This is a genomic window from Frateuria terrea (genome assembly GCF_900115705.1).
GTDB classification, from domain to species: Bacteria; Pseudomonadota; Gammaproteobacteria; order Xanthomonadales; family Rhodanobacteraceae; genus Frateuria_A; species Frateuria_A terrea.
The window spans coordinates 1-55,193 of the sequence record NZ_FOXL01000009.1; the positions used below are offsets into that span (position 1 = coordinate 1).

53 protein-coding genes (1 of these 53 running past the window's edge) are annotated in these 55,193 nt (G+C 69.2%); 25 read left to right on the forward strand and 28 right to left on the reverse strand.

Annotated elements, in window-relative coordinates:
- Positions 1–174 precede the first annotated feature (174 nt).
- From ptsP to BMZ38_RS15145, 12 genes are all read right to left on the reverse strand, one after another.
- The gene (gene ptsP / locus BMZ38_RS15090) at positions 175–1,905 is read right to left on the reverse strand and encodes a phosphoenolpyruvate--protein phosphotransferase (RefSeq protein ID WP_091339603.1); all 1,731 of its coding nucleotides are present in this window, start codon (positions 1,903–1,905) and stop codon (positions 175–177) included.
- Positions 1,906–2,070: 165 nt separating this feature from the next.
- Positions 2,071–2,340, reverse strand: coding sequence for an HPr family phosphocarrier protein (locus BMZ38_RS15095; protein WP_091339606.1), 270 nt, complete (start codon positions 2,338–2,340; stop codon positions 2,071–2,073).
- Positions 2,333–2,725 carry a PTS sugar transporter subunit IIA gene (locus BMZ38_RS15100; RefSeq protein ID WP_091339610.1) on the reverse strand — a complete coding sequence of 131 codons (393 nt, stop codon included), beginning with the start codon at positions 2,723–2,725 and terminating at the stop codon, positions 2,333–2,335. Before BMZ38_RS15100 ends, BMZ38_RS15095 begins: the two co-directional genes overlap by 8 nt.
- Before the next feature lie 34 nt (positions 2,726–2,759).
- A complete protein-coding gene (gene rapZ, locus BMZ38_RS15105; protein WP_091339612.1) occupies positions 2,760–3,677 on the reverse strand; it encodes an RNase adapter RapZ in 918 nt (305 codons plus the stop codon).
- On the reverse strand, positions 3,671–4,573 hold the full coding sequence (hprK, locus tag BMZ38_RS15110; protein ID WP_246807299.1) for an HPr(Ser) kinase/phosphatase: 903 nt from the start codon (positions 4,571–4,573) through the stop codon (positions 3,671–3,673). Before hprK ends, rapZ begins: the two co-directional genes overlap by 7 nt.
- 205 nt (positions 4,574–4,778) lie before the next feature.
- Positions 4,779–5,102 (reverse strand): ribosome hibernation-promoting factor, HPF/YfiA family, encoded by a 324-nt coding sequence (gene hpf, locus BMZ38_RS15115; RefSeq protein ID WP_091339616.1) that lies wholly within the window; start codon positions 5,100–5,102, stop codon positions 4,779–4,781.
- Between the two features lie 120 nt (positions 5,103–5,222).
- Complete coding sequence (locus BMZ38_RS15120; RefSeq protein ID WP_091339619.1) at positions 5,223–6,665, reverse strand: RNA polymerase factor sigma-54; 1,443 nt, start codon at positions 6,663–6,665, stop codon at positions 5,223–5,225.
- Between the two features lie 89 nt (positions 6,666–6,754).
- Positions 6,755–7,474 (reverse strand): LPS export ABC transporter ATP-binding protein, encoded by a 720-nt coding sequence (gene lptB / locus BMZ38_RS15125; protein WP_091339621.1) that lies wholly within the window; start codon positions 7,472–7,474, stop codon positions 6,755–6,757.
- A 3-nt stretch (positions 7,475–7,477) separates the two neighbouring features.
- Positions 7,478–8,101 carry a lipopolysaccharide transport periplasmic protein LptA gene (lptA, locus tag BMZ38_RS15130; protein ID WP_342707663.1) on the reverse strand — a complete coding sequence of 208 codons (624 nt, stop codon included), beginning with the start codon at positions 8,099–8,101 and terminating at the stop codon, positions 7,478–7,480.
- A complete protein-coding gene (lptC, locus tag BMZ38_RS15135) occupies positions 8,091–8,693 on the reverse strand; it encodes an LPS export ABC transporter periplasmic protein LptC (protein WP_091339625.1) in 603 nt (200 codons plus the stop codon). The genes lptA and lptC overlap by 11 nt, the downstream gene beginning before the upstream one ends.
- Positions 8,684–9,226, reverse strand: a complete 543-nt coding sequence (locus BMZ38_RS15140) for a KdsC family phosphatase (RefSeq protein WP_091339627.1) — start codon at positions 9,224–9,226, stop codon at positions 8,684–8,686. The genes lptC and BMZ38_RS15140 overlap by 10 nt, the downstream gene beginning before the upstream one ends.
- Positions 9,227–9,329: 103 nt before the next feature.
- Entirely contained in the window at positions 9,330–10,337 is a 1,008-nt protein-coding gene (locus BMZ38_RS15145) for a KpsF/GutQ family sugar-phosphate isomerase (RefSeq protein WP_091339629.1), read from the reverse strand.
- Positions 10,338–10,490: 153 nt separating this feature from the next.
- On the opposite strand from BMZ38_RS15145, the gene BMZ38_RS15150 reads away from it, so the two are divergent.
- The gene (locus BMZ38_RS15150) at positions 10,491–10,730 is read left to right on the forward strand and encodes a BolA family protein (protein ID WP_091339632.1); all 240 of its coding nucleotides are present in this window, start codon (positions 10,491–10,493) and stop codon (positions 10,728–10,730) included.
- 36 nt (positions 10,731–10,766) lie between these two features.
- Positions 10,767–12,026, forward strand: a complete 1,260-nt coding sequence (murA, locus tag BMZ38_RS15155) for a UDP-N-acetylglucosamine 1-carboxyvinyltransferase (protein ID WP_091339635.1) — start codon at positions 10,767–10,769, stop codon at positions 12,024–12,026.
- A 166-nt stretch (positions 12,027–12,192) separates the two neighbouring features.
- Here murA and BMZ38_RS15160 read toward each other — a convergent pair whose 3' ends face one another.
- The 3 genes from BMZ38_RS15160 to purM form a co-directional block, all read right to left on the reverse strand.
- Positions 12,193–12,894 (reverse strand): DUF3108 domain-containing protein, encoded by a 702-nt coding sequence (locus tag BMZ38_RS15160; protein ID WP_091339638.1) that lies wholly within the window; start codon positions 12,892–12,894, stop codon positions 12,193–12,195.
- A 37-nt stretch (positions 12,895–12,931) separates the two neighbouring features.
- Positions 12,932–13,597 (reverse strand): phosphoribosylglycinamide formyltransferase, encoded by a 666-nt coding sequence (gene purN, locus BMZ38_RS15165; protein WP_091339641.1) that lies wholly within the window; start codon positions 13,595–13,597, stop codon positions 12,932–12,934.
- A gap of 100 nt (positions 13,598–13,697) precedes the next feature.
- Entirely contained in the window at positions 13,698–14,726 is a 1,029-nt protein-coding gene (gene purM / locus BMZ38_RS15170) for a phosphoribosylformylglycinamidine cyclo-ligase (RefSeq protein WP_091339643.1), read from the reverse strand.
- Between the two features lie 212 nt (positions 14,727–14,938).
- On the opposite strand from purM, the gene BMZ38_RS15175 reads away from it, so the two are divergent.
- From BMZ38_RS15175 to hda, 3 genes are all read left to right on the forward strand, one after another.
- A complete protein-coding gene (locus BMZ38_RS15175; protein ID WP_091339646.1) occupies positions 14,939–15,928 on the forward strand; it encodes a DUF2066 domain-containing protein in 990 nt (329 codons plus the stop codon).
- A 112-nt stretch (positions 15,929–16,040) separates the two neighbouring features.
- Positions 16,041–17,219: an AI-2E family transporter gene (locus BMZ38_RS15180; protein WP_091339649.1), complete on the forward strand. Its 1,179-nt coding sequence runs from the start codon at positions 16,041–16,043 to the stop codon at positions 17,217–17,219.
- A complete protein-coding gene (gene hda, locus BMZ38_RS15185) occupies positions 17,216–17,920 on the forward strand; it encodes a DnaA regulatory inactivator Hda (RefSeq protein WP_091339652.1) in 705 nt (234 codons plus the stop codon). Before BMZ38_RS15180 ends, hda begins: the two co-directional genes overlap by 4 nt.
- An 81-nt stretch (positions 17,921–18,001) precedes the next feature.
- On the opposite strand, the gene BMZ38_RS15190 is transcribed toward hda, so the two are convergent.
- The 4 genes from BMZ38_RS15190 to BMZ38_RS15205 all read right to left on the reverse strand — a co-directional run bounded on the left by BMZ38_RS15190 (position 18,002) and on the right by BMZ38_RS15205 (position 19,883).
- Positions 18,002–18,199 (reverse strand): Em GEA1 (EM1), encoded by a 198-nt coding sequence (locus BMZ38_RS15190; RefSeq protein ID WP_091339654.1) that lies wholly within the window; start codon positions 18,197–18,199, stop codon positions 18,002–18,004.
- Positions 18,200–18,245: 46 nt separating this feature from the next.
- Entirely contained in the window at positions 18,246–18,437 is a 192-nt protein-coding gene (locus BMZ38_RS15195; RefSeq protein ID WP_091339657.1) for a hypothetical protein, read from the reverse strand.
- Positions 18,438–18,465: 28 nt separating this feature from the next.
- Positions 18,466–18,660 carry a hypothetical protein gene (locus tag BMZ38_RS15200; protein WP_091339660.1) on the reverse strand — a complete coding sequence of 65 codons (195 nt, stop codon included), beginning with the start codon at positions 18,658–18,660 and terminating at the stop codon, positions 18,466–18,468.
- Positions 18,661–19,079: 419 nt separating this feature from the next.
- On the reverse strand, positions 19,080–19,883 hold the full coding sequence (locus BMZ38_RS15205; RefSeq protein WP_091339663.1) for an inositol monophosphatase family protein: 804 nt from the start codon (positions 19,881–19,883) through the stop codon (positions 19,080–19,082).
- A gap of 135 nt (positions 19,884–20,018) precedes the next feature.
- Here BMZ38_RS15205 and BMZ38_RS15210 point away from each other — a divergent pair, with 135 nt between their 5' ends.
- The gene (locus BMZ38_RS15210; protein WP_091339665.1) at positions 20,019–20,780 is read left to right on the forward strand and encodes an RNA methyltransferase; all 762 of its coding nucleotides are present in this window, start codon (positions 20,019–20,021) and stop codon (positions 20,778–20,780) included.
- Positions 20,781–20,804: 24 nt separating this feature from the next.
- Here the strand turns inward: BMZ38_RS15210 and BMZ38_RS15215 are convergent, their stop codons facing one another.
- Both BMZ38_RS15215 and oxyR read right to left on the reverse strand, forming a co-directional pair.
- On the reverse strand, positions 20,805–21,404 hold the full coding sequence (locus BMZ38_RS15215; RefSeq protein ID WP_091339668.1) for a hypothetical protein: 600 nt from the start codon (positions 21,402–21,404) through the stop codon (positions 20,805–20,807).
- 24 nt (positions 21,405–21,428) lie between these two features.
- Complete coding sequence (gene oxyR, locus BMZ38_RS15220) at positions 21,429–22,367, reverse strand: DNA-binding transcriptional regulator OxyR (protein WP_091339672.1); 939 nt, start codon at positions 22,365–22,367, stop codon at positions 21,429–21,431.
- A gap of 156 nt (positions 22,368–22,523) precedes the next feature.
- Between oxyR and BMZ38_RS15225 the strand changes: the two genes are divergently transcribed.
- From BMZ38_RS15225 to prmC, 5 genes are all read left to right on the forward strand, one after another.
- On the forward strand, positions 22,524–23,063 hold the full coding sequence (locus BMZ38_RS15225) for a peroxiredoxin (protein WP_091339677.1): 540 nt from the start codon (positions 22,524–22,526) through the stop codon (positions 23,061–23,063).
- 115 nt (positions 23,064–23,178) lie between these two features.
- Positions 23,179–23,718 (forward strand): alkylhydroperoxidase, AhpD family, encoded by a 540-nt coding sequence (ahpD, locus tag BMZ38_RS15230; RefSeq protein WP_091339679.1) that lies wholly within the window; start codon positions 23,179–23,181, stop codon positions 23,716–23,718.
- A 248-nt stretch (positions 23,719–23,966) separates the two neighbouring features.
- Positions 23,967–26,651, forward strand: coding sequence for a M1 family metallopeptidase (locus BMZ38_RS15235; protein WP_091339682.1), 2,685 nt, complete (start codon positions 23,967–23,969; stop codon positions 26,649–26,651).
- A 275-nt stretch (positions 26,652–26,926) separates the two neighbouring features.
- Positions 26,927–31,033 (forward strand): hypothetical protein, encoded by a 4,107-nt coding sequence (locus tag BMZ38_RS15240; protein WP_091339685.1) that lies wholly within the window; start codon positions 26,927–26,929, stop codon positions 31,031–31,033.
- Positions 31,026–31,868: a peptide chain release factor N(5)-glutamine methyltransferase gene (prmC, locus tag BMZ38_RS15245; protein ID WP_091339688.1), complete on the forward strand. Its 843-nt coding sequence runs from the start codon at positions 31,026–31,028 to the stop codon at positions 31,866–31,868. The genes BMZ38_RS15240 and prmC overlap by 8 nt, the downstream gene beginning before the upstream one ends.
- 32 nt (positions 31,869–31,900) lie before the next feature.
- On the opposite strand, the gene dxs is transcribed toward prmC, so the two are convergent.
- Complete coding sequence (gene dxs, locus BMZ38_RS15250; protein ID WP_091339690.1) at positions 31,901–33,793, reverse strand: 1-deoxy-D-xylulose-5-phosphate synthase; 1,893 nt, start codon at positions 33,791–33,793, stop codon at positions 31,901–31,903.
- Between the two features lie 127 nt (positions 33,794–33,920).
- Here dxs and BMZ38_RS15255 point away from each other — a divergent pair, with 127 nt between their 5' ends.
- Positions 33,921–34,448: a low affinity iron permease family protein gene (locus BMZ38_RS15255; protein ID WP_091339693.1), complete on the forward strand. Its 528-nt coding sequence runs from the start codon at positions 33,921–33,923 to the stop codon at positions 34,446–34,448.
- Here the strand turns inward: BMZ38_RS15255 and BMZ38_RS15260 are convergent.
- Entirely contained in the window at positions 34,445–35,041 is a 597-nt protein-coding gene (locus BMZ38_RS15260) for an HNH endonuclease (RefSeq protein WP_091339696.1), read from the reverse strand. The two genes, BMZ38_RS15255 and BMZ38_RS15260, sit on opposite strands and share 4 nt — an antisense overlap.
- A 253-nt stretch (positions 35,042–35,294) precedes the next feature.
- On the opposite strand from BMZ38_RS15260, the gene BMZ38_RS15265 reads away from it, so the two are divergent.
- The 5 genes from BMZ38_RS15265 (at position 35,295) to BMZ38_RS15285 (ending at position 41,956) form a co-directional block, all read left to right on the forward strand.
- Positions 35,295–36,038: a SapC family protein gene (locus BMZ38_RS15265; RefSeq protein WP_091339699.1), complete on the forward strand. Its 744-nt coding sequence runs from the start codon at positions 35,295–35,297 to the stop codon at positions 36,036–36,038.
- An 80-nt stretch (positions 36,039–36,118) separates the two neighbouring features.
- A complete protein-coding gene (locus tag BMZ38_RS15270; RefSeq protein WP_091339703.1) occupies positions 36,119–37,525 on the forward strand; it encodes a TolC family protein in 1,407 nt (468 codons plus the stop codon).
- On the forward strand, positions 37,522–38,433 hold the full coding sequence (locus tag BMZ38_RS15275; protein ID WP_091339705.1) for an efflux RND transporter periplasmic adaptor subunit: 912 nt from the start codon (positions 37,522–37,524) through the stop codon (positions 38,431–38,433). Before BMZ38_RS15270 ends, BMZ38_RS15275 begins: the two co-directional genes overlap by 4 nt.
- Positions 38,434–38,435: 2 nt before the next feature.
- Complete coding sequence (locus BMZ38_RS15280) at positions 38,436–41,519, forward strand: efflux RND transporter permease subunit (protein ID WP_091339708.1); 3,084 nt, start codon at positions 38,436–38,438, stop codon at positions 41,517–41,519.
- Between the two features lie 89 nt (positions 41,520–41,608).
- Positions 41,609–41,956 (forward strand): GFA family protein, encoded by a 348-nt coding sequence (locus tag BMZ38_RS15285; RefSeq protein WP_091339711.1) that lies wholly within the window; start codon positions 41,609–41,611, stop codon positions 41,954–41,956.
- An 85-nt stretch (positions 41,957–42,041) separates the two neighbouring features.
- Here the strand turns inward: BMZ38_RS15285 and BMZ38_RS15290 are convergent, their stop codons facing one another.
- Positions 42,042–42,527, reverse strand: a complete 486-nt coding sequence (locus BMZ38_RS15290) for a GNAT family N-acetyltransferase (protein ID WP_091339714.1) — start codon at positions 42,525–42,527, stop codon at positions 42,042–42,044.
- 233 nt (positions 42,528–42,760) lie between these two features.
- Here BMZ38_RS15290 and BMZ38_RS15295 point away from each other — a divergent pair, with 233 nt between their 5' ends.
- From BMZ38_RS15295 to BMZ38_RS15320, 6 genes are read left to right on the forward strand one after another with little or no spacing between them, the layout of a single operon-like run.
- Positions 42,761–44,365 carry a GMC oxidoreductase gene (locus BMZ38_RS15295; RefSeq protein WP_091340010.1) on the forward strand — a complete coding sequence of 535 codons (1,605 nt, stop codon included), beginning with the start codon at positions 42,761–42,763 and terminating at the stop codon, positions 44,363–44,365.
- Positions 44,362–44,859, forward strand: coding sequence for a DoxX family protein (locus BMZ38_RS18025; RefSeq protein ID WP_091339716.1), 498 nt, complete (start codon positions 44,362–44,364; stop codon positions 44,857–44,859). Before BMZ38_RS15295 ends, BMZ38_RS18025 begins: the two co-directional genes overlap by 4 nt.
- Entirely contained in the window at positions 44,852–45,316 is a 465-nt protein-coding gene (locus BMZ38_RS15305) for a cupin domain-containing protein (protein ID WP_091339718.1), read from the forward strand. The genes BMZ38_RS18025 and BMZ38_RS15305 overlap by 8 nt, the downstream gene beginning before the upstream one ends.
- Positions 45,309–46,217 (forward strand): SMP-30/gluconolactonase/LRE family protein, encoded by a 909-nt coding sequence (locus BMZ38_RS15310; protein WP_091339721.1) that lies wholly within the window; start codon positions 45,309–45,311, stop codon positions 46,215–46,217. Before BMZ38_RS15305 ends, BMZ38_RS15310 begins: the two co-directional genes overlap by 8 nt.
- Positions 46,214–47,128 (forward strand): VOC family protein, encoded by a 915-nt coding sequence (locus BMZ38_RS15315; protein ID WP_091339723.1) that lies wholly within the window; start codon positions 46,214–46,216, stop codon positions 47,126–47,128. Before BMZ38_RS15310 ends, BMZ38_RS15315 begins: the two co-directional genes overlap by 4 nt.
- 28 nt (positions 47,129–47,156) lie before the next feature.
- Positions 47,157–47,756 (forward strand): HAD family hydrolase, encoded by a 600-nt coding sequence (locus BMZ38_RS15320; RefSeq protein WP_091339726.1) that lies wholly within the window; start codon positions 47,157–47,159, stop codon positions 47,754–47,756.
- 51 nt (positions 47,757–47,807) lie between these two features.
- Here the strand turns inward: BMZ38_RS15320 and BMZ38_RS15325 are convergent, their stop codons facing one another.
- The 4 genes from BMZ38_RS15325 to BMZ38_RS15340 all read right to left on the reverse strand — a co-directional run bounded on the left by BMZ38_RS15325 (position 47,808) and on the right by BMZ38_RS15340 (position 53,653).
- On the reverse strand, positions 47,808–49,763 hold the full coding sequence (locus BMZ38_RS15325) for a CocE/NonD family hydrolase (protein WP_091339727.1): 1,956 nt from the start codon (positions 49,761–49,763) through the stop codon (positions 47,808–47,810).
- Positions 49,764–49,866: 103 nt separating this feature from the next.
- A complete protein-coding gene (gene otsA / locus BMZ38_RS15330; RefSeq protein WP_091339731.1) occupies positions 49,867–51,252 on the reverse strand; it encodes an alpha,alpha-trehalose-phosphate synthase (UDP-forming) in 1,386 nt (461 codons plus the stop codon).
- Positions 51,253–51,321: 69 nt separating this feature from the next.
- Complete coding sequence (gene otsB, locus BMZ38_RS15335) at positions 51,322–52,176, reverse strand: trehalose-phosphatase (RefSeq protein WP_091339734.1); 855 nt, start codon at positions 52,174–52,176, stop codon at positions 51,322–51,324.
- 154 nt (positions 52,177–52,330) lie between these two features.
- Positions 52,331–53,653, reverse strand: a complete 1,323-nt coding sequence (locus BMZ38_RS15340; protein WP_091339737.1) for a hemolysin family protein — start codon at positions 53,651–53,653, stop codon at positions 52,331–52,333.
- A gap of 140 nt (positions 53,654–53,793) precedes the next feature.
- On the opposite strand from BMZ38_RS15340, the gene BMZ38_RS15345 reads away from it, so the two are divergent.
- Both BMZ38_RS15345 and BMZ38_RS15350 read left to right on the forward strand, forming a co-directional pair.
- Positions 53,794–54,423, forward strand: a complete 630-nt coding sequence (locus BMZ38_RS15345) for a DUF47 domain-containing protein (protein WP_091339740.1) — start codon at positions 53,794–53,796, stop codon at positions 54,421–54,423.
- A 10-nt stretch (positions 54,424–54,433) separates the two neighbouring features.
- Positions 54,434–55,193, forward strand: partial view of an inorganic phosphate transporter gene (locus BMZ38_RS15350; RefSeq protein WP_091339742.1) — the 5' portion only. Its footprint extends 356 nt past the window's final position; 760 of the gene's 1,116 nt are visible here — the first part of the coding sequence; its start codon is at positions 54,434–54,436; its stop codon lies off the right edge, out of view.

Below are 55,193 nucleotides of genomic sequence, written 5' to 3' on the forward strand. Positions count from 1 at the left end.
CTTCCGATCCAGCATGGAACGTCCCTTAGACCTCTCTCGAAAGGTCTAAGTTATCGATGCTAGGGAAAACGCTCCACGGAAACCTGCGAAGAACCCTTTTTTTTGCGCTGCCCGGTTTCGCAGCAGCGGGATGCGGGTGCAGCGGCGCCGGGGCGTGACTACGGCGCGTGCGGCCTAGCCAGCGAGTTGCGCCAGCAGCGTCTCGACATCCTCGAGGGTGTGGGCTCGAATCAGGCGGGAAGCGTGGCGCCGCAACGCGGCGTGGTCGAGGGTGGCGAGGCGGTCGCGCACGTGCAGGATCTGGCTCGGGTGCATGCTGTATTCGCACAGGCCCAGCGCCAGCAGCAGGGCGGTGAAGCCGACATCGCCGCCGATCTCGCCGCACAGGCTCACCGGCTTTCCGGCGCGGCGACCGGCGGCGATGACGTAGGCGATCAGGCGCAGCAGCGCCGGTTGCAGCGGGTTGTAAATGTTCTCCAGGCCGTCGTTGCCGCGGTCGGCAGCGAGCACGTACTGGGCAAGATCGTTGGTACCGATGGCGAGGAAGTCGGCATGTTCCAGCAGTGCGCGCACGTTGAGCGCGGCGGCAGGGACTTCGACCATCGCGCCCAGCGGCAGCTTCTCCGGCAAATCGACGTTTTCGTGCTTCAAGTCCTCGCGCGCCAGCTTGAACAGCGTGCGTACGGCGATCAGTTCGTCCGGCTGGGTGACCATCGGCACCAGCACGCGCACCGGGCCATAGCAGGCGGCGCGCAGGATGGCGCGGATCTGCGTGGTGAACACCGCCGGGTAGCGCAGCGACAGGCGCACGCCGCGCACGCCCAACGCCGGGTTGTCCTCGCCGCGCACGGCCAGCCCGGCGGCGTCGGCCTTATCGGCGCCCAGGTCGAGCGTGCGGATGGTTACCGGCAGGCCGCCCATGCCCAGCACCAGGTCGCGGTAGGCGTTGAACTGTTCGTCTTCCGACGGCAGGCCCTTGTGCTTGAGGAACAGGAATTCGGTGCGGTAGAGGCCCACGCCATCGGCGCCGCGTGCGCGCGCCATGGCGATGTCGCTGGCGGTCTCGGCGTTGGCGAACAGCCTGACCGGCACCCCGTCGCGGGTGCGCGTGGGGGCATTGGCAAGCTTGGCCAGACGCCGGCCTTCGGCCGCGGCCTCGCGCTGCCAGGCGCGGTATCGGGCGAGATCCTGCGCAGTTGGATGAACGATGGTCTCGCCGCGCTCGGCGTCGAGCAGGACCAGGTCTTCGTCGTGGATGGTGGCCAGCGCGTCGCGGGTACCGACCAGCATCGGCAAATCCAGGCTGCGGGCGAGGATCGCACTGTGCGAGTAGGCGCTGCCCGAGCTGGCCACCACGCCCAGCAAGCCGTTGCCCACCAGGTGCGCCATGTCGGCCGGGGCGATGGTGTCGGCGACCAGGATCTCGCCCACGCGCGCGGCGAGCTTGCGCTCCTCGCGGCTGGTCTGGCGCTGCAGCGCGGAGATCACCCGGTTGATCACCTGGTCGACGTCCTCGCGGCGGCTGCGCAGGTACGGGTCGTCCATGGCCTCGAACACCTTGGCGAGGCGGTCGCGCTGTTTCTTCAGCGCCACGCCGGCGCGGTAATGACCGATGCGGACCAGGTCGTCCAGGCCCCGCAGCAATTCCTTGTCGTCAAGCAGCAGGCTGTGCGCGTCGATGAATTCGTTGACCTCGCGCGCCAGCGCGCCGTGCAGGCGGCCGCGCAGGTCGTGCAGTTCCTGCCGCGCGGTATCAAGCGCGCGGTGCAGGTTGTCCAGCTCGCCCTCGACCTCGTCCTCGGCCAGCGGGCGCGTGTCGACCAGGTAGCGGCTCGGCTGCACCAACCGCGCGCGGCCCAGGGCCATGCCCTTGGAAGCGGCAGTGCCCGGCAGCAGCTGTCTCATGGGGCGGTTCCGCTGGAGTCGCCGGGAACGGAGACCAGGGCGCGGGGAAGGGGCCATCCGGGCCGCACGCCCATGCGCCGGCACGTGCCGGACGGAGCGGTGGCCAGCCCGCTTGCGTGAGCCTGCGCGTTGCCCGTCTCGTGTTCACCGTTCCGCGCCTTCACGTCATGCTCCCTCGTCGAACTTGCGCTCGAACAGCGCGACGACGGCAGCGAGCGCCTGCGCTTCGTCCAGCCCCTCGGCGCGCACGGTGATCGGCGTGCCGATGCCCGCAGAAAGCATCATCACGCCCATGATGCTTTGCGCGTTGACCTCGCGGCCCTTGCTGACCAGCCACACGGTGGATTTGAAACCCTGCACCAGCTGCACCAGCTTGGCCGAGGCGCGCGCATGCAGGCCGAGCTTGTTGGAAACGACGAGATCCTGTTCAAGCATGGTCGATGAAGATTCCCCCGCGGCCGCCGTGGGCGGCCACCTGCGCCAGTTCGTCCAAGGGCTTCTCGGCGTAGTTGAGCACGCGCAGCAGCATGGGAAGGTTGAGCCCGGACACACAACGCAACCGTACCCCGAGCGCGGCGAGCGAGAGTCCGATGTTGCAGGGCGTGGCGCCGTACAGGTCGGCCAGCACCAGCACGCCATCGCCCTGGTCGAGCTCGCGCGCGTGGTGGGCGGTGAGCGTGCGCATCACGTCCGGATCGGCGTGCGCCGGCACCTCGACCGCGTCGACCTTCAGCGGCAGCTTGGGCATGACGTGGTGGGCGGCGGAAATCAGCGCCTTGCCGACCGCTTCGTGGGTCATCAGGAGAACGCCGACGCTCATGGCCGCGCTCCGCTGTGGGTATGGAGGATGGCCATCATTCGAGCTCGCGATGGAAGGCCAGCACGCCTTCGCGCCTGGCACGATAGTGCGCGGCCAGGCGCTCGACGAGGTAGACCGAACGGTGCCGGCCGCCGGTGCAGCCCACCGAGATGGTGACGTAGCTGCGGTCGTCCTGCTCGAAGCGCGGCAACCAGGCGTCCAGCCAGCGTGCCGTGTCGTCGAAATATTCGCCGACCAGCGGATCGGCCTCGAGGAAGCCGCGCACCGGCGCGTCCTTGCCCGAGAGCGGACGCAACTCGGGCTGCCAGTGCGGGTTGGGCAGGCAGCGCGCGTCGAAGACGAAATCCGAGTCCAGCGGCAAGCCACGACGGAAGGCGAACGACTGGAACATCAGCGTCAGGCCCTCGGTGGCCGCCGCGTAGCCGGTGGCGATCAGCCGGCGCAGCTGGTGCACGTTGAGCTCGCTTGAATCGATCACCTTCTCGGCGATGCCCACCAGCGGGCGCAGCAGGCGACGTTCCTCGGCGATCGCGTCGGCCAGCGAAACGCCGCGCAGCGCCAGCGGGTGGCGGCGGCGGGTTTCCGAATAGCGCTTGATCAGCACTTCGTCGCGGCAATCCAGGAACACCAGATGCACCTGCACGCCGGCGGCGGCCAACTGGGAGAGCACCAGTGGCATGTGCACGAAATCCTCGCCGCGGTTGCGCACGTCCACGCCCACGGCGATGCGCCGGCGGCGGCCGCCGCCGTTGTGCATCACCGACTGCACCAGTTGCGGCAGCAGTCCGCTGGGCAGGTTGTCGACGCAGTAGAACTCCAGGTCTTCCAGCGCGCGCAGTGCCACGGTCTTGCCGCCGCCGGACATGCCGGTCAGCACCACCAGGTGCACGGCATTGGGATCGCTGTTGCTCGCGGGGAGCGGTTCGTCGTGGTTGTTCACGGAACTCACCATGGCGGAAGCCGGCGCATCTGGTGCGCCTGGCGGTCGATGAAGGTCTGCGCGGCATCGATGCCCTTGCTCTTGAGCATATGGTGGCGCACCGCCGCTTCCACCAGTACCGCCAGGTTGCGGCCGGGCGCCACCGGGATGGTGATCATCGGCACGGACACCTCCAGGATCTCGCGATGGCTGGTATCGCCGGTCAGTCGCGTCATCGCGTCGATGTCCTCGCCGTCGCGCAGGCTTTTCAGGTGCACGACCAGGCGCAGGTACTTGGAATGCTTCACGGCGGTGTGGCCGAACATCTCGCGCACGTTGAGCACGCCCAGGCCGCGCACCTCCAGCAGGTCCTGCAGCAGTTCGGGACAGGTGCCGTCGATCACGTCCGGCGCAATCAGTGTGAACTCGGTCGCGTCATCGGCGACCAGCCGGTGGCCGCGGCTGATCAGCTCCAGCGCCAGCTCGCTCTTGCCCGAGCCGGACTCGCCGGTGATCAGCACGCCGATGGAGAACACCTCCAGGAACACGCCATGCAGGGTGATCCGCGGCGCCAGCAGGCGCGCCAGGTGGTATTGCATCCAGGTCAGCAGCTCGTGGCCGCGCTTGGCGCTGATCCACAGCGGCGTGTGGGTTTCCTCGGCGACCTCGCGCAGGTCGGAGGGGATCGTCTGGTCCTTGGTCACGATCAGCGCCACCGGCTGGTAGGCGGCGATCTTGTGCATGGCCTCCCAGCGCTGGCGGGAATCCAGGCTGTCGAGCCAGTTGAGCTCCTCGGTACCGATGATCTGCACCTTGTTCGGGTAGATCACGTTGAGGTACCCGATCAGCGATGGGCGGCGGGTGGCGGTGGCGCCCGGTTCGATCACGCGTCCCTCGCCACGCATGCCCGATATCCAGCGCAGGCCCATGCGCTCGTGGACGCCGTCGAAGAGTTGTCGTGCGGTGAGACGTTCCAAGGCCTGTGTTTCCTGCCGGCGGGCAACGGGAGCCATTGTGCCAGCTATGCGGGGGCGGGCGGTGCGGAAGGCGGGCGGGTGCTATTCGCGGGCAAAAAAGAACCCGCCACGCGGGCGGGTCCTTTTCTCTTCCGGCATTCTTTCCGGGTGCGGCCGTTCAGCCAAACTGCCGCGCGTCGCGCGCCTCCTGCGGATGCTTGTCGGTCACCTTGTCGCGGTGGCGGCGCAGTTGCGCGGCGAGCTTGTCGAACACCAGGTCGATGGACGCATACATGTCGGCCCCACAGCCTGCCGCGTGCAGTGCCTTGCCGTTGGTGGTGAGCGTGGCATCCGCACAGTGCTGCAGTTTGTCCAGCGACAGCACCATGCTCAGGCCGGTGCATTTCTCGTCGAGGCGGGTCAGGCGATCGAGCCGTGACGTGGCATGCGCACGCAGGGCGGGGGTGACTTCGATCTGCTGGCCGGTGAGTTGGAACTGCATAGGTTCGCCTCCTTCTGGTACAGGCCGCCGTGGGGCGGCGGGGTCGGCATGCCGGTGGTCTCTCGGCACGCCGGTCTTTCATTCCTATGGGCGCGTTCCGGCCGGTTCCAAGTCCCTCGTTCAGCCGGCGCGCTGGCGCTCGCTGGAACTGGGGATGCGCAGGGCCTCGCGGTACTTGGCCACGGTGCGGCGGGCCACCTGGATGCCCTTGCGATTGAGCTCCTCGGCCAGCGCCTGGTCGGACAACGGCTTGCGTGGATCCTCCGCGTCGATGAGTTTCTTGATCATGGCCTGGATGGCGGTGGCCGAGGCGCCGCCGCCGTCCTCGGTGGAGACGCCGCTGGAAAAGAAATATTTCAGCTCGAACGTACCGCGCGGCGTGTGAATGTACTTGCGCGTGGTCACGCGCGAGATGGTCGACTCGTGCATGCCTACTTCTTCGGCCACCTCGCGCAGCACCAGCGGGTGCATGGCCTCGGGACCGTAGTCGAGGAAGGCGCTCTGCCGGCGCACGATGGCGTCGGCCACCTTCAGCAGCGTCTCGGCGCGCGATTCGAGGCTCTTGATCAACCAGCGTGCCTCCTGCAGCTGGCCGCGCATCCAGCTGGCATCCTCGCCGCGCGCCTGTGCGATCAGGCTGCAGTAATGCTGGTTGAGCCCCAGCCGCGGCTGGCAGTCCGGGTTGAGGCTGACCTTCCAGCGGGTGCCTTCCTTGTAGGCGTAGACGTCAGGCGCGACGTACTCGACCGGCGTGGCGTCCAGCGCGGCGCCGGGCCGCGGATCGAGGCTGCGAATCAGCAATGCGGCAGCGGCAACGTCTTCCTCGCTGGTGCGCAGCTTGCGCGCGAGCCGGGCGACGTCGTTGCGGGCGAGCAGTTCCAGTTCGCCGGCGACGATCTGCATGGCCAGCTCGCGCTGCGGCGTGGCGGGGTCGAACTGTTCCAGCTGCACGCGCAGGCAGTCACGCAGGTCCAGGCTGGCAATGCCGGTGGGGTCGAAGCGCTGCAACTGGCGACGGACCGCTTCAACTTCGTCGACGCTGGCGTCCAGGTCGGCCGGCAACGCGGCAAGCACGCCATCGATGCCTTCGGCGAGGTACCCGTCGGCATTCAGGGCGTCGATGATGATGGTGGCGATGAGCCGCTGGCGCGTGCCCAGCGGGGTCAGGTTCAATTGCCACAGCAGGTGTTCCTGCAATGTTTCGGGGGCCGCGTTCTGCGGCTCGAAATCCTCGTCGCCACGGCTGCCTGAACCTGCGCCGGTGCCGCTGAGCGAAAAATCGATCGGCGCCTCGGCCGGCGCGTCGGGTTCGCCCCAGTCGGCGCCGTCGTCGACGTCGTGGTCTACCGTGGGCGCTTCGGCCGGGGCGGCAGCGAAGGTTTCTTCCTCGGTCTCGCCCGGCGCTGCCTCTTCCTCGAATTCCAGCAGCGGGTTGCCCTCGGCGATCTGCCTCAGTTCGGCCTCGAGCTCCAGCTGCGAAAGCTGCAACAGCCGGATCGCCTGCTGCAACTGCGGCGTCAGGGTCAGCTGTTGGTTGAGGCGGAACTGCAGTCCGGGTTTCATGCCAGCCGTTGGGGGAGAAACGTGCTGGTCATCCTACCCCGCTGGCTGTGACGCGACCATAGTCGTGGCATGCGCCGGCGGGCGCCGCGTCACAGCTTGAATTCGCGACCGAGATAGACCTCGCGCACTTTTTCGTCGGCCAGGATGTGCGCGGGGGTGCCGCGCGAGAGCACTTCGCCGTCGTTCAGGATGTAGGCGCGGTCGCAGATGCCCAGCGTTTCGCGGACGTTGTGGTCGGTGATCAGCACGCCGATGCCGCGTTCCTTCAGGTGCCGCACGATGCGCTGGATCTCGCCCACGGAGATCGGGTCGACGCCGGCGAATGGCTCGTCCAGCAGCATGTAGCGTGGCTGCGCGGCAAGCGCGCGGGCAATCTCCACGCGGCGGCGCTCGCCACCGGAGAGACTGATGCCCTTCTGGTCGGCGATGTGCGCGATCTTCAGTTCGTCCAGCAGGCCTTCGAGCTGCTCGTTGCGCTGGCGGGCGCTGAGACCTTCGCGCAGTTCGAGCACGGCCATGATGTTGTCGGCCACGCTCAGGCGGCGGAATACCGAGGGCTCCTGCGGCAGGTAGCCGATGCCCAGCCGCGCGCGGGCGTGCATGGGCAGGCCGGTGATGTCCTGGCGGTCGAGCCGGATCGTGCCGCCGTCGGCCTCGATCAGGCCCACCACCATGTAGAAACAGGTGGTCTTGCCGGCGCCGTTGGGGCCGAGCAGGCCGACGACCTCGCCCTGACGGATGGAAAAACCGAAATCGCGCACGACCTGGCGCGAGCGGTAGCGTTTCTGCAGGCCTTCGGCAGCGAGCATCGGTCAGGGCTGTCCGCTGCTGGTAGCGGGTGCGGGCGACGGCGTGCTGGTGGCCGGTGCCGGAGCGTTGCCGGCCGGTGCCGTGGTGGTGCCGGACGGTGCTGGCACGTTGCCGGCCGGTGCCGCTGGCGCGCCCGACTTCGGCTTGGGCTTGAAGACCATGTGCACGCGGTTGTCGCCGCCGCTGTCGCCGGTCATCTGGCTGGTCTGCGTGTTGTAGGTCAGGCGGTCGCCATGGGCTTCGCCGCGGCCCTGCTGGGTGATCGAGGCGTGACCCTGCAGCACGGCGAAGTCCTTGGTCACCTGGTAGTCGATGGTGGCCGCGTCGCCCTGCATCAGATTGCCGTTGTCATCCAGCTGCTGGATGTGGGCGGGACTGCCGGTGAGCACCACGCGGCTGATCTGGCTGTTGGCATCGAAGTACACCTTGCCGCGGTCGGCGGTCGCCCTGAGCGAACCCTGCGTGATGACCACGTTGCCGGTCAGCGTGCTCACGCTGTTGGGTTTCTGGAAGCCGTCGAAATGCGAGGCGTCCACATTCATCGGCTGGTCGCGGTCGGTGGTCTTGGCATGCGCCGGCGACAGCACGAGCAGGCCTAGCGCGGCCAGCGCGCAGCTAGCGCGCATGCTGGCGAGGCGGGAACGTGGCGTGGACGTCATCGAGCAGCTCCAGGTGTTTGTCGTTGAGGTCGGCACGCATGCCGACGCCGTGGATTCTAGTGCCGCCTTGCACCAGCTGCGCCGGGGCGGCGGTTTCGAGGCGGTTCTGCTTGGGCCAGGCCGTGACTTCTGCGGTATCGATGGTCGTCTGGGGCGTGTCGTCGAAGGCCGCCCGTTCCATGTGTACCGGACCCTGCAGTTTGAGCAGCGTACCGTCGTGGTTGACCCAGCCGTACAACGAGTGCCCGAGCCAGTCCGGCACCGCCGTCTGGTTGGAGGGCAGGCGGAAATCGGGCTTGTTGATGTACAGCGATTCGTCACCTTCGCGCCGCTCCAGCCGGGGCGCATCGATCAGGAAGCTGGGCAGGCCGTCGGCGCCGTACTGCGTCAGCTTGAAGTCGGTCAGCGTGTAGCCCGAGCGCGGCGGACCGACGAACTCGTTCGGCTTGGGCGCCGGGCCGATCCACCACAGCAGCAGCTGGGCTGCGCCGGCCAGCAACGCGACCACGACGATGACCGCCGCCAGGCGGCGGTCGCGCAGCCACTCCCTCACCGCCAGCGCTCCTTCTCGTTGCCGGCCTTGCCCTGCGCATGCAGGATCAGGTCGCAGACCTCGCGCGCACCACCCTGGCCGCCGGCGCGGCCGGTGGTCCAGTGCGCCTGCTCGATGACCCAGGGATGGGCGTTGGCGACCGCCACGGCCAGGCCCGCCACGCGCATGGCCGGCAGGTCGGGAAGATCATCGCCGACGAACGCGACTTGCTCGGGGGCGAGCTTCAATGCGTCGAGCAGTTCGAGCAGGCAGGCGCGCTTGTCGCCCTGGCCCTGGTAGACGTGGGTGATGCCCAGTTCCTCCGTGCGCAGCGCGACCGGGTGGCTGATCCGCGCGCTGATGATCGCCACCTGCACGCCATGCACCTGCAGGCGCTTCAGGCCCAGGCCGTCCTGCACGTAGAACACCTTGGTCTCGCGCCCGTCCTCGCCGTAGTACAGGCGCCCGTCGGTGAGCGTGCCGTCCACGTCGAACACCGCCAGGCGGATCCCGGCGGCGCGGGCGATCAGGTCGGCGGGGAGGTTGGTGAGGTAGGGCATGGTTGTCAGGGCGAGGATCGGTGGACAGGGAAGATGCGGAACGAGGCGAGGTACGGACTGCGGCGGTGCCGACGCTTGCCGCTTCCCCCGCACCCGCTCCCGATCACACTACGCGGGCGCGCAGCAGGTCGTGGATGTTCAGTGCGCCGACCACGCGCTGCTGCTCGTCGACCACCAGCAAGGCGTTGATCTGGTGCTTTTCCATCAACTGGGCAGCTTCGATGGCCAGTTTGTCCGAGGTGATCGTCTTGGGGCCGCGGGTCATCAGCGCTTCGACTGTGGCGCCGCGAAGGTTGACCTCTTCATCGTCAAGCGCGCGGCGCAGGTCGCCGTCGGTGAACACCCCCAACAGCTGGCGCTCGGCATCGATCACCGCTGTCATGCCCAGGTGCTTGCGGGTCATCTCCATCAGCGCCTGGGTGAGACTGGCACCTGGCGCCACCGCCGGGATACCTTCGCCGGTGTGCATGATGTCGCTGATGTGCAGGAGCAGGCGACGGCCAAGGCTGCCGGCCGGGTGCGAACGGGCGAAATCCTCGGCGGTGAAGCCACGCGCCTCCAGCAGCGCGATCGCCAGCGCATCGCCCATCACCAGCGCCGCGGTCGTGCTGGCGGTGGGCGCAAGGCCGAGCGGGCAGGCCTCGCTGGAGATGCTGGCGTCAAGGTGCACATCCGCCTGGTGCGCTAGCGAGGACTTCGGGTTGCCGGTGATGGCGATCAACGGGATCCCCTGGCGCTTGATCACCGGCAGGATGAACAGCAGCTCGTCGGTCTCGCCGGAGTTGGACAGCGCCAGCACCACGTCGTCGGGCTGGATCATCCCCAGGTCACCGTGGCTGGCCTCGCCCGGATGCACGAAGAACGATGGCGTGCCGGTCGAAGCCAGGGTAGCGGCGATCTTGCGTCCGACGTGGCCGGACTTGCCCATGCCGGTCACCACCAGGCGCCCGCGGCAGGCCAGCATCAGCCGGCAGGCCTCGATGAAGCTGGCGTCCACCCGCGGTTCCAGCGCGCGGATCGCGGCCGCCTCGGTGGCGATCACTGTGCGCCCGCTCCGGGCAATGGCGTCCGGGTCGAGGTTGGCGACGGGCGGGGCGATGCGTGCGTTCATGGGATCTCGTAGTGCAGCGGAAGCCGTTGGCATTTCTGCGCCACGGGATTTCCATTACCATGGCATATTCGCATTTTAACGTCATATGGCCGCGCACCGGATTCATCAAGCGTTGGGAATCCCAGCCGCCGCGCGCCTCCGATGGACCCTCCGATGGACCCTGCCCGCATCCAGGCACTGATCGAGACCGGCCTGCCCGGCGCGACCGCGCAGGTCAGCGGCGACGATGGCGTGCATTTCGAAGCCACCGTGGTCGCCGGCCAGTTCGCCGGCAAGCTGCCGCTGGCGCGCCACCGCATGGTGTACGCCACGCTGGGCGAGCTGATGGGCGGGGCGATCCACGCACTGGCGCTGAAGACGTTGACTCCCGAGGAAGCCGCGGCGCGCCGTTGAGGCTGCGCCGGCTTTGCTCATCCAAGAAGGACCCTCATGGCCAAGATCCTCATCAGCGGCGGCGAGCCGCTCCACGGCGAAGTCGCCATTTCCGGCGCCAAGAACGCCGTGCTGCCGATCCTGGCCGCCTGCCTGCTGGCCGACGGCCCGGTGACGATCTCCAACGTGCCGCATCTGCACGACGTGACCACCTTCATCGAGCTGCTCGGCCGCATGGGCGTCAACCTGGTGCTGGACGACCGCATGAAGATGCATGTCGATCCGCGCACGATCGAAAGCCACGTCGCGCCGTACGACCTGGTACGCACGATGCGGGCCTCGATCCTGGTGCTCGGGCCGCTGGTGGCGCGCTTCGGCGAGGCGGAGGTGTCGCTGCCCGGCGGCTGCGCGATCGGCTCGCGCCCGGTCGACCAGCACATCCGCGGCCTGCAGGCGCTGGGCGCCGAGGTCACGGTGGAGAACGGCTACATCCGGGCCAGGGCCAAGCGCCTGAAGGGCGCGCGCATCGCCATGGACATGGTCACCGTCACCGGCACCGAGAACATCCTGATGGCCGCCACGCTGGCCGAGGGCACCACGGTGATCGAGAACGCCGCGCAGGAGCCGGAGGTGGTCGACCTGGCTCATTGCCTGGTCGCGATGGGTGCCCGCATCGAAGGCATCGGCACGGCCACGCTGGTGGTTCATGGCGTCGAGCGCCTCGACGGTGCCGAGTACGAGGTGCTGCCGGATCGCATCGAGACCGGCACCTTCCTGGTCGGCGCGGCGATGACCGGCGGCAAGGTGCGTGCCCGCGGCGCTCGCGCCGACACGCTGGACGCGGTGCTGGCGAAGCTGGAAGAGGCCGGCGCGCACCTGAGCACCGGGCCGGACTGGATCGAGCTGGACATGGGCGGTCGGCGTCCGAAGGCGGTGAACATCGTCACCGCGCCGTACCCGGCCTTCCCGACCGACATGCAGGCGCAGTTCACTGCGCTCAACTGCGTGGCCGAGGGCGTGGGCGTGATCACCGAGACAGTGTTCGAGAACCGCTTCATGCACGCGCAGGAGTTGCATCGGCTGGGCGCGGACATCCGCCTGGAAGGCAACACCGCGATCATCCGCGGCGTCGAGCGCATGAGCGGTGCGCCGATCATGGCCACCGACCTGCGCGCCTCCGCGTGCCTGGTGCTGGCCGGCCTGGTCGCCCAGGGTGACACGGTAGTCGACCGCGTGTACCACATCGATCGCGGCTACGAGAACATCGAGGAGAAGCTCGGCGTGCTGGGGGCGAAGATCCGCCGCCTGCCGAGCTGACGCCCTTGCCGCCTCTCCGCTGAGGGGGAGAGGCTGGGGAGGGGCCGCTCTTGCGACAGACGCGCTACGAAGGGAGTCTTGCTTTTCGCTCCGCCTTTGCCTTCCCGTGAGCCCCCGACCTCTCACCCAACCCCCTCCCCGGAGGGGAGAGGGCTCAAATGCGCGGTTAGCGGAAGCTCACCAGCTCCATCGTCAGGTCGCCGCCATCCTTCTGCGACAGCTTCACGGGCAGCGGATAACGCTCCGGGGCATACCAGGCGCTGAAGCCGCGATCGGCATCGGTGCGGTCCACGCGGACAGTGTCGAAGCTGCCTGCCGGCACGATGATTTTCTCCCTGCCGGTGGCCTGGAAACGCTGCGTCTCCACGTCCTGCTTCACCGCAACTGGCAGCGCGAGCTTCTTCTGTCCGTCGCGCAGCGCCAGGCCGATCGCCAGCGCGGTGGTGTTGCGCTCGACCATGCCGGGCTGCGACGGATAGGTGGTCGCGCCCTTGCCTTCGTCCACGGTGACCCGGTGCTTGCCCCAGTCGACGGTGACGTGGCGCTGTTTCGTCTTGATCGCCGCATCCAGCCGGTAGTCGTAGCTGATCGCTTCGGGTACATCACCCTTCCAGCGGAAGTGCGACACCTCGTCGAGGTTGGCACCCAGCATGGCGGCCAGCCCGGAAGTGCCGCGCACGTGCTTGCTGTATTCCCACTGGCCGTTGTCCAGCGGTTTCAGGCTCACCGTCGCCTCGCCCATCGGCGAGCCGTCGCGCAGCACGCGGTAGGTGGCGGTGAAGGCCTTCGGCGTGGCGGCGAAAACAAGGCCGCTGGCGGCACAAAGCAGCAGCGCGAGGGCAAATCGAAGCAGGAGGCGGATAGTCATGCGATCGAGTGTGCCCGCGATTGTCTGAACCCCGGGTTCAGCTGCGCTGCAGGCCGTGCCGGGCCAATCGCAGTGGCGCGGACAGCGGCGCGCCGTCGAGCCAGGGACCGCCATCGCGCCAGACCAGGCGGCCTGCGGCGACCAGCGCCACGACCGCCGGCAGCAGCCGGTGTTCCAGCGGAAGCAGGCGCTGGGCCAGGCGGTGCTCGTCCTCGTCCGGTTCGATCGGCAGCGTGGCCTGCGCCACCACGGGGCCGCCGTCGAGCTCGGCGGTGACGAAATGCACGCTGGCGCCATGCTCCAGGTCACCGGCCTCCAGCGCGCGGCGATGCGTATGCAGGCCGCGGTACTTGGGCAACAGCGATGGGTGGATGTTGAGCATGCGCCCGGCCCAGGGTGCAATCGCCTCGCCGTCGAGGATGCGCATGAAGCCGGCCAGCACGATCAATTCGGCGTCGCTGGCGGCGAGCTTGCCGAACAGGTCCAGGTCGAAGGCACGGCGATCCGGATAGACCTTCGGATCGAGCACCAGCGTGGGAATGCCCGCTTCGCCGGCCAACTGCAGGGCGCCGGCGCTGGCCTTGTCGCTGGCCACCAGCACGAACTCGGCCGCCAGCTCACCACGCTCGCGCGCGGCCAGCAGCGCGGCGAGGTTGCTTCCGCGACCGGAGGCGAGGACGGCAATGCGAAGGGGGTGGGGCATGGGTCGGTTTGCCAACGGCGGCCCGCCCTGACGCGGATGAGCGGATTCGAAGACGCCTTCGACTTCGCTGCGCAACGCTCAGGGAGAACGGCTTGTGAATTCAGCCGATGCGAACGCGCTCGTCGTCCTGCGCCTTCACCACTTCGCCGATCACGCGGCTGGCGAGCCCATGTTGCGCGAGCAACGCGGCCGCGGCGTCGACGGCCGCGCGCGGCAGGATCACGGTGAAGCCCACGCCGCAGTTGAACGTGCGCCACATCTCCTCGCGTGCCACCTTGCCTTCGCGCATCAGCCAGTCGAACACCGGAGGCAGCACGATGGCCTCAGCGTCGAGCGCCAGGCCCAGGCCGTCGGGCACCACGCGGATGATGTTCTCCCTCAGGCCGCCACCGGTGATGTGCGCCATGCCGTGCACCGGCTGGTGCTTCAGCAATTCCAGCATTGGCCTGACGTAGATGGTGGTCGGCGCCATCAGCGCGTCAGCCAGCTTCACGCCCCCGAGATCCAGCTCCAGCGGGTGGCCGGCGCGCTCGACGATCTTGCGGATCAGCGAATAACCGTTCGAATGCGGCCCGGACGAGGCCACGCCGAGCACCACGTCACCGGCCACGATCGACTCGCCGGACAGCAGCTGCGACTTCTCCACCGCGCCCACCGTGAAACCGGCCAGGTCGTATTCGCCCGGCGGATACATGTCCGGCATCTCGGCGGTCTCGCCGCCGATCAGCGCGCATCCGGCCAGCTCGCAGCCCTTGGCGATGCCGCCGACCACCGCCACGGTGGTGTCCACGTCGAGTTTGCCGGTGGCGAAGTAATCCAGGAAGAACAGTGGCTCGGCGCCCTGCACGAGCACGTCGTTGACGCACATGCCGACCAGGTCGATGCCGATCGTGTCGTGCCGGCCGAGTTGCTGGGCCAGCTTCAACTTGGTGCCGACGCCGTCGGTGCCGGAGACCAGCACCGGCTCCCGGTAGCGGCCGGCGAGGTCGAACAGCCCGCCAAAGCCGCCCAGCCCCCCCATCACTTCGGGACGGAAGGTGCGCTTGACCAGCGGCTTGATGCGTTCGACCACGGCATTGCCCGCGTCGATATCGACGCCAGCGGCGCGGTAGGTGAGGGCGTCGGACATGGCGGGAAGTGGCCTGGGGAAAGCGCACAATTCTACCAGCACGCCGCGACCGACGCCGGCTCGCCAGCCGCCAGTCGCCGGCCCGCGCGATCGAGCGCTGCCATGCTCGGCCCCGCTGGCGCCGGCCGCTTCGCGGCGCGCCGATGGACGCTGCCGGCCGGATTGGGCAGACTCCCCGTGATATCCGAGCCCCCACGGACGAGCCCTAGCCCATGCGCCTGCCCCGCCTGCTGTTCGCCTTCCTTATGCTGGGTCTTCTCGCGCCCGCGGCGCACGCGCAGGTGCCGGCGCCCGTGCCGGCGTCGCCCTATGCGGTGGTGGTGCCGGTCACCGACACCAGCGAGGCGCAACGCGACGCGGCCTTCGCCACGGCGCTCGGCCAGGTGCTCGAGCGTGTGGCCGGCGGCCAGGACCTGCGCGACAAGCCCGGCTACGACGACGCCCTCAAGGGTGCGCCGGGCCTGGTGCAGCAGTTCCAGTACCAGCGTGCCGGCAGCGGCATCGTGCTGCAGGTGAACTTCGACCCGGGCGCCGTGCGCCGGCTGATCACGCAGATCGGCGTGCCGGCGGCCGGCGTGAAGCCGCCGGTGCTGGCGCTGGTGCACGGCAGCGATGGCAGCCTGCTGGGCCAGGATGCGCTCGGCGCACTGGCCCGGTCCGCCGCGGCGCGCGGCTATACGCTGGCCTGGCCGGACCCCTCCCACCTGCCGGATGCCTCGGCCGTGGCGGGGGCCGATCCGGCCGCGCTGGCGATGGTTACCCAGCGCTACCACACCGGGCTGATCCTGGTCGGCAACCTGAAGGGCGGCAGCGCGGATTGGACGCTGGTATCCGGCGGCAAGGTGCTTTCGTGGAGCGACCAGGGAGTCAGCGCCGATGCGCTGCTGGCCGATGCCGGTGGCGCGATGGCCGACCGCCTGGGCAAGCAGCTCAACGTGATCGGCGCCGGCATCAGCAGCGGCAAGCTGTGGGTGAGCAAGGTCGATTCGGCGCAGGCCTACGCCAACCTGCTGGCGATGCTGCGCGCCGACCCCGCAGTGCGCGAGGTGAACACGCTGGCCGCCGCAAATGACGGCTTCCTGCTCGGCATCAAGGCCAGCATGCCGCCGGCCGCGCTCGCCGCGAGCCTGGCAGCGGGCGGCCGGCTGATCCAGGGCACGCCGCACGCGGGGGCCGATGCCAGCCTGCAATGGCTGCACTGAACCCGCAACCGTCGGCGCAGGTGCGCCCGGTGCGCGACCTGCCCGGCATCCCGGTCGCGCATGAACGGCATCCCGTAGGAACCACCATGCATCGCCCCAGTGAGGCCCGTCCGTGACCCACGACCTTTCCCGCCGCTGGCAATTGTTGGCGATCGTGCTGGTGATCGGTTTCCTCATCTGGCTGCTGGCGCCGGTGCTGATGCCGTTCGCCGTCGCCGGCATGCTGGCCTACCTGGGCGATCCGCTGGCCGACCGGCTGGAGCGGCTGGGCATGAACCGCACCTGGGCGGTGAGCGTGGTGTTCTTCGTGCTGGTGCTGTTGCTGATCGGCGCGCTGCTGTTGCTGGTGCCGCTGATCTCCGACCAGGTCGGCAACCTGATCCACAACCTGCCGCACTACGTCGACTGGTTCCAGAACACTGCGCTGCCCTGGGTGCAGCGCAAGCTCAGCCTCGATCCGGATGCGTTCGACACCAGCCGGCTGATGGCGGCGATCCGCGCCCACATCGGCTCGATCGGCGCGGTGGCCACCACCGTGCTCGGCACCGTCTCGCGCTCGAGCCTCGGCGCGGTGATGTGGCTGACCAACGTGGTGCTGGTGCCGGTGGTGGCGTTCTACCTGCTGCGTGACTGGGACCGGCTGATCGCCTACATCGACAGCGTGCTGCCGCGTTCGGTGCAACCGACCGTCGCGCACCTGGCGCGCGAATCGGATGCGGTGCTGGGCGCCTTCGTGCGCGGCCAGCTGCTGGTAATGCTGGGACTGGGCATCTTCTACGGTGTCTCGCTGACCCTGGTGGGCCTGTCGGTGGGTCCGTTGATCGGCATGGTCGCCGGCCTGCTCAGCTTCGTGCCGTACCTGGGCTTCATGGTCGGCTTCGGCGCGGCGATCATCGCCGCGCTGGTGCAGTACGGCGACTGGGCGCATCCGCTGATGGTCTGCGGCGTGTTCGTCGTCGGCCAACTGCTGGAGGGCTACGTGCTGGTGCCCAAGCTGGTCGGCGACAAGATCGGCCTGCACCCGGTGGCGGTGATCTTCGCGGTGCTCGCCGGCGGCTACCTGTTCGGCTTCCTCGGCGTGCTGCTGGCGTTGCCGGCCGCCTCGGTGATCGTGGTGCTGCTGCGCTACCTGCTGGAGCGTTACCGCTTGAGCGAGCTCTACACGCAGCCGGGCGCGGACGACCCGGCGATCGCCGAGGTCGACGTGACCGTGGACACGCCCGAAGGCAGCGCGCAGGGAAGTGCGGCGGTTCCCGTGGAGCACCCCGCGGGGGGCGACGGGCCGCCATGATCCCGCAGTTGCCGCTCGCCCTGCGCTGGCCGCGCCGGCAGCGCTTCGAGCACTTCCACGCCGGCGCCAACGCGGCGGCGCTGGCGGCCGTGCGCGCGCTGGCGGAGGCGCCCGGCGCACCGTGGGTCTACCTGCACGGTCCGGCCGGCAGCGGCCGCAGCCACCTGCTCCTGGCCGCCTGCCAGGCCGCCAGCGCCGCCGGCCGGCGCGTGCAGTACCTGCCGCTGTCGGCCATGCATGAACACATCGGCGCCCTGCGCGGCGTGGGCAGCAGTGAACTGCTGGCGATCGACGATCTGGGAGTGCTGGCCGGCGAGCGGGCCGCGGAGCACGCGCTGTTCGACCTCTACAACCAGGTGCGCGCCGAAGGCGGTGCGATGTTGTTCGCCGCCGACAGGGCGCCTGCCCAGCTCGGCATCGGCCTGCCGGACCTGCGTTCGCGCCTGGGCGCCTGCACGCAGTTCGCGCTCAAGGCGCTGGACGACGCGGAACGCCGCGCCGTGCTGAAGGAACAGGCTGCCGCGCGTGGCATCGGCCTGGACGAGGCGGTGCTGGACTGGCTGTTCACCCGCTACGCGCGCGACCTGGCCGCGCTGCTGGATCTGCTCGATCGCCTCGACCAGGCTTCGCTGGCGGCCAAGCGACGCATCACCGTGCCGTTCCTGCGCGAGTTCCTGCGCGAGGGAAGCGGAAACGCGTAGGGGGCGGCCACCCTCGCGGGGAAAGCCCATCTGCGAAAGCGCGGCGCGCCCGTCGCGCAGGCGGGCGCGCCGCGTTGCGGGCTAGTGCTTGCCCTCGGACTGCTTGCCTTCCTCGATCAGCTCGCGCACGCGCTGGCCGCCCTTGTGGCCGAGTTCCGAATAGCCTTCGGGGCCGAGCTGTTCCTTGCGGATCTCGCCGCCCTTTTGGCCGCCCTTCTGGCCAGCCTCGCGCACGGTCATGTCACCCTTGTCGTGCTGGTTGTCGCTGTGCTTTGCCATGTCGCTGTTCCTCGGGGGGGTGCGGCTCGCGGCCGCGGCGGATGGATCACTTGCGGCTGTCGCCGTGGCCTTCGGCCTGCTTGCCTTCCTCGATCAGCTCGCGCACGCGCTGGCCGCCCTTGTGGCCGCCGATCTGGCCGCCCTTGTGGCCGGCTTCGCGGACGGTCATGTCGCCCTTGTCGTGCTGGCTGCCGCTGGCCTGCTTGCCGTGGCTGTCCTGGTTCTTGTGCTGGGTCATCGTGGGTTCTCCTTCGGTGTTGCGCCATTTAGTTCGGGCGTTGTTCGGCCTGGCGCGCCTCGACCTGGCGGCCGCGGTTGATCAGCTCACGTACGCGCAGGCCGCCCTTGCGGCCTGCCTCGCGCACGCTGAGCTTGCCGCGGGCGCCGTCGATCGTGCCGTTGGCTGCGTGGTGGGTCTTGTTGCTGTTGGATTGACTGCCTGGGGACTGTTGCCGGCTCATGGGTTATCTCCGTGGGTACATCCGATCGGTTGTTCGCAAGGCTCGGCTGGCCGCCTTCCCGGCACCCAGCGGAAAAACAGCGGGTCCGGCGGGGGACAAAAGGACCCGCTTCCGCCCATCGGCCGGCTCAGGCTCGATGGCGGCGGGCGCTCCTTCGCCCGCAAGGGCGCGCGATGCGTCGCGGGCCCTTCGGACGAGCAGGGGCGTTGCAATGCGGATGCCAGCGCGAGGTGCGTCGCGGACAGGACGCTTGCGTCGCGCGGCTGGAAAAATCCGCCCGGGTTGGAAAGATCTACAGCAGCGCTCGCCTGCTGCCCAGGCAGGCGGCTGGATCGACCGGCGGGGCTGCCGGGGAACCCGGAAGCAGGCACAAAAAAAGGGCGCCTCGCGGCGCCCTCGATCGTCATGCCGATGGCCGTTCAGGCCTTGAGCAACGCCGGTGTCGCCTGCGCCCCGATCGCGTCGGTCATCGCCTTGGCCACGTTGAGGTTGCCGGCGATCAGGTTGCCGCTGGCAGGCATGCCGTCGCGTCCGGCGAAATCGCAGTAGCGGCCGCCTGCCTCGTGCACCAGCAGCACGCCGGCGGCCATGTCCCACGGCTTGAGTCCGATCTCGAAGTAGCCGTCGTAGCGCGCGGCAGCGGTGTAGGCCAGGTCCAGCGCGGCCGAGCCCGAGCGGCGGATGTCTTCGGCCTGGCCGAGCAGGGCGCGGGTCATGGCCAGCTGCGCATCCAGGTGCTCGCGCTGGCGGAAGGGAAAGCCGGTGGCGATCATCGCGCCGCCCAGGTTCTCCCGCCTGGAGACCCGGATGCGCCGGTCGTTGAGGTAGGCGCCGTCGCCCTTGCTGGCGGTGAACAGCTCGTCGCGCAGCGGATCGAACACGACCCCGTAGACCGGCACGCCCTTGTCGACCAACGCGATGGAGACGGAGAAATGCGGGATGCCGCGCAGGTAGTTGTGCGTGCCGTCGAGCGGGTCGATAACCCAGGTGAGCGGGCTCTTGCCGGAGGCGCCACCTTCCTCGGCGAGGATGGCGTGGTCCGGGTAGGCGCGGCGCAATTCCTTGACGATCTCGGCCTCGGCCAGCCGGTCGACTTCGGAGGCGAAGTCCATGCGCTGCTTCTCGACCACGTGCAGGCCGTCGATGCGGTTCATGTAGCGCAGGATCACGTTGCCTGCGGCGCGCGCGGCACGTGCCGCGATGGTGACGGCGGGTCTTGGCATGGCTTCGGCTTTGGGAAAAGAGCGGAATGCGGCCGGCGATTCTAGCAGAGGCCCGGCAGGAGCGCCCTCGCACGGCGCTCCGCAGGCGGAACGGCGGTTATCCTTGTCGATCCCTGACCTGCCGACCTGCCGTTCATGACCGACCACGCCGACCTCACCCAGTCGTTCCGCTACGTGCTCGTACGCACTTCGCATCCGGGCAACATCGGCAGCGCGGCGCGGGCGATCCGCACGATGGGTTTCACCCGGCTGGAGCTGGTGGCACCGGCTGAATTCCCCAGCCGCGAGGCCGACGCGCTGGCGGCCAACGCGGTGCACGTGCTGGCCGAAGCGGGCGTGCACGGTGCGCTGGTCGATGGCCTGGCGGGCGTCACCTTTGCACTGGGCCTGTCGGCGCGCCGGCGCGGCGTGAACCTGCCCGAGCTGACCCCGCGCGAGGGTGCCGCGCAGGCGCTGGCCGCCGCCGCACGCGGCGAGCAGGTGGCACTGGTGTTCGGCAACGAGCGCACCGGCCTGGAAAACGAGGAGCTGGCCCGCTGCCATGCGATGGTGCGCATCCCCAGCGTCGAGGACTACAGCTCGCTCAACCTGGCCCAGGCGGTGCAGGTGATGGCTTATGAGCAGCGCCTGGCGTTGCTGGGCGATGCGCCGCTGCCCGTGCCGCCGGAGCATGACGAGCCGCCAGCCGACGCGGCGCAGATGGAGCGCTTCTTCGAGCACCTGGCGCAGACGCTGGACGATATCGATTTCCACAAGGGACGCGAGCCCACCACGATCATGTTGCGGCTGCGCCGGCTGTTCCAGCGCGCGCAGCCGGACGAGCGCGAATTGCGCATCGTGCACGGCGTGCTCGCCGAGGCACAACGCATGGCCATGCTGGCCCGGCGCGACAGATAGCGCAGACCGGCCCCCGGCGCCAGCCTATGGCGTGACCGGGTCCAGTGCCTCCACGTAGACCAGTTCGCAGGCGCCGTCGCCGGTGTCATCGCGCGTAAGCGAGCTGCGCCAGTGCCAGCCGTCCGGGCGGCTGGCATCGACCAGGAAACCCTCGATGTGCACCAGCTCGCCCCGGCGCACGCGCTCCATCGCACGGCGTACGCCCGTGTTGGCGGGAATCAGGTGCATGTTGGCGCTGGACCGTTCGATCTCGCGGCGCGGGATCGGAAAGGTGTCCACGTGCCAATGGTAGAAGCGTGCGGATTGGTCGATCTCCATGCGTGCCAGCACCGCGTTGCCGGACATGCGGCCCCATCCCAGGGCCAGGTCCATCGGCGCCAGCGAGGCGCCGGCATCCCAGCGGTAGTCTTCGCGCGAAAGCACGCGGGCGGTCAGCGCGATATGGGCAAGCGTGCGCAGCGACACATCGTCGCGCTGCAGCACGGCACCTTCGTCCAGGTCGACCTGCTCCGGCGCGTCGGCGGCGAGCACGCCCGATGGCGGGTGCAGCGGGCGCTGCTGCCACCAGTTAAGCGCGCCCCAGCCGAGCAGCGCGAGCAACGCAAGCCAAAGCACCCGTGGCATCGTGGATTCCCCGGTGGAAAAAGCTCAGGCGCGCTTTCGCCGCGCGGGCTCGGCCAGTTCGGGCTTGAGCAGGTCGGCCGGCAGGCTGCGCACCACCTCCGCGAAGCGCTTGAGAAAGGGCCCCAGCGATGAGCTCTTGCGCCACACCAGCGCGATGCGCCGGCTTGGTGCGTGGCCGGCAAACTCCAGCAGCTGCACGTTGTCGGTGCGTGCTACCGGCGGCTTGATCGCCAGCGTCGGCAGCAGGGTGATGCCCACGTTGGCGGCGACCATCTGGCGCAGCGTCTCCAGGCTGGTGGCGCGAAAACCCACCTTTTCGCCGGCGCCGGCCAGCTGGCACAGCTCCAGCGCCTGGTCGCGCAGGCAATGGCCGTCCTCCAGCAGCAGCAGGCTCTCGTCCGAAAGGTCCGCCAGCTTCAGGCGTGCCTTGCGGTGGGCCAGGGGATGGTCATCCGGCACCGCCAGCACGAACGGTTCCTCGAACAGGAACTCGGTATGCAGGCTTTCCTCGTGGATCGGCAGGGCGAGGAAGCCCACGTCGAGCGAACCTTCCCGCAGCATGCGCACGATCTGTTCGGTCTTCTCCTCGATCAGCAGCAGTTCCAGCCGCGGGAAGCGCTGGCGCACGCGCGGCACCAGGTGCGGCAGCAGATAGGGCCCCAGCGTGGGAAACACACCCAGGCGCAGCTTGCCGGCCTCGGGATCGCGCGTGCGCTGGGCGATCGCCCTGATCTCCTCGATCTCGGCCAGCACGCCGCGGGCGCGGCGGGCGATCTCGCGGCCGGTCTCGGTCAGCAGCACCTTGCGCGGCGTGCGCTCGACCAACGCCACGCCGAGCTCGTCCTCCAACTTCTTGATCTGCGTGGAGAGCGTCGGCTGGCTGACGAAACTGGCCTCGGCCGCGCGGCCGAAATGGCGGTGCTCGGCCAGCGAGACCAGATAGGCGAGGTCGCGCAGGTTCATGGGGCGCTCCGATAGATCGTGCCTATGAGTGTGATGGCAACAATCAATTTGAACAATGCCCGGGCGGTCCGTAACCTTGCCTCCATGACGCGCCTTCCACGGCGCCCATGATGCCCTCACCGATTGCCCAACCACCGCACCGTCAAGGAGAAAACCATGCTCACCATCGGCGACAAGTTCCCCCAGTTCAGCGTCCCCGCCACCGTCTCGATCGAGAACCTGGACAAGGCGTTCAGCACGATCGACAACACCACCTACAAGGGCAAGTGGCTGTGCGTGTTCTTCTACCCGAAGGACTTCACGTTCGTCTGCCCGACCGAGATCAAGGGCTTTTCGGACGTGAACGAGCAGTTCGCCGACCGTGACTGCCAGGTCCTGGCCGCCAGCACCGACTCGGAGTTCGTGCACCTGGCCTGGCGCAAGGACCACAAGGACCTGCGCGACCTCAAGTTCCCGATGCTGGCCGACATCAAGAAGGATCTCAGCAACGCGCTGGGCATCCTCACCTCCGACGGCGTGGCGCAGCGCGCGACCTTCCTGGTCGATCCGGACGGCATCATCCGCTTCGTCTACGTGACCGACGGCTCGGTCGGCCGCAACCCGCAGGAAGTGCTGCGTGTGCTCGACGCGCTGCAGACCGACGAGCTGTGCCCGTGCAACTGGCACCAGGGCGAGGACACCCTCAAGGTCGCCTGATCCCGCTTCAGTCCGCAGTATCCCGCGCGCCTCTCCCCCGCAGGGCGCGCGGGTTCCGCGCCGGCGGCATTCCCCTTCGCCGCCGGCCTTTTTCCCGCATCCCACAGGTGTTCCCATGAGCCTTGCCGACCTCAAGAGTCAGCTGCCCGACTATGCCAAGGACCTGCGCCTGAACCTCGACTCGGTGCTGAGCGAGGGTGGCGCGCCGGGCCTCACCCAGAAACAGATCATGGTGGTCGCGCTCGCCGCGGCGATCGCCTCGCGCTACAAGCCGCTGACCCAGGCGGTGGCCGAGGAGGCAGCCCAGCATGCCAGCGCCGAGGAATTGAACGGGGCCCGCGTGGCCGCGTCCATCATGGGCATGAACAATATCTACTACCGGTTCGTGCACATGGTGAGCGAGCCCGAGTACGGCACGCTGCGTGCCGCGCTGCGCATGAACGCCATGAGCAATCCCGGCGGCGCCAAGGTGGACTTCGAACTGGCCTCGCTGGCCGTGTCGGCTGTCAACGGCTGCGGCATGTGCGTGGACTCCCACGAGAAGACCCTGCGCAAGCACGGTCTCTCCGCACAGCCGATCCAGAGCGCGATCCGCATCGCGGCCGTGGTGCATGCCGTGGCGGTGGCGCTGGAGCAGGCCGACGTGGCCGGCTGATTTCTCGCACCGAGCCGAACCCCCAGGCCCGGCCAGCTATGGCCGGGCTTTTTCGTGTCCGGGCGCTGGATTTCGCAGGTCCGTTCCTGGCTGTGGGAGACAGGCCTTTCGCCGATTCCCTGCCAGGCAAGCGAGGAGGCAAGGCGCGGCCTTCACACGGCGCCGGCCATGCCTTTTGGCACTGTGCCACAAGTCATGTGCCGCCTAGTTTCCGAGAGTTGCCTTCACCGTCCCTGGGGAAAAAAACCATGCGTCGTCTCGTCCAACCGCTCGTGCTCACCGCGCTGGCCGCCTGCTGCGCCGCCGCCTTCGCCGCCACCGCCCCCGACCAGGTGCCGCATGGCAAACTGCCGCGCTGGGCGGTGCCCGAATCCTATGCGCTGTCGTTCAAGGTCGACCCGCGCCAGCAGGACTTCTCCGGCACCACGGTCATCAAGGTTGACCTCAAGCAGACCTCCAACCACATCTGGTTGCACGGGCACGACCTGAAGGTGGCCAAGGTCAGCGTGACCGATGCCGCGGGCAAGACGCACAGCGCGAAGTACGTAGAGGCCGCGCCGAAGGAAGGCGTGGTGCGGGTCGATTTCGCTGACACGCTCAAGCCGCAGGAGCTGACCCTCTCGTTCGACTACACCGCGCCGCTGAACATGCAGCTGCAGGGCCTGTACAAGGTCAGCCACGAAGGCCAGCCCTACGCGATGACGCAGATGGAGCCGATCAGCGCGCGCTATGCGTTCCCCGGCTTCGACGAGCCCGATTTCAAGACGCCGTTCGACATCAGCCTGACGATCCCCAACGACGAGAAGGCGGTCGCCAACACCAAGCAGATCAAGCAGGTCTCCGCTGGCAGCGGCTGGAAGACCTTGACCTTTTCCACCACCAAACCGCTGCCGACCTACCTGGTCGCCTTCGGCGTCGGTCCATGGGACATCGTCGCCGGCCCCGACATCTCGCCCGACGCCTACCGCGCCACGCCACTGCAGCTGCGCGGCGTCGCCGCGAAGGGCGAAGGCCATCGCATGCAGCACGTGCTTTCCGAGACGCCGAGCATCATCCATGCGCTGGAGGACTACTACGCGTTTGGCTACCCGTGGGACAAGCTCGACCTGCTCGCCGCGCCGGACTTCGCCGCCGGGGCGATGGAAAACGCCGGCCTGGTGACCTTCCGCGACTGGTTGCTACTGCTCGACCCGGATTCCCCGGCGCAATACGTGCGCGGGTCCTTCAACGTCAACGCGCATGAGCTCGCCCACCAGTGGACCGGCGACACGGTGACCACCGCCTGGTGGAACGACATCTGGCTCAACGAGGCGTTCGCCACCTGGATGCAGCAGAAGGTAACGATGAAGGTGCATCCGGAATACCGCGCCGACCTCGACCGCGTACGCGGCGCGCAGCACGCCATGGACAACGACAGCCTGGTCACCGCGCGCAAGATCCGCCAGCCGATCACCGGCAACGGCGACATCGAGACGGCGTTCGACGCGATCACCTACCAGAAGGGTGCCAGCGTGCTCGGCATGTTCGAGGGCTACGTCGGCGAGAAGACCTTCCAGCAGGGCATGCGCCAGTACATCCAGGGCCACAAGTTCGGCAACGCGACCGCCGACGACCTGGTCGACTCGATCGCCAAGGCCGCGGACAAGGGCAAGGACTTCAAGCAGGCCTTCAAGAGCTTCCTCAACCAGCCCGGCGTGCCCTACGTGCGGACCCAGCTGGTGCAGAAGAACGGCCAGACCGTACTCAAGCTGAGCCAGAGCCGCTACCTGCCGGTGGGCAGCAAGGGCGATGCGAAGCACGTCTGGGGCGTGCCGGTGTGCGTGCGCTACGCCACCGCCGACGGCAGCAAGGTCAACTGCGAGCTGCTGGAGAAAGCCACCGGCACCATCGCGCTGCCCGGCGCCAGTGCCAACACCTGGGTCATGCCCAACGCTAACGCCAGCGGCTACTACCGCTTCGGCATGGGCAAGGATGACCTGGCCCACCTCGGCGAGCAGATCAGCCACCTCACCGATGCCGAGCAACTGGCTTACGCCGACGCTGCCGACGCCAGCTTCCACCACGGCGACATCAACGCCGGCGACCTGCTCGCCGCGCTGAAGCCCCTCACTGCCTCGCGTGTGCGTGAAGTGGCCACCGCGCCGATCGCCAGCTTCGAATGGCTCGACCGCTACCTTGCACGAACCGACGCGCAACACGCCGCGCTCGACGCCTGGGCCAAGAGCGCCTACCTGCCGCGCATGGAGTTGCTCGGCTACCACCGCAAGGCCGGCGAGCCGGACGGCGACTCCCTGATGCGCAGCACGCTGGCCGGCTTCCTCGCGCTGGACGTGAAGCTGCCTGAGGTGCGCGCGGAGTTGCTCAAGCAGGGCGACGCCGCGCTCAAGCGCAAGCCCGATGGCCACCTGAGCCTCGACGCGGCCGATCCCGACCTGCTCGACACGGCGCTGGGCGTAGCCGTGCAGGAGCGTGGCAAGAGCGCGGTCGACGCACTGATCGCCGAGTTGCCCAAGACTTCCGATCCGGCCCAGCGCAACGCCATGCTGGCCGGCCTGAGCGCGGTGGAGGACCCGACGCTGGCCGCGCAGGTGCGCAACTTCGCGCTGGACAAGCAGGTCAAGGTCGGCGAGATGGCCGCCCTGCTGCGCGGCAGCCGCGAGACTCGCGCCCAGCGCGATGCGATGTGGCAGTGGGCGGTCGGCCACTACGACCAGATCGTCGCGCGTACCGGCAGCTTCGCCGGCGGCCGCCTGCCTGGCCTGATGGGCGGTGGCGGTTGCTCGCAGGACGAGGCGAACCGTCTGCAGGCGTTCTTCAAGACCCGCGCCAAGGACGTCACCGGCGCCGAGCGTGGGCTGGCGCAAACCACCGAGGACACCCTGCTGTGCGCTGCGCTGAAGACCAAGCAGGATCCGCAGGCGATCCTGCACTGAGGCCACAACCTTCTGGCTGAAAGAAACGCCGGGCGCTACGCCCGGCGTTTTGCTTCTGCCCTCTCCCCTTCGGGAACAGGGTTGGGTAAGGGGCGGGGCTCGCGGGAAGCCTGCTTCGGTCCTGCAAGAAAAGCCTCGCCTGGATCGCACCGACGCCACCGTGACCCTCACCGCAGCCTTCTCCCCCTTTCGGGGAGAGGGCACGTCCCTTGCTGCCTTGCCTTCCACGTTCCCCCTAAACTGTCCCGCGCCCACGGGCGACAGGGGAGACCGGCATGCGTGCTCGATCAGGGTGGTTGTTGCTCATGGGCCTGCTGTTGGCCGCACCGTCGGGCGCACAGCAGGTACCGCCGCCGCTGCGCGACTGGCAGGACTGGGTATTGCATGACGTGCCGCAGCACGCCTGCCCGTTCCTGGCCAACCGGATGCCCGGCGAAGGCAGCTACCGCTGCGCCTGGCCCGGCCGCATGGCGCTCGACGCGGGCAAGGACGGCGCCCGCTTCAGCCTGCACGCGCACGTGGATGCGCCCGACTGGATCGCATTGCCCGGCGACGACAGGAGTTGGCCGCAGGAGGTGAGCGCCAACGGCCAGCCGGCCGTGGTACTGGCGCACGAAGGCCATCCCGCATTGCGCCTGGCGCCGGGTGACTACCAGTTGCGCGGCACGCTGCCGTGGACCGCGCGCCCGGCACGGCTGCGCTTGCCGGCGGCGATCGGTCTGGTCGCATTGAGCGTGGACGGCAAGCCGGTCGGGCGCATCGAACGCAATGGTGACCAGCTGACCCTGGGTGAAGCCGCGGCCGCACAACGCGCGGCCGATGCATTGTCGCTGCGCATGTATCGCCGCCTCACCGACGGCGCACCAGCCACGCTGGAGACCTGGATGCAGTTCGACGTGGCCGGCAGCGCGCGCGAGCAGGTTTTCGGCCCGGCACTGCCGGCCGGTTTCGTCGCCACCGCCATCGGCGGCGAGCTGCCGGCGCGGCTGGAAAGCGACGGCCGCCTGCGCGTGCAGCTCAGGCCTGGCCACTGGACCGTCACGCTCGATGCGCGCGCCACCCTCCCGCTGGCGCACGTGGCGCTCAAGCTGCCGTCCGCACCCTGGCCGGCGCAGGAAATCTGGAGCTACCAGGACGATCCCGACCTGCGCGGCACGCGCGTGGAAGGCGCACCCACCGACGCTGCCCAGGCCGGCGTACCGGACGACTGGCGCGAACTGCCCGCCTACGTGCTGGACGCCGCCCACGGCGTGGACATCGTGCAAGGCAGCCGCGGTGACGAAGGCGGGCAGGGCGACCGCGTGCACGTGCGCCGCGGGCTGTGGCTGGATTTCGACGGCGCCGGCCTGAGCGTGGTCGACCATCTCAGCGGCGAACTGCGCCATCGCCAGCGGCTGGACGTGGCCGCACCCTGGCAATTGCAGCGCGCTTCGCAGAGGTCCGAGCCGCTGCTGATCAGCCAGGACGGCCACGGCCGCAGCGGCGTGGAGATCCGTAACCACCAGCTCGCGCTCGATGCGGGCCTGCGCCTGGACGCGCACGGTGCGGTGCCCAGCGCCGGCTGGCAATTGCCGCTGGAAGGGATCGACGCGGTACTGCATCTGCCGTACGGCTACCGCCTGCTTGGCGCGCCCGGCGCGGACGCCTCTCCCGATTCATGGGTGGCGCAATGGAGCCTGCTGGACCTGTTTGTGGTCGCCCTGATCGCCTTGCTGGCTGGCCGCCTGCTCGGCTGGCCGTGGGCGCTGCTCGCTGCCGCGTTGTATGCGCTGGCACAACACGAGGTCGGTGCGCCGCACTGGACGCTGCTTCTGGCGCTGGCGCTCACCTTGCTGCTGCGCGCGTTGCCAACGGGCCGGCTGCGCCTCGCCGCGCGCGTCGGTGCCGTGGCTGCGTTCGCGCTGGCGCTGCTGTGGACCCTGCCGTTCGCCGCCGACGAATTGCAGTACGCGCTGCATCCGCAACTGGAAGGCACGCAGGCCGGAGCGGTGTTGCGCGCGCGCTTCATCGAGCCGGGCGCCAGCGCGCCGCAGTCGCCGCCGACGGCACAAGCCGCGCCGGTGATGGAAGAAGCCACAGCTCCCCTTGCAGCGCCGATGGACATCGTAGCGAGCAACCAGCCGTCCCCTGCACCTTCGGCGCAGCCCATGTCGCAAGGCACGTTGACGGTGGCGGCGCGTTTCTCGCCCGCAACGCAGCTTGCGCAGCAAACCGACAACCTGAGCGTGATCCAGGCCGGCCCCGGTACACCGCAGTGGGACGAAGGCAACAACTACCGGCTCGCCTGGTCAGGACCGGTCCAACCGGACCAGACCACGCGCCTGCTGATCGCGCCGGCCTGGCTGGTGCGCCTGTTGCGGGTAGTGATGGTCGGCCTGCTGGCGGCGTTGCTGGCGCGACTGGTGCCGTTGCTGCTGCCGGCCGCAGCGGGTCGCTGGCGCGACTGGCGCGGCGGCGGTGCCGCGAGCGCCGCGTTGCTGGCGCTGGCGCTGCTGCCGCATCCGGCGCACGCGCAGGCGACACCGGATGGCGCCCTGCTGACCCATTTGCAGCAGCGGCTCACCGAGGCCCCCCGCTGCGCACCGGACTGCGCCAATGTGGCGCAGGCGCAACTCCAGGCGAGCGGCGACACGCTGTCGGTAGCGCTGGAAGTGCATGCGGGTGCCCCGGTGGCGCTCCCGTTGCCGCAGCCCGACGCCGCGTTGCAACTGCAGGCCGTGGGCGTGGACGGCCACGCCGACGCACCGCTCACGCGCACTGGCGGCCAGTTGCTGCTACGGATGGAGCGAGGCGTGCATCGCGTCGACCTGCGCTACGCCATCGGCACGGCCGACACCGCCAACCTGCATTTCGTCCTGGCTCCACGGCGCGTGCTTTTCGCCGGGCAAGGCTGGTCGGTGGAAGGACTCGACGACGAACGCATGCTGGGCGACAGCCTCACCCTGCAACGCGTACGAACCGGCGGCAACGGCCAGCCATTGCCGCCGGCGCAAAGCTTCCCGCCCTACGTGCGTGTCACACGCACCCTGCTGCTGGGCGTGGACTGGACAGTGCAGACGGTGGCCGAGCGCATCGCCCCGCAGCAGGGCGGCTTCAGCACCACGCTGCCGCTGCTGCCCGGCGAGCATCCGCAGGACGACGACGCGCGGGTCCACGACGGGCGCCTGGGCATCACCTTCAGCGCCAGCGACAGCGCCGTCCAGTGGACCAGCCGGCTCGACCACGCCACACAACTGACGCTCACCGCGCCGCCGCTGGGCGAGCGCACGGAGGTGTGGAAGATCCACGCCGCGCCGATGTGGCACGTCGACGCGCAAGGGATGCCGGCCAGCGCCAGCGACGAGGGCCTGCGCTACCAGCCGCTGCCCGGCGAACACCTGCAACTGCACATCACTCGCCCGGCGGCGGTCGCCGGCGCCAGTCTCGCCTTCGACGCCGTGCAGGTCACCAGCCAGGCCGGGGAGCGCGCCATCGAGACCACGCTGACCCTGCACGCACGCAGCACCCGCGGCGGCGAGCACGCGATCGGCTTGCCCGCCGATGCCGAGCTGCTGCAGGCGCAGCGCGACGGCGACACGCTGGACCTGGCCGTGCGCGCCGGCAAGCTCAGCCTGCCGCTGCTGCCGGACGCGCACGTCTACACCGTGCGCCTGCGCCAGCCGCAGGGGGCTGCCGCGCGCACCCGCACGCCGGTGTTTGCGCTGCACGCGCCGGCGGCGAACATCGCGCTCGACCTGCAACTGCCGCAGGACCGCTGGGTGCTGTGGACGTGGGGGCCGGCCGACGGCCCGGCGGTGCTGTACTGGTCGCAACTGGTCGTGCTGCTGATCGCCGCGTGGCTGCTGGCACGCTACGCGCCTACGCCGCTGCGCTTCGGCCACTGGCTGCTGCTGGGCCTGGGCTTCTCCGCCTTCGCCTGGAGCGCCTATGCCCTGGTGGTGCTGTGGCTGATCCTGCTCGGCCTGCGCGCGCGCCATACGCCGCCGGGGCGCTGGGGGCCGACGCGCTTCAACCTGATGCAGGCGGGACTGGCCGCGCTCACGGTGCTGGCGCTGGTGGTGCTGATCAGCGCGGTACCGCAGGGCCTGCTCGGCCTGCCGGACATGCACGTGGCTGGCAACGACTCCGTCGCCGGGCACCTGCGATGGTTCGCCGACCGCACCGCCGACGCGCTGCCGCGGGGCGGCGCGTTCAGCCTGCCGCTGTGGGTCTACAAGGCGGCCATGCTGGCCTGGGCGCTGTGGCTGGCCAATGCACTGATCGGCTGGTTGCGCTGGGGCTTCGCCGCGTGGACCCGCGAGGGCTACTGGCGCAAGCGTGCACCGAAGCCGGCCGCGGTGCCGCCGCAACTGCCCACGGGGGAGCCGTCTGCGCATGACTGACGTGCACACCGCGCTCGCCGCCGCCACCCGGCGCGTGGGTGAGCGCATCGATGCCGAGCTGCTGCTGCTGCACCTTCTCGGCAAGCCGCGCAGCTGGCTGTTCGCGCATGCCGACGAGGCGCTGCCGGCGGCTGTCGAGGCGGCGTTCGACGCGCTGCTGGCGCGGCGCGAAGCCGGCGAGCCGGTCGCCTACATCATCGGTCGTCGCGGCTTCTGGTCGCTGGAGCTGGAAGTGACGCCCGCCACGCTGATCCCGCGCCCGGAAACCGAGCGGCTGGTCGAACTTGCGCTGGAACGCCTGCCCCGCGACGCGCCCTGCCGCGTCGCCGACCTCGGCACGGGCAGCGGCGCCATCGCGCTATCGCTGGCGCGCGAACTGCCGCGCGCCCAGATCGTCGCCACCGATGCCAGCGCCGCTGCGCTCGCGGTCGCCGAACGCAACGCGCGGCGCATGGGCATCGCCAACGCAAGCTTCGTCGAGGGCGATTGGCTCGCCCCGCTGGCGGGCCAGCGCTTTGACCTGATCGCCTCCAACCCGCCCTACATCGAGTCGGGCGATCCGCACCTGGCGCAAGGCGACCTGCGCTTCGAGCCGGCCACGGCACTGGCTTCCGGCGGCGACGGCCTGGATGACATCCGCCGCATCGTGACGGATGCGATCCCCTGCCTGCGGCCCGGCGGCTGGCTCCTGTTCGAGCACGGCTGGAAGCAGGGCGATGCTGCGCGCGCGCTGTTGCGCGTTGCCGGCTACGCGGACGTGTTCACCGCCCAGGATCTGGAGGGCCGCGACCGCGTCAGCGGCGGTCGAATGGCGGAGCGGCTGCACCTGGGTTGAACAAGCGCTGCCGGTCGCCGGCAGCGCTTGTCTCAGCCCGCACTGGCGGCGTTCGACATCGCCAGCTGCGGGAAGCGCGCGCGGATCGCGTTGCGGATGCCGGGCAGGTCCAGCCCCGCCATGGAAAGCACTTCCTCGCGACTGCCGTGTTCCAGATAGACGTCCGGAAGGCCCAGGTGCAGGACCGCCTTGACGATGCCGTGTGCCGCCAGGCACTCGGCCACGCCCGAACCGGCGCCCCCGGCGACGGCGTTGTCCTCCAGCGTGACGAAGGCATCGTGTGTCCTCGCCAGTTCCAGGATCATCGCCTCGTCCAGCGGCTTGACGAAGCGCATGTTGACCAGCGTGGCATCGAGCTCCGCGGCCACCACGCCGGCCGGCGCCAGCATCGCGCCGAAGGAGAGGATCGCCAGGTTGCGGCCGCGCCGGCGCAGTTCGGCCTTGCCGATGGGCAGCGTGTCCAGCTCCTTGCGCACGGCGGCGCCGGGACCGGTGCCGCGCGGATAGCGGATCGCCGCCGGGCCGGCGTATTCGAAACCGGTGCTCAGCATCATGCGGCACTCGTTCTCGTCCGCCGGCGCCATGATCAGCATGTTCGGCAGGCAACGCAGGAACGACAGGTCGAAGCTGCCGGCATGGGTCGCACCGTCGGGGCCCACCACGCCGGCGCGGTCGATCGCGAAGGTGACGTCCAGGTTCTGCAGCGCCACGTCGTGGATGGCCTGGTCATAGGCGCGCTGCAGGAAGGTGGAGTAGATCGCCACCACCGGCTTGGCGCCTTCGCAGGCCATGCCGGCGGCCAGCGTCACCGCGTGCTGCTCGGCGATGGCGACGTCGAAATAGCGCTGCGGGTATTCCCTGGAAAAGCGCACCAGGCCGGAGCCCTCGCGCATCGCCGGGGTGATGCCGAGCAGGCGCTCGTCCGCGGCGGCCATGTCGCACAGCCAGTCGCCGAACACGTCGGTGTAGGTCGGCTTGGCCGGCGCGCCCTTTTTCACCACGCCGGCGACCGGGTCGAACGGGCCGACCGCGTGGTATTCGATCTGCTGCTGCTCGGCCGGGGCGTAGCCCTTGCCCTTGGTCGTGATCACGTGCAGCAGCTGCGGCCCGGGCAGGCTCTTGACCGTGCGCAGCGCGCGCAACAGGGCCGGTATGTCGTGGCCGTCGATCGGACCGGTGTAGTGAAAGCCCAGCTCTTCGAACAGCGTCGAGGGCAGGAACATGCCCTTGGCGTGCTCTTCCCAGTTCTTGAAGAAGCGGCCGAAGAACGACTGCCGCGGGATCGCCTTCTTGGCCCGCTCGCGCACCGCGTTGAGCCGGCGGCTGGCCATGGCGCGGGCCATCATCTTCGTCATCGCGCCGACGTTCTCGCTGATCGACATGCCGTTGTCGTTGAGCACCACCAGCATGTTTGGCTCGACGTCGCCGCCGTGGTTGAGGGCCTCGAAGGCCATGCCCGCAGTCATCGCGCCGTCGCCGATCACCGCCACCACCTTGCGGTCGTCGCCCATGCGCTGCGCGGCGATCGCCATGCCCAGCGCGGCCGAAATCGAGGTGGAGGAGTGGCCCACGCCGAAGGTGTCGTACTCGCTCTCTTCGCGTCGCGGGAAAGGCGCCAGACCGTCCTTCTTCTTGATCGTGGTGATACGGTCGCGCCGTCCGGTGAGGATCTTGTGCGGGTAGCACTGGTGGCCCACGTCCCACACCAGGCGGTCGCGCGGCGTCTCGAAGACGTGGTGCAACGCCACGGTCAGTTCCACCACGCCCAGGCCGGCGCCGAAATGCCCGCCGGAGCTGGCGACCGACTCGATCAAATACTGGCGCAGCTCGTCGGCGACGGCCGTCAGCTCGGCGTCGGGCACGCGGCGCAGGTCGGCCGGCGTCTCGATGCGGGCCAGGTGGGGATAGCGGGACGGATCGATCATCCGCGTATTGTTGGCCCAGCCGCAGGGCGGGGCAAGGGCGGAGACGTGAACGGCGGCAGGCGCCGTGCACACCGGGCACACAAATCCGCTCGCAAGCTGGATGCCACCTGAGGCCAGAGATGCCGCCATGTCCAAGCTAGCCACGGCCTTCCGGAGCTTTGCAGAAGCTACTGCACGTTACTCGGGAAAGCCGGCCGCCTTTCTCAGTGCCGCCCTGATCGTCGTCGTATGGGCGGCCACCGGGCCGCTGTTCGGTTTCGGCGATACCTGGCAGCTGGTGATCAATACCGGCACCACCATCATCACCTTCCTGATGGTGTTCCTGATCCAGAACAGCCAGAACCGCGACAGCGCCGCCTTGCAGATCAAGCTCGACGAACTGATCCGCAGCACGCGCGCCCGCAATAGCCTGCTGGACGTGGACAACCTCGACGAAGACGCGCTCGAGCGCATTCGGGAGAACTACCGCAAGCTTGCCCACAAGAAGGAAGAGGAAGCGCATCACGCACATCACGCCGGCCATCGCGTGCGCGCCGCCGAAGAGTCGGACGAGGCCTGCGAGGAGATCAGGGAGATCGAGCGCGAACTGGCCAAGGCCAGTCCGGATCACGCGGATGCGGACGAGGTCCGGGACGGCGAGCAGAAGTCCGGCTAGCCCATCGCCCGCCGCCGGTCGCGCGGCAGGTGGTTGACCAGGAACTCCATCTGGTCGACCAGGATGTTGCGGTTGGACAGGATCAGGTGCTCGACCCAACTGGGCCGGTAGGGCACCGCCAGCAGCGGCATGTGCGCCTGCTGCGGGGTGCGGTTGGCTTTCTTGAGGTTGCAGGCGAGGCAGGCGCTGACCACGTTCTCCCACTCGTCCTTGCCGCCGTGCGAAACCGGTTCGACATGGTCGCGGGTCAGCTCGCCGCGGGAGAACTGGTTGCCGCAGTAGAGGCACAGGTGGCGGTCGCGGGCGAACAGCGCGGTGTTGGTCAGCGCCGGTGCCGGGTCGATCGCGTGGTCGCGGCAATGGCCGGTGCTGGCGATGATCGGGTGCAGGTCCAGCTTGCTGCGCTCGCCCCGGGCGCGGTTGTGGCCGCCATGAATGGTCAGGCAGGGATCGCCGAGGGTCCAGGCCACCGCCTCGCGCACGTAGAGGCAAACGGCGTCCTGCCAGCTGATCCAGTCGAGGATCCGGCCGGCGGCGTCCAGCGACAGCACGCGGGTCGCGTTCAGGTCGCGGCGCGGCAACTCCATCAGCATGCGGTTTCCTTCAGCCAGTTCAGGTTCGGGCAGAGGTCGGGGTGCAGCGATGTGCTCGTCGCCTGAGCATAGCCCAACTTTGCTGCGCCGCGCGTGGTAAGCATTTGACGCGCTTGGCAGATCGGCCCTGGCCGCGGCCATTCGCCGGGGCGCTTGGCCGCTGATATAGTCACAGGTTCGCGACCCGACGCCGGGTTTGGGAGGGGGAGCCATCGGTGGCGACCCCGGCACGGCGGGGCAGAGGTAACAAGACGTGGCCGAAGTACTTTTCTACGAGCGCCCGGTGCCGCTCAACCGCAACCAGCACAAGGACCTGCGCCTGAAGGGCATCCCCAGCCTGAAGTTCGCCGCAGCCGCGCACTCGGTGCCGCTCACCGGCGCCGAATTCCCGGTCGCCGCGCGCGACGTGCCGATCCTGTTCGCCGGCCAGAGCATGGACGATGCCGGTCCGATGGCCCTGCTGGGCCTGCGGCAGAACGAGAACCTGCTGGTCGACGAGAACGGCCAGTGGGCCGCCGGAACCTACGTGCCCGCGTTCGTGCGCCGTTACCCGTTCATTCTCGCCGAGAAGCCGGCCGACGCCGAAGGCGACGACTTCACCGTGTTCCTGGACGAAGCCTACGAAGGCTTCGGCAGCGAGGAGGGCGAGCGCCTGTTCAAGGAAGACGGCAGCGACAGCGAGATGCTGGCCAACGCCGTCGGCTTCCTCGGTGAGTTCCAGCAGCACGTGGCGCGCACCCATTGGTTCATGGACCAGTTGCGCAAGCACCAGCTGCTCGAGCCGCGCAACATCCGCCTGGAGAAGGACGGCAATGCGATCAACCTCAACGGCCTGTTCGTGGTCAACGAGGAAAAGCTGCGCCAGCTCGACGAGAAGACCGCGCACGAGTTCCTCAAGGAAGGCGTGATGGGCTGGATCTATGCGCACCTGCTGTCGCTGCCCAACATCGACCGCCTGGTGCAGCGCCTGGACCAGCGCGAGCGCGCCAAGGCCTGAGCGCCGCAAGGCAAGCGCTCGATGGCGGCCCGCGCGGGTGGCCTTAGAGAGCGCTAAGCACGTTCTGCAAGGATGGCGTCATGCGCCATCCTTTTTTTTGCCTGGCCGCCTGCGCAACGGTGTTGCTCGGCGGCTGCGCTACCTACCAGCCAGCGCCGGTCGATCCGGCGGTGACGCATGCACAGTGGCAGGCCCGCCGGCTGGATGACCCGGCCCTTGCCGCACGCCTGCGTCCCTGGCTGCCCGCGGAGGACCATGGCCAATGGCCGTCGGCGCGCTACGGCCGCGCCGACCTGCTGCTTGCCGCACTCGCGTTGAATCCCGACCTTGCCGAAGCGCGCGCGCACCTGGCCGGCGCCAGCGCCGCGGTGGACACGGCCAGGGTGCGGGCCAATCCGACCCTGAGCCTGGCCCTGGAGCGCTATACCCAGGCGCAGGCGGGCAGCGCACCCTGGCTGTGGGGCTTAAGTACCGATTTCCTGCTCGATGGCGGCCTGCGCCGGCGCCTGCGGGTGCAACTGGCCGACCAGGCCGTGCGCGGCGCGCGACTGGACTATGCCGAAAAGGTCTGGAGCGTGCGCAGCGCCGTACGCGATGCGCTGGCGCAGCGGCTGCTTGCCCAACGCCAGGAAAACCTCGCTGCCCGCACGGTGGCGGCCGCCACCGCGCTGGAGCAGGCGGCGCGCCAGCGCGTGGCACTGGGCGAGGACGAACCGCAGGTCGCCTTGCAGGCCGTGCAGACGTTGGCGCAGGCGCGCAGCGACCAGGCCGCCGCGGCGCAGCGCGCGGCCAGCTCGCAGGCGCAACTTGCGCGTGCGATCGGCGTGCCGGTCGCGGCACTGGAAGGGCTCGATCTGCACTGGGACCACTTCGACCGGCCGACCGCACCACCGTCCGCGCGCATCGACACGCTCGCCGACCATGCCCTGCTCGCCCGCGCCGATCTCGAGCGCGCGCTGGTCGAATACTCCCAACGCGAGACCGAACTGCACCAGCAGATTCATGACCAGTACCCGCAGCTTTCGCTCGGGCCGGGCTACACCTACGACCACGGCATCCGCAAGCTCACCTTCAACGCCAGCCTCGGCCTGCCGGTGTTCAACCAGAACCAGGGCCCGATCGCCCAGGCGCGCGCGCGGCGCGAGGCGGCCGCTGCCCATGTGCGCGTCGTGCAGGCGGACATCGACAGCGCCATCGACGCGGCGCGCTCACGCCTGGCCGCCGCGCTGCCGGCCCTGGATGCGGCGCGCGCGGGGACGCAGGCGGCCCAGCGCACGCGCGGGCAGGCCGAGCGCGCGTTCCAGCTCGGCGCCATCGACCGCACGGCCATGCTCGGCGCGCGCCTGGCTGCGCTCGCCGCCAGCCAGTCCGAGCTCGCCGCGCTCGACGCCGCCTGGCAAGCCGAGGCGGCGCTCGAGGATGCGTTGCGCACGCCACTGGATCCAGCCGAAGCGGCACTCTGGCCAGCCGCAGGAGATCGCCCATGAAACGCTTTGCCTCACTGGCGGCCCTGCTGCTTGCCTCGCTGGCCGGTGTCGCCGCAGCCACCGAACTGGATGCCGCGGCGCAGTCGCGCCTGGGCTTGCGCCTGGCCACGCTGGCTGCCGGCGAAATGCCGCCGACCACGCGGGCGGTCGCCGACGTGCTCGACCCGGTGCCGCTGGCCAAGGCGATCGACGATGTCAACGCGGCGCAGGCGGCGGCGGATGCGTCGCAAGCCGAAGTCGCCCGCACGCAGGCCCTGCTTGCGGCCAACGGCAATGCATCACGCAAGGCGCTGGAGGCGGCGCGCGCGCAGGCAGCGGGTGATCGCGCGCGGCTGCGCGAGGCGCGCGTCGCGCTGCGCACCGGCTGGGGCGACCAGCTGGCCGGCATGGCGGCCAGTCGGCGCGAGAAGCTGCTCGATGCACTGGTCGATGGCACGCAGGTGCTGCTCAAGGCCGAACCGCTCGGCCGTCCGGACCTGAGCCTGCAGGTGCACGCAGCGACCCTGCAGATGCCGCACGGCGCCGACCTGCCGGCGCAGGTGCTCGGCCAGCTTCCACGCAGCACTTCGGGCCTGGCGGCCGGCTGGTTGCTGCAGGCCAGCGCCGGTCCGCTGGTACCCGGCATGGTGCTCACCGCGCAGCTGCACGGACAAGGCGCGCCGGTGCGTGGCGTGCTGCTTCCGCGTACGGCGGTCGTGCGCTGGAACGGCCTGGACTGGGCCTATGTCGCCACCGGTCCGACCCGGTTCGAGCGCCGTGCGGTGCAGCCCCGGGCCATGACACCGGCCGGCTGGCTGGTCGGCGCGCCGTTCAAGCCGGGCGAGCGGGTCGTGGTACAGGGCGCCGAAGCGTTGATCGCGGTGGACGCCGCGCCAACGCCAGGCAGCGCCGAACCCGCGGACGACTGAACGTGCTCACGGCAATCATTCGCAGCGCACTGCGCGCTCCCGGCTGGGTCGTGCTGCTGGCCGTGTTGCTGCTGGCGCTGGGTGTGCAGCGGTTGATCGACGCCAAGTACGACGTGTTCCCCGACTTCGTGCCGGCGCAGGCCACCGTGCAGGTGGAAGCACCCGGATTCACCGCTCTGCAGGTCGAGCAGCGCGTGACCCAGCCGATCGAGAACGCGGTCAACGGCACCACCGACGTCGACGTGGTGCGCTCGCAGTCGATCCAGGGCCTGGCCGTGGTCGACGTGGTGTTCAAGGAGGGCAGCGATCCGTTCCGCGACCGCCAGCTGCTGGCCGAGCGCGTCACCGAGGCGGCGGCCAACCTGCCGGCCGGCGTGGACGCGCCTTCCTTGAGCCCGATGACTTCCTCGACCATGGACCTGCTCAAGTTCGGCCTGGTCAGCGACACGCTCGATCCGCTCACGCTGCGCGGGCTGGCCGACTGGACGGTCAAGCCGCGGCTGCTCGCCGTGCCCGGCGTGGCCGACGCCATCGTGTTCGGCGGCGGCGTGCGCGAATGGGAGGTGCGCGTGCACCCGGACCGCCTGGCCGCCTACGGCCTCACGCTGGAGGACGTGCGCACGGCCGCTTCGGCCGCCACTGGCGTGCGCGGCGCCGGCTACATCGACACGCCCAGCCAGCGCGTGGTGCTGGAGGCCGACGGCGGCCTCGCCGACCCGGCGCAACTGGGCCGCACCGTGCTGACCCGGCACGCCGGGCGCAACATCACCCTGGCGGACGTCGCCAGCATCAGCGTCGGCGCCGCGCCGGCGTTCGGCGATGCGCGCATCGACGCGCGCCCCGGCATCCTGGTCGCGATGACCAGCCAGTACGGCAGCAACACGCTGGAAGTCACCCACGCGGTGGAGAAGGCGCTGGACGACCTCAAGCCCATGCTCAAGGCGCAGGGCGTGACGCTGGTGCCGGCGCTGCACCGTCCGGCCACCTTCGTCGAAGTGGCGTTGACCCACATGCGCGATGCATTGGCCTTCGGCGGCGCGCTGGTGCTGATCGTGCTGGTGCTGTTCCTGAAGGACTGGCGCACCGCGCTGATCTCTTTCGCCAGCATCCCGCTGTCGCTGGCGCTGGCGGTGCTTTCGCTGCGCTGGTTCGGCTGGACCATCAACACGATGACCCTGGGTGGCTTCGCGGTCGCCCTCGGCGTGGTGGTGGACGACGCGATCATCGACGTGGAGAACATCGACCGGCGCCTGCGCGTGGCCGGCCGCGGCGCGCCACGCATCGACACCATCCTCGCCGCTTCCCTGGAAGTGCGTCGGCCGGTGGTGCTGGCGACGGTGGTGGTCGGCCTGGTGTTCGTGCCGATCCTGCTGTTGCCGGGCCTGCAAGGGAGCTTCTTCGCGCCGCTGGCCGGCGCCTTCCTGCTGGCGACCTTCGCCTCGCTGCTGGTGGCGCTGACGGTGACGCCGGCGCTGTGCCTGTGGCTGCTGCGCCCCGGTCGGCGGCACCGCGAGCCACGCTGGCTCAAGCGCATGAAGCTGGCGCAGCACCGCCTGCTCGAGCGTGCCCTGCCGCATGGCCGCGCGCTGCTGGTCGCCGCGCTGCTGGTCGGCGTGCTGGCGGTGGCGGCGCTGCCGTTCTTCGGCGCCTCGCTGCTGCCGGAGTTCCGCGAAGGCCATTTCGTGCTGCAGGTGACCGGGCCCTCCGGCGCCTCGCTGCAGGAGATGGACCGCATCGGCGAACGGATCAGCCGTGGCGTGCTGGCCATTCCGGGCGTGGCCAGCGTGTCGCTGCAGATGGGACGCGCCGAAGCGGTGCAGGACACCTGGCCGCCCAACCGCGGCGAGCTGCACGTGGAGTTGAAGCCCGGCCTGGCGGCTGACGCGCAGATCCGCATCGAGGCGGCGTTGCGCAAGCTGCTCGACGGCTACCCGGGCCTGAGTTCCGAAGTGGTGACGTTCCTTGGCGACCGCATCAGCGAATCGCTCTCCGGCGAAACCGCGCCGGTCACGCTGAGCCTGTATGGGCCGGACCTCGACCGGCTCGACGCGCTGGCCACGCAGGCGCAGGCGATCGTGCGTGCCGTGCCCGGCGCCGGCAGCGTGCGGCTGGCCAGCTCGCCCAGCGTGCCGACCATGCGCATCGTGCCCGATCCGGACCGGCTGTCCGCGCGTGGGCTGCGCATGACCGAGGTGCTCGACGCCATCGCCGCCGCACACCAGGGCGTGATCGTGGGCGAGGTGTACCGTGGGGTGCAGCCGGTGGCGATCCGGCTCACGCTGGACAACGCCGCGGCCCGCGATCCGGAGGCGGTCGGCGCGCTGTTGCTGCCCGCGGCCGACGGGCAGAGCGTGCCGTTGTCGGAAGTGGCCGCGGTCGACCTGGTCAAGGGCCGTGCCAGCGTGCAGCACGAAGGTGGACGCCGTCGGCTGGTATTGGCGGTGACGCCGGACAACCCCGACGTGGTGGGTTTCGTGGCCAGCGCGCGTGCGGCGCTGGATCGGCAGCTCAAGCTGCCGGCCGGCTATTACGTGGAATTCGGCGGCGCCGCCCAGGGCACCATCCAGGCCCGCCACGCGCTGCTGCTGCACAGCGCGCTCGCGGCGGCAGCGATCATTGCGCTGCTGCTGTTGAGCTTCCCGGACCGTCGCAGCGTAGCGCTGATCCTGGCCAACGTGCCGTTCGCGCTGGTCGGCGGCGTGATCGCGGCGGCGCTGGCCGGCGGCGTGCTGTCGATCGGCGCACTGGTCGGTTTCGTCACGCTGTTCGGCATCGCCGCGCGCAACACCATCCTGCTGATCGCCCACTACGAGCATCTGGTCACCGCCGAGGGTGCGCACTGGAACCGCTATGCGGTCCTGCGGGGCGCACGCGAGCGGCTTACGCCGATCCTGATGACCGCGCTGGTCACCGCGCTCGGCCTGCTGCCGCTGGCGATCGGCAGCGGCGAGCCGGGCCGCGAGGTGGAGGGGCCGATGGCGATCGTGATCCTCGGCGGCTTGCTTACCTCCACTGTGCTCAACCTGCTGGTGATGCCGGCGCTCGCCGGCCGCTACCTGCGTCCCGATCGCCAGGCACCTGGGTAGGGCGGGCTTGGATAGGTCCAGTCGGCGGAACGGGGCGCCGACTGGCGGCTGTGTTCCAATGGGACTCCTGCCACGACCCGGGAACATCCATGCGCTACCACGGCAGCTGCCACTGCGGACGCATCGCGTACGACGTCGAAGGCGACCTGCAAAAGGTCATCGACTGCAATTGTTCCCACTGCAGCCGCAAGGGTTACCTGCTGTGGTTCGTGCCGCGCGAGCATTTGAAGCTGGCCACGCCCGAGCAGGACATGGCCACCTACACCTTCAACAAGCACGCCATCGAGCACCGCTTCTGTCCGACCTGCGGCTGCGCCCCGTTCGGCCTTGGCAATGCGCCCGATGGCAAGGCCATGGCGGCGATCAACGTGCGCTGCCTGGACGGCATCGAGCTGGCAGGCCTCGAGCGCGTGCCAGTGGACGGCCGCAGCTTCTAGGACGCGGTTTTGCCGCTCCTTCGCATGCGGGGGAGCAAGCCGCGATCCGTGCCTTGCAGATGGTCCGGAGGTTGCGGCCGGGCCGTCAGCGCACCGGCTTGACCATGCGCAGCAGGTCCACGCCGTATCCGGCAGCCTCATAGACCGCACGGGCGCGCTCGTTGCCGGGGAATACCGCCAGCGTGATCAGCGCGCAGCGGTGCTCGCGCGCCCAGTGCTCGGCATGCTCCATCAGCGCCTTGCCTACGCCGCGGCCTTCGCAGGCCGGCGCCACTGCGACGTTGTTGATGTGGCAGTTGGTGCGGCCGGTGAAGAAATCCTGCGTCTTCTGCAGTTCGATGAAGCCCACCACGGTGCCGTCGCCGTCTTCGGCCACGAACAGGAAATCGTTTGCCGTGCCGTCTTCCAGATGACGCAGCAGGTCCTTGCGGATGCCCTCGATGCATTCGTGCCGCTTGCGCCAGGGCGGCAGGGGAAAGTCCACGAAGCGCGGGACCAGCCCCAGGATGAAATCGTCGTCGTCTTCGGCCAGGCGGATCAGAAGCTTCATCTCACTGGATGTATCGCTCATGCGGCGGTCGTTCGTTTGGCAACGATGGAGCGGTTCTACACCGAGCGGGCGCGGTGGGGAAGACCCCATTCGGGGAAAGAACCGCTTCCAGGAGGCTTCAACGGCAGGACGACATGGCCTGGCGCATGCTGGTCGCTGGCCGGAATGCCGGCCCGGATGCGCATCCCATCGGCACTGCGCCGGCTTGCATCCGCAGCCCTGCGCGGCCGCAGCCGCGCCCTGCAGGAGACGGCATGCCCGACCAGCACTACGACCTCATCGTGATCGGCACCGGGCCCGGCGGCGCCTCGCTGGCGCAGCGCCTGGCGCCGACCGGCAAGCGCATCCTGATGCTCGAGCGCGGCGGCTACCTCAAGCGCGGGATCGAGAACTGGGACCCCGAAACCGTCTTCGTCGATGGCGCCTACGTCGCCAAGGAAAGCTGGTACGACAAGGACGGCACGCTGTTCCACCCCGGCCTGCACTACTACGTCGGCGGCAATTCGAAGATGTACGGGGCGGCCCTGTTCCGTCTGCGCGAGCGGGACTTCGGAGAGATCCGGCACAGCGAAGGCATCTCGCCGGCCTGGCCGTTGTCGTACACGGACTACGAGCCGTACTACACGCAGGCTGAGCAGCTTTTCCACGTGCACGGCCAGCGCGGGGAGGATCCCACCGAGCCACCCGCCAGCGCGCCTTTCCCGTACCCGCCGGTCTCGCACGAACCGCGCATCCAGGAACTGCACGACAACTTCGTCGGGCAGGGTGTCACGCCCTTCCACATGCCGCTGGGCATCCTGCTGGACGAGCGTGACGGCGTCGTCGCGCCCACCAGCACCTGCATCCGCTGCGCCGCGTTCGACGGCTATCCGTGCCTGCTCAACGGCAAGGCCGACGCGCAGGTGATCTGCGTCGACCCGACCCTGGCCGCGCATCCGAACGTGACGCTGCTGACCGGCGCGTACGTGCACACGCTGGACACCGATCCGTCCGGACGCACCGTCACCGCGGTCAACGTCCAGCGCAACCAGCAACAGGAGGTCTACACCGCGGACATCGTGGTGGTCGCCTGCGGCGCGCTGAGCTCGGCGCTGCTGCTCCTGCGTTCGGCCAACGATCGCCACCCGAACGGGCTGGCCAACGGCTCGGACCAGGTCGGCCGCAACTACATGCGGCACAACCAGTCGGTGATGCTGGCGCTTTCGCGCGAGCGCAACGACACGGTGTTCGAAAAGACCCTGGCGGTGGCCGACTACTACTTTGGCGCCGACGACTGGGACTACCCGTTGGGCCTGATCCAGATGACCGGCAAGTCGCATCCGCAGACCATCCGCGGCGAGGCCTTGCCGGGCTGGCTGGAATGGCTGCCGGACCTGCCGTTCGAGCAGATGGCGCACCACGCGCTGGATTTCTGGCTCTCCAGCGAAGACCTGCCGCGAGCGGAGAACCGCGTCTGCCTGCGACCGGACGGCCACGTCACGCTGCAGCAGTACGACAACAACCTGGAGGCGCACGAGCGGCTGAAGGAAAAGCTCAAGGCGCTGGTGCGTGGCGCTGGCAAGCATCCGCAACTGCTGGAGCGCAAGTTCGAACTGGGCAAGGAGATCCCGATCGGCGGCACCGCGCACCAGGCCGGGACGTTGCGCTTCGGCACCGACCCTGCGAATTCCGTGCTGGACCTCAACTGCAAGGCGCACGAGCTGGACAACCTGTATGTCACCGACGCGAGCTTCTTTCCGTCGATCGGTTCGGTAAACCCCACGCTCACCATCATTGCCAACGCGCTGCGCGTGGCCGACCACCTGAAGGAGCGGCTGGGCGCCCGCGATGCGGCTACGGCCGGGCAGGCCCCGCGATGAACGGGATCGACCTGATCGGCGTGCCGCTGGTGATCCGCATCTTCCTGGTCGTGCTGTTCCCCTTCAGCGCGCTGGACAAGATCCTCAACTGGGAAGGCGCGCTGAAGCAGGCCAATTCGAGCTTCCTGCCCGGAGGGCCGGTGCTGCTGGTGCTGGGCATGACGCTGGAGCTTCTCGGGCCGGCCTGCATCCTGTCCGGGTGGCATGACCGGCTGGCCGCGTTCCTGCTCGGCCTTTACTGCATCGTCACCGCGTTGCTCTACCACGACTTCTGGGCCTATCGGGACTTCTGGAAGCAGGGCGACAGCGTGGCCCGCACCCACTTCTGGGATTTCCTGAAGAACTTCTGCGTGGCCGGCGGCATGCTGCTGCTCACCTTCGGCACGCAGCTGGCACCGCTGGGCGCGGTGGTCACGCATCCGCTTTCCTCCACGCCCGTGTACACGCCCGCCGGTACCGCGCCGGGCCTGGCGCCGGGAGACACGCATGAATGACCAGGCCGCGCCGCGCGCCACCTACTGGCAGATCTGGACAGACGAGCAGGGTGTGAGCCATCAGTCGCGTTGCGTGGTGGACGACTTCCAGCAGCAAAGCATGGGCGGCGCCGCCCCGCAGTGGAACGCCAGCCAGGGCAAGGGCGAGTCGACCGTGGTGTTCGCCGTGCTGCCGGCGGGCTGGGTCGGCGAGTGGCACGAGAATCCGAAGCCGCAGTGGATCGTGCCGCTGTCGGGGCGCTGGTTCGTCGAGAGCATGGATGGCAGGCGCGTGGAAATGGGGGCCGGTGAGGTGTCCTTCGGCGGCGACCAGCACTGTGTGGCCGATGCGCAGGGCCACCGGGGCCACCGTTCCGGCACGGTCGGCAGCGAACCGGCGGTGCTGATGCTGGTGCAACTGCAGCAGGCCGGCGCGCGCGGCAAGCCGGCCAACGCGCTGGACGACGGCGATGGCTGATTTCGACATCGTCGACCCGCGCTTCAGGGCGCTGGTGCTGCCCAACGCGCCACTGGAGAAGCTTGCCGACGGCTTCCGCTGGCTGGAGGGGCCGGTGTGGTTCGCTGACCGCGACGAGTTGCTGTTCAGCGACATCCCGAACAACCGCGTGCTGCGCTGGAGCGAAAGCGGCGGGGTGTCGGTGTTCCGCGAGCCGTCCGGTTTCGAGAACGGCCACACGCGCGATCGCCAGGGTCGGTTGCTGTCGTGCTCGCACCGTGACCGCTGCATCCACCGCACGGAGCTGGACGGCGCCACCACCGTGCTTGCCGACCGCTACCAGGACCGCCGGCTCAACTCGCCCAATGACGTCGTGGTGAAGTCCGACGGCACCGTGTGGTTCACCGATCCGCCGTACGGCATCCAGACCGACTACGAAGGCGGCAAGCAGTGCGCCGAGTTGCCCGCGACGGTGTACTGCCTTGATCCGCGCAGCGGCCGGCTGAGGGCGGTCGTGGAGGATCTCGACGGACCCAACGGGCTGTGCTTCTCGCCGGACGAATCGCGCCTGTACGTCGCCGAGACCGGCTTGCAGTTCGCGGCCGAGCCGAAGCAGGCGATCCATGTGTTCGACGTGGTGGCGGGCACCGGTGACGGGCTGCCCGGCCTCGCGCACGGCCGGGTATTCCTCGACACCCATGCCGACGGCATGCGCTGCGATGAGCAGGCCCATCTGTGGATCGCCACCGGCGACGGCGTGCATTGCTTCGACGCCGACGGCAGCTTGCTGGGCCGGATCAACGTGCCCAGCCGTGTATCCAACCTGTGCTTCGGTGGGCGCCACCGTTGCCGGCTGTTCCTGTGCGCCTCGCAGGCGCTGTACGCGATCTACACCAATACACGCGGCGCACAGCGGCCATGAGCGGCCGGGTGCTCCGGCTTGACCGGGTGAGCCGCAACGTGGCTGACCTCGAACGCGCGGTGGCCTTCTACTGCGAGGCGCTTGGCTTCCAGTTGCTCGTGCAGAGTCGCATCGGCGCTCCGGCCTGGGGCGAGCTGATGGGAGTGCCCGGCGCACGCGCCCGCACCGCACGCCTGCGCCTGGGGGCGCAGGAGCTGGAACTCGCCGCCTTCGACCCGCCCGGCCGGGCATACCCGGCGCAGGCCAACGCGGCGGACCTGTGCTTCCAGCACCTGGCGATCGTGGTGTCGGACATGGCCGCCGCCTACGCGCAGCTGGGCCGGTACGCGGTCGGGCCGATCAGCCAGGGCGGCCCGCAGACGTTGCCGCCGGACACCGGAAACGTCAGCGCATTCAAGTTCCGCGATCCGGAGGGTCATCCTCTGGAGCTGATCCACTTTCCCACCGGGGTGGGCGCGCCATGCTGGCAGCACGCGCCGGGACTGTTCCTGGGCATCGACCACTCGGCGATTGCGGTGGCCGATGCAGGGGCTTCGCTGGCGTTCTACGCGTCGATGGGCTGGCAGGTCGCCGGACGGTCGCGCAACCGTGGTCCCGCGCAGGACCGACTCGACGGCCTGCGCGGCGTGGACGTCGACGTGATCGGCCTTGAACCCGCGCAGGGCGGGCCGCCCCACCTGGAACTGCTCGGCTACCGCGTGCCGCAGGGACGCAGCCTGCAACCGCCGGCAGCCAGCAACGACCTCGCCGCCGATCGGCTGGTACTGGCGGTGGAGGACCTGCCGGCGCTACTGGCCGGGCTTCCCGGCGACGGATACCTGCACCAGCTCGATGGCAGGGACGCGGCGTTTCTGCGCGATCCCAGCGGCCATCGCCTGCTGCTGCAAGCCGGTCTCCCGTTGCCTGGCTAGAATGCCCCGCCCCCCAGGATCTGGCGCCATGGCGAACCTCGCCCTGTTCGACTTCGATGGAACGATCACCACCGGCGAGACCATGCCCGGCTTCATGTATCTCGCCGTGCCGCGGCACCGGCAGGCCTGGGGCCGGTTGCTGCTGGCACCGTGGCTGGCCGGCTACAAATGCGGCGTGGTCTCCGGCGTGGCGGTGCGCGCGGCGGTCGTACGCATCGGCTTCAGCGGCGTGCCGATGGCCGCCGTGCAGGCCCACGGCGCGGCCTTCGCCGCCGACACGCTGCCTTCGTTGCTGCGGCCGGAAGCGATGGCGCGCGTCCGCTGGCACCAGGCGCAGGGCGATACCGTGGCCGTGGTGTCAGGCGGGCTCGATGCGTACCTGGCGCCCTGGTGTCATGCGCACGATCTGGCGTGGGTCTGCTCGGTGCTGGAACATCGCGCCGGCCGGTTGACTGGACGTTACCTTGGCGCGCAATGCGTCGGCGAGGAAAAGGCGCGACGCGTGCGCGAGCGCTTCGACATGGATGGCTACGCGCGCGTCTACGCCTATGGCGACACGCACGAGGACCTGGCTTTGCTGGGCCTGGCCCACCACCGCTTCTATCGCGGGCAGGAAGTTCCGGCCTGAGCCGGCGTATCGCAGGAGCCCGCAGGCGGGCCACTGCGATGGCGTGGCGGCCTATTTGGCGACCACGGGCAGGGCGATGAAGCTTGCCTTGCCTGGTGCGTGGTACACGCGCTGCGTTGCCTTCACGTAGTCGGCCGGCTGCGCCTTGAAGATGTTGGGCACGAAGGTCTGCGGATTGCGGTCGTACAGCGGGAACCAGCTCGACTGCACCTGCACCATCAGCCGGTGGCCGGGCAGGAACACGTGGTTGGCGTTGGGCAGGCTGAAGCGGTAGGCGAGGGGCTGGTTCGCGGCCAGCGGCGCGGGCTTGTCGAAGCCGGTGCGGTAGCGGCCGCGGAAAATGTCCATCGCCACGGCCAACTGGTAGCCACCCATGTCAGGCTGCTCGGCGACCTGGTCCGGGTAGACGTCGATCAGCTTGACCACCCAGTCGCTGTCGGTGCCGCTGGTGGAGGCGACCAGGTTCACCTCCGGCGCGCCGGCGATGGCCAGCGGCGCGCTCAGCGGTTCGGAGACGTAGGTCAGCACGTCGGTGCGGCCGGAGGCCTCGCGCTGGTCGTCGACCAGCCACTGCGACCAGGTCAGGCCGTTGTCGTAGCCCATCGGCTGGCTCGGGCGGGCGCGGTAAGGCACCGGATGCGCCGGGTCGGAGACGTATTCGTCGTAAGCGGCGCCCTGGGCGGGCGCCTGGAAGCCAAGCTTATTGCCCGGCTCCAGGTACAACGGGTGGCTCGTGGTGGCGCAGCCCCGTTCACAGGCGAGCGGCCAGCGGTCCAGCCGCTCCCAGCGGTTGGTGCCGGTCTGGAAGGCGGTGACCGGGGCGAGGTTCGCCCTGGGCGCGCCGTCCTTGAGGTACTGCGCCAGGAACGGGCGCAGGATGTGCTCGCGGAAATACTTCGCAGTGTCGCTGCCGAACTGGATCGCACCGAGCGAACTGCCTTCGTCGATCTCCTGGCCGTGGTGCCATGGACCCATCACAAGCTTGACCATCTGGCCGCCGGTGTCCTTCGGCTTGATCGCGCGGTACACCGCCTGCGCGCCGTAGATGTCTTCCTGGTCCCACAGGCTGTGTACCAGCATCACCGGCACCTTGAGCGGCTGCTTCGCGAGCAGCTTGTCGACCGCCTGTGCCGACCAGAACGTATCGTAGGCCGGGTGCGCCACCACCTTGTTCCAGAAGCCGAGTTGGTTCATGCCATAGGCCTCGCCCAGCGCGCCGGCCGAGCCGTAGTGCATGAACAGGTCGTAGGTGTCGTGGTAGTTCGACCACCAGTGGATCGAGTTGTCGCGGCTGGCTTCCTGTTCGTAGATGTAGCTCATGTTCTGCTGGCGGAAGGCGCCGTTGTGGAACCAGTCGTCGCCCATCCAGCCGTCGACCATCGGATTCATCGGCACCGAGACCTTGAGCGCCGGATGGGGGTTGACCAGCGCCATCAGCGGCTCGAAGCCATCATAGGAAATGCCCAGCGTGCCGACCCTGCCGTTGGACTCGGGGATGTTCTTCACCAGCCAGTCGATGGTGTCGTAGGTGTCGGTGGCGTCGTCGACCGGGGTCGGGTTGAGCGGGCCGTGCACCGGCCGGTTCATCACATAGTCGCCCTCGGAGCCGTACTTGCCGCGCACGTCCTGCACCACGCGGATGTAGCCATCCTCGACGATCACGTCGGTGGCGTTGTCGTAGCCCTCGAGCATGGGTGCGAGGTGGCCGCTCATGGTGTGGCTGGTCAGCGCGTTGGCGTCGTAGGGCGTGCGGGTGAGCAGGATGCCGGCGTGCTTCGCGCCCTTGGGGACCAGGATGACGGTGTGCAGCTTGACGCCGTCGCGCATCGGGATCATCACCTCGCGCCGCACGTAGTCGAAGCTGGCAGTGGCGGGCTTGAACTGCGCCGGTGTTTCGCTGGGGTAGTTCGGATACTTCGCCTGCGGCGCGTCGGCAGCGGGCAGGGCGGCGCTGGCGGTGAGCAGCAGGGCCAGCAGGATGGGGCGGACGGCGACGCGTGGCTTCATGGTGGGCTCCCCTGGGTATCGGGCAAGCGTAGCCCGATCGTGGGCGGCGCGCGCGTGAGGGAGACGGCTTTTGGGCGCCCCAGGGACGAACCGCCAACGCCGATCAACTGGTCAACGCATGCAGGAACGCATTGCGCCAGGCCGTCAGGTCATGCCGCTGCAGCACGTCCATCATCGACCTCCAGCGCGCGATGCGCTCGCGCTGGGGCATCGCCAGAGCGCGCTCCAGCGCGTCGGCCACTTCGACCGTATCGGCCGGGTTGACCAGCAACGCCTCGGTCAGCTCCTGCGCGGCGCCGGCGAAGCGCGACAGCACCAGCACGCCGGGATTCTTGGGATCCTGGCTGGCGACGTATTCCTTCGCCACCAGGTTCATGCCGTCCCGCAGCGGCGTGACCAGGCCCACCCGCGCCACGCGGTAGTAACCGGCCAGCAGGGTATGCGGGAAGGACTGGTTGACGTAGCGGATGGGCACCCACTCCGGCGTGGCGAACTTGCCGTTGATGTGGCCGGCCATGCGTTCCAGCTCGCGGCGGATCAGCCGGTACTCCGGCACTGCGCCCCGCGAGGGCGGCGCGATCTGCAGGAAGGTGACGCGGCTGTGCAGCGTGGGCGAACGCTCGAGCACGTGGGCGAAGGCCTCGAAGCGCTGCGCCAGTCCCTTGGAGTAGTCCAGCCGGTCCACGCCGATGATCAGGTCGCGGCCATCCAGGCTCTGCCTGAAATCGCGCACGCTTTCCTCGGTCATCGACTTGCGCGCGATATCGGCCACCTCGGCGGTGTCGATGCTGATCGGGAACACGCCGGCGCGGAACAGCCGCCCGTTGGCTGCGCGCAGCCGCCCGCCCGGCCGCATCGCGCCGCCGACCTCGTGCAGGAAGTAGTCCTCCAGCGCACGCAGGTCGCGCGCCGTATGCAGACCGACCAGGTCGTAGCTGGCCAGCGTCTCCAGCAGCTCGCGATGCTTCGGTAGCGCGATCAGCAGGGCGGCGGCGGGCAGCGGCGTATGCAGGAAAAAGCCGATGCGGTTGCGCACGCCACGTTCGCGCAGCATCGCCGCCAGCGGGATCAGGTGGTAGTCGTGCACCCAGATGATGTCGTCCGGCTCGAGCAGCTTGACCAGCTCGTCGGCGAAAAGCGCGTTGACCCGCAGATAGCCTTCCAGATGGCTGCGCTGGTAGTCGACCAGGTCGGGGCGGTAGTGGAACAGCGGCCACAGCGTGCGGTTGGCGAAACCGGCGTAGAAGTCGTCGTGATCGGCGCGGGAAAGGTCGATGGTGACGTAGTCGATCTGCCCGTCGTTGAGCCGATGCTGCTCCTCGGCGCTGCTCGGGGCGATCTTGCCGCTCCAGCCGAACCAAAGCCCACCGCGTTCCTGCAGCGCGGCGCGCATGGCCGAGGCGAGTCCGCCGGTGGCGGTCTGCTTGGGCATGGCGACGCGGTTGGACACCACCACCAGCCGAGCGGGCTTCTTGCCGGTACGGCTCATCGAACGCCACCGATGGGTGCGCGCGTGCGGCCCGCCGTCGAGGCGCGGCCATCGCCGGTGAAGGCCAGCTCACGGCTGGCGCGTTGGTGGTTGTCCTCCGCCGCTGTCGGCATCGATGAAAACTCCCTTTGGATGGTCTGGTCCGTGGCCGAGCGCGTCCCGCACCTGCTCCAGCCAAGCGTGGACGGCCACCGGGCTAGACAGCGTGAACCGGGCATGCGTCGGCTCGCGGTCGCCCACGCGCACGCTCAGGCCGCCGGTGCGGTTGGCTGCCATGAACGCGTGCTCGTCGGTCAGGTCGTCGCCCAGGTACACCGGCGTGCGGCCGGCGAACGGCGGCTGCTGCATCAGCTCGTCCACCGCCCGGCCCTTGTCCATGCCGGCGGGTTTGAACTCCACGACCAGGTTGCCCGGCTGCAGCTCGTAGCCTGGCAGCGTGGCGGCGACGGCCTGGGCCGCCTCGCGCAGGGCCGGCAGGCGATCCGGGTCGCGCCGGCAATGCAGGGCGATCGCGTGATGCTTGTCTTCCAGTTGCACGCCGTCCAGCTGCGCCGCCAGGGCCTGCACCGCCGCGCGCATGCGGGCCTGGTCGGCGGGGTCGACGGCGACCTCGCGGCGGCGGCCATCGGGCCGGCGCTGTTCGTAGCCATGCAGGCCGGCCAGGGCCCACGGCGGGGCGCGGAAGAGCCGGTCGAGGTCGTCCACGCCGCGTCCGCTGACCAGTGCCAGGGCTCCGCCCAGATGGTCGTGGAGCGCGTGCAGCAGGGTGTGCAGCGAAGGCGACACCACCACTGCGGCCGGATCGTCGACGAATTCGAGCAGGCAACCGTCGACGTCGAGAAACAGGGCCCAGCTTTGGTCCGGCCGGGGCAACGGTGGTGCCGGCAACGCGGCACTCACGCTGGCGGGCTTGAAGGCAGACATCGGGTCGAGCCTAGCAAAGGAGGCGTGAAAAGCCGAACCGCGCCTGTTCACCTCTTTCGCGAGCCGGCCTGTCCCGGGGGGAAGGCCCCGGACCATTCCGCAGGTTCGGGGCTGGACCGGGCGATTCACCTTCACCCGCTGGCGACGAAATCTTCTACTGCTCGTCGTCCGCCGGCTCGATCCGCGGCGCCGGTGTCACCAGCAGCTTGTCGATGCGCGCGCCATCGAGGTCGACCACTTCGAAGCGGATGCCGCGCCAGGCGAACACCTCGCCCACCTGCGGGATGTGCCCGAGCGCCGTCATCACCATGCCGGCGGCGGTGCGGAACTCGTGTTCCTCCTCGCCGGGCAGGCGTTCGATGTGCAGCAGCTCGCGCAGATCCTCGGTCGAGAGCGAACCGTCGACCAGCCAGCTGCCGTCTTCGCGTGCAACGATCGGAGGATGCTCTTCGCTGCCGCCGTGGCCGAGCTGGCTGGCACCCACCACCGCGGCAAGCAGGTCGTTGAGCGTCACCAGTCCTTCGATGTCGCCGTACTCGTCGACCACCAGCGCCATCGGCGTTTCGGCGTCGCGGAACTCCTCCAGCAGATCCATCGCGCGCGCCGTGGCCGGCACGTACAGCGGCTTGGCGAGCTGGCGGAACAGCTCCGGCGTGTCGCCGGCGATGCCGCCGATCAGGCTCTTGACCTCCAGCACGCCGACCACGTCGCTCTCGTCGCCCTGGTAGACCGGGTAGCGCGAGTAGGGCGTCTGGCGCATCACTGCGATGTTCTCCGCGCGCGGCGCGGAGTGGTCGAGCCAGGCGATGCGCATGCGCGGCGTCATCACGCTGTCGACCGTGCGATCCCCCAGCCGCAGCACGCGGTTGACCATGTTGTGCTCGTCCGCGTCGAGCACGCCCTGCTCGGCGCTCTCGGCGACCAGCAGGCGGATTTCCTCTTCGGTCACACGGCCCTGGCCCTGTCGGCGCACGCCGAGCAGGCGTAACAGCAGCCCGCTGGATACGTTGACCAGCCACACGAACGGCAGGGTGAGCCGTGCCAGCAGCAGCATCGGCACGCCGACCACGGAGGAGATCCGCTCAGGCGCCGATAATGCCAGGCGCTTGGGCAGCAGTTCGCCGACCACCACCTGGATGTAGGAAATCAGCACGAAGCCGAGCACCACGCCCAGGCCATGCGCATACGGTGCCAGCCAGCCGAGACGGGTGCCCTCCAGCGCGGCCGCGACGTGGTCGCCCAGGCGATCGCCGGCCAGCGAACCGGTGATGAGCATCACCAGCGTGATGCCGACCTGCACGGTGGAGAGGAAGTGTTCCGGCGCTTCGGCGTGACGCAGTGCCACGCGGGCGCGGCGGCTGCCCTGGGCCATCTGCTTGAGGCGGCTCTTGCGCGAGGCGATCAGCGCCATTTCCGACAACGCAAAGAAGCCGTTGAACACCGACAGCAGGATCACGAGCGCGATATCGGTCAGCATCGCGGCAGGGGTTCTGGGGGAGGCATGGGCGCAAGTGTAAGGCTTGTGGCAGGCCCGCCCACAATAGGCGGCCGTGCGTGAAGCCACGGCGCTCCTGTACCATTCCGCCGTTTCCCCCCTTCACTCCCAGGCGCCAGCGCATGTTTTCACTGCAGACCATCTTCGGTAAGGGCGACAAGTTCTACGGCCTGCTGGAACAGAGCGCGGCGGCTGCCCACGAGAGCGCCAAGGCGCTGCGCCAGACGCTCGAGCACACCGAGCGCGCACCGGTCATGGCCGACTTTTCCGGCGCCCGCGCCCGCGAAAAGGCGCTGGCCGCGCAGATCAGCGAGGAACTGGTGAACACCTTCGTCACCGCGCTGGACCGCGAGGACATCGAGGCGCTCAACTCCGCGCTGTACAAGATCCCCAAGACGGTGGAGAAGTTTGCCGAGCGCTACTCGATCGTGGCCGAGCGGGTGCGGGACGTGAATTTCGCCCAGCGCGCCTGCGTGCTGGAGGAATCGGTCAGCGTGGTGGTGGACATGATCGGCGAACTGCGCCAGGGCTTGCGCATCGATCCGGTCAAGAAGCTGCAGGACCGCCTGCAGGCGCTGGAATCCGAAGGCGACCGCATGCTGCTGGCGCCCTACCGCACGCTGTACGTGGAGGGCGACGACGCGATGAAGGCGATGCTCGCCAAGGACCTGTTCGAGCTGATCGAGAAGGCGATCGACAAGTGCCGCGACGTCGGCAACATCGTCTACTCGATCGTGCTGAAGAACTCCTAAGGCCGCCCGCATGAGCTTCGGCCTGGTTTTCGCGGTGGTGGCGATTGCGCTCGCCTTCACCTACATCAACGGTTTCCACGACACCGCCAATTCCATCGCCACGGTGGTGGCGACCAAGGTGCTCAGCCCTGGCCAGGCGGTGCTGCTGGCGGCGGTGACCAACCTGATCGGCGCACTGTGGGGTACCGCGGTCGCCAAGACGATCGCCGCGGGACTGATCAACACCCACGTGGTCGACGCCGGTCCGCAGCTGCTCATCTGCGCCTTGCTGGCGGCGACGGTGTGGAACCTGATCACCTGGTGGTGGGGCCTGCCCTCCAGCTCCAGCCATGCGCTGGTGGGAGCGCTGGTGGGCGCCGCCATCGCCGCGGCCAGCGGCAACTTCGGCTCGGTGATCTGGGCCGAAGGCAGCTGGTGGTCGGGCAAGGGCGTGATTCCCAAGGTGGTGGTGCCGATGGTGGTGTCGCCGCTGATGGGCTTCGTCATCGGCTTCATGCTGATGGGCGCGCTCTATGCGCTGTTCGCCTGGCTGGCCAACCGCAAGGGCTGGCTGCAGCGGCTGGGGCGCACGCCGTTCGTCAATGCGTTCTTCGGCAAGGCGCAGATCGTCTCGGCCAGTGCGATGGGCCTGGCGCACGGCATGAACGACGCACAGAAGAGCATGGGCATCATTGCGCTGGCGCTGGCCACTGGCACCGCGGCGGGGCAGTTCGAGCACCTGCCGCGCTGGCTGGGTTTCCTGCGCATCGCCGGCAGTGCCGAGGGCGGCT

Bases quoted from the DNA above. Each gene is read 5' to 3' on its own strand.
- BMZ38_RS15145 (WP_091339629.1), bottom strand. From the start codon at position 10,337: ATGAACGCACGCATCGCCCCGCCCGTCGCCAACCTCGACCCGGACGCC.
- murA (WP_091339635.1), top strand. From the start codon at position 10,767: ATGGCCAAGATCCTCATCAGCGGCGGCGAGCCGCTCCACGGCGAAGTC.
- BMZ38_RS15235 (WP_091339682.1), top strand. From the start codon at position 23,967: ATGCGTCGTCTCGTCCAACCGCTCGTGCTCACCGCGCTGGCCGCCTGC.
- hpf (WP_091339616.1), bottom strand. From the start codon at position 5,102: ATGCAGTTCCAACTCACCGGCCAGCAGATCGAAGTCACCCCCGCCCTG.
- BMZ38_RS15290 (WP_091339714.1), bottom strand. From the start codon at position 42,527: ATGAGCGATACATCCAGTGAGATGAAGCTTCTGATCCGCCTGGCCGAA.
- BMZ38_RS15175 (WP_091339646.1), top strand. From the start codon at position 14,939: ATGCGCCTGCCCCGCCTGCTGTTCGCCTTCCTTATGCTGGGTCTTCTC.
- BMZ38_RS15160 (WP_091339638.1), bottom strand. From the start codon at position 12,894: ATGACTATCCGCCTCCTGCTTCGATTTGCCCTCGCGCTGCTGCTTTGT.
- BMZ38_RS15275 (WP_091339705.1), top strand. From the start codon at position 37,522: ATGAAACGCTTTGCCTCACTGGCGGCCCTGCTGCTTGCCTCGCTGGCC.
- BMZ38_RS15320 (WP_091339726.1), top strand. From the start codon at position 47,157: ATGGCGAACCTCGCCCTGTTCGACTTCGATGGAACGATCACCACCGGC.
- rapZ (WP_091339612.1), bottom strand. From the start codon at position 3,677: ATGGTGAGTTCCGTGAACAACCACGACGAACCGCTCCCCGCGAGCAAC.
- BMZ38_RS15210 (WP_091339665.1), top strand. From the start codon at position 20,019: ATGACCGACCACGCCGACCTCACCCAGTCGTTCCGCTACGTGCTCGTA.
- ptsP (WP_091339603.1), bottom strand. From the start codon at position 1,905: ATGAGACAGCTGCTGCCGGGCACTGCCGCTTCCAAGGGCATGGCCCTG.
- purN (WP_091339641.1), bottom strand. From the start codon at position 13,597: ATGCCCCACCCCCTTCGCATTGCCGTCCTCGCCTCCGGTCGCGGAAGC.
- BMZ38_RS15215 (WP_091339668.1), bottom strand. From the start codon at position 21,404: ATGCCACGGGTGCTTTGGCTTGCGTTGCTCGCGCTGCTCGGCTGGGGC.
- BMZ38_RS15345 (WP_091339740.1), top strand. From the start codon at position 53,794: ATGTTTTCACTGCAGACCATCTTCGGTAAGGGCGACAAGTTCTACGGC.
- lptB (WP_091339621.1), bottom strand. From the start codon at position 7,474: ATGCTCGCTGCCGAAGGCCTGCAGAAACGCTACCGCTCGCGCCAGGTC.
- BMZ38_RS15095 (WP_091339606.1), bottom strand. From the start codon at position 2,340: ATGCTTGAACAGGATCTCGTCGTTTCCAACAAGCTCGGCCTGCATGCG.
- BMZ38_RS18025 (WP_091339716.1), top strand. From the start codon at position 44,362: ATGAACGGGATCGACCTGATCGGCGTGCCGCTGGTGATCCGCATCTTC.
- lptA (WP_342707663.1), bottom strand. From the start codon at position 8,101: ATGCGCGCTAGCTGCGCGCTGGCCGCGCTAGGCCTGCTCGTGCTGTCG.
- dxs (WP_091339690.1), bottom strand. From the start codon at position 33,793: ATGATCGATCCGTCCCGCTATCCCCACCTGGCCCGCATCGAGACGCCG.
- ahpD (WP_091339679.1), top strand. From the start codon at position 23,179: ATGAGCCTTGCCGACCTCAAGAGTCAGCTGCCCGACTATGCCAAGGAC.
- BMZ38_RS15150 (WP_091339632.1), top strand. From the start codon at position 10,491: ATGGACCCTGCCCGCATCCAGGCACTGATCGAGACCGGCCTGCCCGGC.
- BMZ38_RS15325 (WP_091339727.1), bottom strand. From the start codon at position 49,763: ATGAAGCCACGCGTCGCCGTCCGCCCCATCCTGCTGGCCCTGCTGCTC.
- otsB (WP_091339734.1), bottom strand. From the start codon at position 52,176: ATGTCTGCCTTCAAGCCCGCCAGCGTGAGTGCCGCGTTGCCGGCACCA.
- BMZ38_RS15270 (WP_091339703.1), top strand. From the start codon at position 36,119: ATGCGCCATCCTTTTTTTTGCCTGGCCGCCTGCGCAACGGTGTTGCTC.
- BMZ38_RS15260 (WP_091339696.1), bottom strand. From the start codon at position 35,041: ATGCTGATGGAGTTGCCGCGCCGCGACCTGAACGCGACCCGCGTGCTG.
- otsA (WP_091339731.1), bottom strand. From the start codon at position 51,252: ATGAGCCGTACCGGCAAGAAGCCCGCTCGGCTGGTGGTGGTGTCCAAC.
- BMZ38_RS15100 (WP_091339610.1), bottom strand. From the start codon at position 2,725: ATGAGCGTCGGCGTTCTCCTGATGACCCACGAAGCGGTCGGCAAGGCG.
- BMZ38_RS15255 (WP_091339693.1), top strand. From the start codon at position 33,921: ATGTCCAAGCTAGCCACGGCCTTCCGGAGCTTTGCAGAAGCTACTGCA.
- hprK (WP_246807299.1), bottom strand. From the start codon at position 4,573: ATGGGCCTGCGCTGGATATCGGGCATGCGTGGCGAGGGACGCGTGATC.
- BMZ38_RS15310 (WP_091339721.1), top strand. From the start codon at position 45,309: ATGGCTGATTTCGACATCGTCGACCCGCGCTTCAGGGCGCTGGTGCTG.
- BMZ38_RS15240 (WP_091339685.1), top strand. From the start codon at position 26,927: ATGCGTGCTCGATCAGGGTGGTTGTTGCTCATGGGCCTGCTGTTGGCC.
- BMZ38_RS15340 (WP_091339737.1), bottom strand. From the start codon at position 53,653: ATGCTGACCGATATCGCGCTCGTGATCCTGCTGTCGGTGTTCAACGGC.
- BMZ38_RS15195 (WP_091339657.1), bottom strand. From the start codon at position 18,437: ATGACCCAGCACAAGAACCAGGACAGCCACGGCAAGCAGGCCAGCGGC.
- BMZ38_RS15305 (WP_091339718.1), top strand. From the start codon at position 44,852: ATGAATGACCAGGCCGCGCCGCGCGCCACCTACTGGCAGATCTGGACA.
- BMZ38_RS15285 (WP_091339711.1), top strand. From the start codon at position 41,609: ATGCGCTACCACGGCAGCTGCCACTGCGGACGCATCGCGTACGACGTC.
- purM (WP_091339643.1), bottom strand. From the start codon at position 14,726: ATGTCCGACGCCCTCACCTACCGCGCCGCTGGCGTCGATATCGACGCG.
- BMZ38_RS15205 (WP_091339663.1), bottom strand. From the start codon at position 19,883: ATGCCAAGACCCGCCGTCACCATCGCGGCACGTGCCGCGCGCGCCGCA.
- BMZ38_RS15190 (WP_091339654.1), bottom strand. From the start codon at position 18,199: ATGGCAAAGCACAGCGACAACCAGCACGACAAGGGTGACATGACCGTG.
- BMZ38_RS15120 (WP_091339619.1), bottom strand. From the start codon at position 6,665: ATGAAACCCGGACTGCAGTTCCGCCTCAACCAACAGCTGACCCTGACG.
- BMZ38_RS15315 (WP_091339723.1), top strand. From the start codon at position 46,214: ATGAGCGGCCGGGTGCTCCGGCTTGACCGGGTGAGCCGCAACGTGGCT.
- prmC (WP_091339688.1), top strand. From the start codon at position 31,026: ATGACTGACGTGCACACCGCGCTCGCCGCCGCCACCCGGCGCGTGGGT.
- BMZ38_RS15225 (WP_091339677.1), top strand. From the start codon at position 22,524: ATGCTCACCATCGGCGACAAGTTCCCCCAGTTCAGCGTCCCCGCCACC.
- BMZ38_RS15200 (WP_091339660.1), bottom strand. From the start codon at position 18,660: ATGAGCCGGCAACAGTCCCCAGGCAGTCAATCCAACAGCAACAAGACC.
- hda (WP_091339652.1), top strand. From the start codon at position 17,216: ATGATCCCGCAGTTGCCGCTCGCCCTGCGCTGGCCGCGCCGGCAGCGC.
- BMZ38_RS15295 (WP_091340010.1), top strand. From the start codon at position 42,761: ATGCCCGACCAGCACTACGACCTCATCGTGATCGGCACCGGGCCCGGC.
- BMZ38_RS15140 (WP_091339627.1), bottom strand. From the start codon at position 9,226: ATGCCCTACCTCACCAACCTCCCCGCCGACCTGATCGCCCGCGCCGCC.
- oxyR (WP_091339672.1), bottom strand. From the start codon at position 22,367: ATGAACCTGCGCGACCTCGCCTATCTGGTCTCGCTGGCCGAGCACCGC.